This is a genomic window from Methylosinus sp. DMC45, assembly GCF_056313885.1.
The window spans coordinates 114,553-170,836 of the sequence record NZ_JBQUZK010000003.1 but is presented as its reverse complement, the minus strand read 5'-3'; the positions used below and the strand labels follow the sequence as shown (position 1 = coordinate 170,836).

Genomic DNA, 56,284 nt, shown 5'->3' with positions numbered 1-56,284 from the left:
GCCCCGCGCGGCGCGGCGGCAGGCTCTGCGCTGCGGGCCTGCTCCGCCAGCGCCAGGGCCGAGCGGGCGATTCGCTCGAGCTCGTCCACGCGGCGCGTCAGCGTCTCGATTTGGGCGTTGGAAACCGGATTGGCCTCCGCCGCCGGCTTGGCGGGCGCAGGAGGAGGAGCCACGACGACCGGCGCAGGGGCCGCCGGGGCCGGGACGGGCGCAGGAACGGGAGGAGCCGCGGGCGTCGCGGGCGCGTTCCAGGTGATGTGATCGCCGCCGGAGCGCGGCGGAACGGCGGGCTCGGCCGGCTTCGTCTCCACAGGGGCGGGCGTCGATTTTTGGAGGGGCTCGGCGAGCTTGGCCGCGCCGGGCTTGTCGGCCGGCTTCTCGGGCGCCGCCGGCTTGCCGGTCGCTTTCACGATCGTCTCGCGCAGCGTGGCGATCAGCTTCTCCGGCCGCGCGAAGCTCTCGTCCACGATGGTGGCGAAGGCGGCGAGCTTCTCATTCTTGTCGCGGAAACGATAGGCGGCGATCGACCCCGCGGTCGCCAGCAGGCCGAGCGTCGCGGCGAGCAGAGTGAAGCGATGCCAATTCTTGCGGCGCCGCTTTTGCGCCGGCGCGGCCTCGCTCGCGGGCGCCGAAATTGCTTCGCTCTCCGTGCGCTCGGCCTCGGCCGGATGGTCGACCTTCGTGGTCGTCCAAGCGTCGTTCGCCGATGATTCGCCGGCCGCGTGGCTATCCGCTGCGGGGTCTATGTCGTGCTGCGCCATGTGCTAGGGGCTCCTCGCCGCAGCCCCTTATAGACGAGACGGACATTCCGCGAAACATCCGCCGCCGCGTTCGAGCCGCGCGGCGACGGGAATTTCGGGCGCGGGCGCGGCGCCGCTCATCCCTGGCGGGCGAGCAGCGCCTTGATATGTTCCACCAGCTCGCTCTCCGGCGCGGAGAATTGCGCGGGCCGGGCGGATTTCCATTCCTCATTGGTGGCGATGGCGGCGCTCGCCCGCGCGCCTTCGATGAGATCCTTGATCTGCACCTCGCCCTTGGCGCGCTCGTCCGAGCCCTGAATCACCACGGCCGGGCTGTTGCGCTTATCGGCGTATTTCATCTGCGCTTTCATGCCGGAGGAGCCGAGATAGAGCTCCGCCGAAACGCCGGCGTTGCGCAGAGCGGCGACCATGCGCTGATAATCGGCGATATGGTCGCGGTCGAGCGCCAGCACGACGACCGGGCCGAGCCGGGTCGTCGCTGAAACGACCGGGCTGCCGACCAGCTTCAGCGCCGCATAGAGGCGCGACACGCCGATCGAAAAGCCCGTGGCGGGCGTGTTGTCGGAGCGGAAACGGCCGATGAGCCCGTCATAGCGACCGCCGCCGCCGACCGAGCCGAAGCGCACCGGATGGCCCTTCTCGTCCCTGGTCTCGAAGGTCAGATCGGCCTCGAACACCGGCCCCGTGTAATATTCGAGCCCGCGCACGATGGAAGGGTCGATGCGGATGCGGTCCGGGCCGAAGCCGGCGTCGCGCACCAGATCCTCGATCTCGAGCAGCTCCTCGGCGCCTTCCGCGCCGATATTGCTGCGGCCGAGTAGCTCGAACAGGCCGAAGCGCGGCTCGCCGTCCTTATATTGTCCGCCGAGCGTGAAGGAGAGGATGGTCGCCACCGCGTCGTCGGCGAGGCCGGCGCCTTTGGTGAAGTCGCCGCTCTCGTCCTTGCGGCCGGGGCCGAGCAGGAGCTTGACGCCTTCCGGGCCGAGCCGGTCCATCTTGTCGATGGCGCGCAGCACAGTGAGGCGGCGGCCGGCGTTCTCGTCGCCCTCGAGGCCGATGGCCTTCATCACCCCGTCCAGCACCTTGCGGCTGTTGATCTTGATGACGTAATCGCCGCGCGGAATGCCGAGCTTCTCCAGCGTGTCGGCGGCCATCATGCAGATTTCGGCGTCGGCGGCCGGCGAGGCTGCGCCCACCGTATCGGCGTCGAATTGCATGAATTGGCGGAAGCGCCCCGGCCCCGGCTTCTCGTTTCGATAGACATTGCCGAAGCGATAGGAGCGGTACGGCTTCGGAAGCCGGTCGAAATTCTGCGCGACATAGCGGGCCAGCGGCGCAGTGAGGTCATAGCGCAGCGACAGCCATTGCTCGTCGTCGTCCTGAAAGGAGAAGACGCCCTCATTGGGGCGGTCCTGGTCCGGCAGGAATTTGCCGAGCGCGTCGGTATATTCGATCGCCGGGGTCTCCAGCGCCTCGAAGCCGTAGAGCTCATAGACGGAGCGAATCACGTCGATCATGCGGCCGGCGGCGGCCAGCTCTGCGGCGTCGCGGTCGGCGAGGCCGCGCGGGGAGCGGGCCTCAATCTTGGATTTCTTCTGGTCTGACATTGGGTGCGCCTTTTCGGCGCTCTTCCTAGCATTTTTGCGCGGCGAGGAAAGCCGGCCGCTATCGAGGCAGCTTGTTCCTGCGACGGAATTCTTTTGATCGGCTTTGGGGGACTCTACCTGCGAGGGCCGCGAAGTTTTCGAATTACGGCCAAAAGGCACGTTAGCGCGGTTGCGCATTCCGCCACTGCGCGAAGCATATCTGTCACGTTTGAAAAAAGGGTCGGATCGTACATAGAAGCCTCCATTCAGCAAAAAAGCCGAAGAAGGCGTTTCTTTCGGGGGAGCTTTTTCACTGTCGCCATTTTGCAAATAAAGTCAATGGAGGTCGCATAACTCACAAAGTCATCGGGGTTTTCCGCTCTACTATCATATTGATTTTTGAAGATAAAATTTCATTGCTAGGGTCGAGCGACGGGTGCTTTTCGGAGACGCGCCTAGACCAAAATCATGTGCACTGAACGGCGCATCGTAGCCTTCACAATACGATATTGAATTTAAATGAAAATGGCCGCGCACCAAACGGTCCAGATCACAAGGAATCAGCGGCCTACAGGATCAGAGCGGAAAAAAAGATTGCGATTACGCCTGATTTTTGGCGGCGCAATCCCAGAACAGCAGATGGCTGCGGCAATGCGGGCAGTCCGAGCTGCCGAATCCTTCGAGCGGAACCGGCAGCGCCGAGAGCGCGGCGACGAGATCGCATTCGCCCTTCGCCTCGGTGAACCAGGCGCCGAGCGATTCGCCGGCCTCGGTCAGCTGGTCGATATGCCAGCGGCGCCGCTTGCCCTGACGCATATGCCGGCCGAGCCGCGCGCGCAGCCCGCCCGGCCCTTTGGCGGAGCCGCAATAGAGATAGAGCCCCGGCGCGAGCGTCGCCGCGCGACGGCCGGCGCGCGCCACGAGCGGATGCGATAGCGCGATGAGCAGCGCATAGGCGCCGGGCGCGGCCGGGGCTTCGGAAGCGGCGCGGATGAAAGCGAGCGCGGAGAGCGATGCGTCGGGAGCGGCGGGGCGATCAGCGCGCGCCGAGCGGCGTATCGAGGAGGAGACGGTTTCTGACGCCATGCTGCAGGCCGAGCTTTCGGCCGGGGATAGAGACGCGCATGTCCGGCGGAATGAGGAGGTCGAGCGCTTTCTGGTCGAAACGCGCCGGCAGGCGAGCCTCGCGCGCCAGCGCCTCCACCGCGTCGAAGCGCAGCGTGGACGCCCGGTAGAAGCCGTTGACATAGCGCATTCTGATCTCGCCGATCAAATCATAGGCGCGCTTCATCGTCTCCGGGACCTCGGCGCGATCTCTTCCATAGGCGAGCAGCCGGCCCGGCCGGGCGAGGTAGAAAATGCCGAGCGCGGTCGCCTTTTCGCAGCGCGGCTGGCGCATGATCCAGAACAAGGGCGCGTCGCCGAGCGCGCGATTATGGCCGAGGATCATTCTGTGCCAGTCGTCGCTGGAGGCGAGCGGCAGCCAATCGGCGATGAATTGCGCATATTCGCCGTCGCCCGGCTCGGGACTCGCGGCGCGCTCCTCGACCCAGCGACGCAAGAGATCGTCGACCGCGAGAGGCATTTGGAGACTCCGGTTCTTCAAAAACGACGAAGCGACCGCGAAGCCCCATACGGCGAGCGCTGTTCTCGCTTCCCGCGCGACGGGTTTCGACATAAAAAGGGGCTCCCCGTTCCGCGCGTACGCGAAACGGGGAGTTGGACAACACCGTGAGAACCTGAACCGCAAAGGACCGACCTCGACGGATGAGGCCGCGCTCTGGAGGGGTAGAGCGTCGCAGAAAGGAGAACCGCCTCAACGAACCGAGCGATGTCGCAAGTCGCAGAGCAGTGGAGGCGGGACCTAGACTTGTTCTTTGCAAGACGATTACCCGTTTGGGCGCTCTCTTTATGCCCCCGACCGTTATGTAACGCAACTACATAAATTAGGCGCAATGCCCGATTTGGCGCGGCCGCAGTGCAAAAACAAGCGGCAGTTCGGGCTCGACGCGTCGCGCTCCTCGAGCTAATCCGGGGTGTGGCCAGACCGACCCGACGAGAGATTTTAGCCTTTGGAGCAGGCGCTTTCGCCGTTCTCGGCGCCGCCGCGCGCGCTGACGCCGCCGCGCCGGACTCCACCGACTGGCTGCAGCGGCGCCTGCGCGAGGCTGCCCATGCGGGAGGCGCCCTGCGTCTGCCGGCCGGCGTCTTGCGCATTCGTTCCCTCGTCATAGAGGACAAGGTCACGATCATCGGCGCCGCCGGCGGCTCGGCGCTGCAGGCGATCGGCCCCGGCCCGCTGCTGCGCGCCGCCAATGTTCCGACGCTGACGCTGGAGAATGTGAGCTTCGACGGCGGCGGCGCGCCTTTCGCCGATCGCACACAGGGCCTTCTCGATCTCGCCGATATTCCAAAGCTCGCCGTGCATGGCTGCACGATTCGCCGCTCGGGCGGCAGGGGCGTCAATCTCCTGCGCTGCGGCGGGCGCTTCGCGCAGAATATCGTCGAGGATGTGCGCGACGCCGGCTATTTCTCGCTCGATGGGCTCGGGGTCGACATAGACAATAACAAGGTCCGCCGCTGCGGCGACAATGGCGTGCAGGTCTGGACCACAAAGGCCGGGCGCTATGAGGGCTCGCGCATCCGCAATAATGAGATCGCCGATATTCGCAATCTCTCGGGCGGCGACGGCGCCTATGGCAATGGCGTGAGCATTTGGGGCTCCGGCTTCGTGCGCGTGGAGAAAAACGTCATCCGCCGCTGCGCCTATACGGCGGTGCGCAACAACGCCGGCCATGACGTCGAGGTGGTCGGCAATGATTGCGCCGGCTTCGGCGAGCGCGCCATGTATGCCGAATTCGGCGCCAAGCGCGCCAGCTTCCGCGACAATAAGATCGACGACGCCGGCGCCGGAATAGCGCTCGCCAACGCCGAGCGCGGAACGGACATAGGCTTCGTCATCGGCAATCGGATCACCGGCCTTCACGAGACGCATCCCGATGACGAGTTCGGTCCCATAATGAGCTGGCTCACCGGCATAGAGGCGGAGAGCAATGTGGAGATCGCCGGCAATACGGTGGTCGGCGGCTGGATGGGCGTGCGCTGCGGCGGCTATCGCCAGAACATCCGCGTCGAGGGCAATGAGCTCGTCGATAATGAGTATGGCGTGACCTTTCAGATCGGCGAGGGCGTCGGGCCGGCGGTCATCGCGCGCAATAAGATCATCGGCGCGAAAAAGGCGGCGATCGCGGCGATAGCGGGTCATGACATTCAGCCGGGAGACGTCGCGCGGCCGGGCGCGGCGGCCAAATATCCGCGGCTCACAGTGGAGGGCAATGAGCTCGGCTGAAACTTAACAATGCGTCAAGAACCTCGGGCGCATGATCGAGGGCCAGTCCCTCGGAACAGATTCATGACGACGCTCGCCAGCTATCTGCAGATCGCCAATAATCAGGCCAAATGGCAGGCCATCACCGCCAAATCGCCGGATGTCGCGACGCAGACCAAATATTTCAAGGACAATATCGGCAAGGTGACGTCGGTCGACGCCTTTATGAAGGACACGCGTCTCTTCAATTACGCCATGACCGCTTTCGGCCTCGGCAGCATGACCTACGCCAAGGGCCTGATGCAGAAAGCGCTGGACGGCGGCGTCTCCAAAAATTCGGCGCTCGCCAACACGCTCAACAACGCCAACATAAAGGCCTTTGTGACGGCGTTCGACTTCACCGACAATGGCGCGACGACGACATCCTCCTCGACGCTCGTCGACAATGTGGTGAGCCGCTATACGGAGCAGGCGCTGGAGACGAGCCAGGGCCAGCAGAATCCGGGCGTGCAGCTCGCTCTCTATTTCCAGCAGCGCGCGCCGAGCCTCACCAGCGTCTATGGCATTCTGGCCGACAGCAATATTTTGACCGTCGTGCAGACGGCGCTCGGCATTTCCTCGAGCACCTCGTCGCAGTCGATCGATACGCAATATCGGTTGCTGTCGTCGAAGGTGAATCTCGCCGACTTCAAGGATCCGACCAAGCTGCAGCAGTTCATCGCCCGCTTCGCCGCGCAATATGACTACAACAATGGCGGCAGCGCCAATTCGCAGAGCTCGCTGCTCTCGACATTGTTCGACAGCTCGAGCTCTGGATCGAGCTTCGGGCTCGACTCCAGCCTGCTGCTGAACATGCAGGGGATGAAGCTCGGCTATTTCTGATCGTCGGACGAGCTTTCGATCCTTGGGGATCGAAAGCCCGAGAGGATGTCAGAGAATATTCACCGTCACGGTGAAATGCGCGACGCCGCCCGTGCCCGAATACCAATCATAAGAGAAAGTGTCGGTCCCGGAGGCGTTGGGGCTCGCATGGTAGAACATCTTCGTCCCTGGCACGCGGGTCGTGTTGCAACGCGACCGCGGATTGGCGGGACGGAAATAGGCGTAGCCGGCCTCGTGCCGAATCTCGACGCGGCCCTGTGACGGGGCTTGGGTGAGGGTGACGCGATCAGGAACGTCCGAGCGGGTGCAATCGGGATTGATCGAGGCGCCGAAGCCGAGAGAGGCGGTCGCGCCGCGCGGCACGGAAATCGTCTTCTGAACAGAGGCCTGGCTGCCGCCGGCGTAAACATAGGCGCGCGGGCCGGTATTGCAGGCGGAAAGGCCGAGAGCGGCCGCCAATAAAGCGATGCGTGCAAGACTCATGGTCGGCAATCCATTGGTGAGCGACGGCGCGTTCTAGCGTGAAAGCGCTTTGTCCACAATGGCCAGGGTTGCGTTTGCGGCGGCGCGCCAAGAATTCGGCGCGACTTCGCCGCGAGCCGGAAATATCTCGAACCTGTCGGACAAACGGAGGAAATCCCCATCGACGAAGCCGAAGCGGGGGGCGTCGTCGAAACGAGGATTTTTCATGAAGCCAGTCATCACGGCTCTGGTTCTGGCCGCAGCTTTCTCCGCTGGCGCGCAGGCGGCGGATCTGCCGTCGCGCGAGCGGACCTTCCAGCCGCCCCCGACGCCGCCGGCTTTCGCATGGACCGGCGTCTATGCCGGTCTCGATATCGGCGCCGGCGCGTTCGCCTCCGGCAAGTCCGACGCCGGGGTCTCGGGCGGCGGGCTCGTCGGCTACAATCATCGGATCGGCCCGCTCTTCGTCGTCGGCCTCGAGACCGATTTTTCGGGGACCAGCCTCTCCGGCGGCGGTCGCGGACCCGATCCGCTGGGCCTGCGCGGACCCGAGAGGGCGCGCTCGCTGCCCTGGTTCGGGACGCTGCGCGGGCGCTTCGGCGTCACCGGCTTCGATTCCCGCGTGCTGTTCTACGGCACGGGCGGTTTCGCCTATGGCGACGTCGGCGGATCGATCCGCGAAGGCTGGACCGCGGGCGGCGGCGTCGAATGGGCCTTCGCGCCGCGCTGGTCGGTCAAGACCGAATATCTCTTCACCGATCTCGGCGAGAACGGCCGCGGCGATCCGGGCGCCGCGCGCGGCGCGAATTTTCACACCGTCCGCGTCGGCGTGAACTATCATTTCGATCTGCCGTCGCGGTGATCGAGACGCGTTCGCGCGGCTTGCTCGCGGCGCGCCGAATTGCTAGAAGGGCGTGGATGGCTGGCGGGGTTTCCCTTCCAGCCTCTCCGTATTTTGAAACACGGGCATTTTCGATCGGGCCGCGCCGGCCAGTTCTCTGAGCAGAACTCTCGTTTCCTCCAGGCCTCGCTTCGGCGGCGGGAGGGGACTTCCGATCGAGGAGGCCCGATCCGCAACGCCAACCCCATGCCGGCGCCGCGCCCGAAAGGGCATTCCAGGAGAACTCATGTCAACTGCAGCTGAGCGCGCCCCGTCGCGCGAGGACTTTGCCGCCCTGCTCGAAGAAAGCTACGGCCAGAACGAAGCTTTCGAGGGTTCCGTCATCAAGGGCCGCGTGGTCGCCATCGAGAAGGACGTCGCCGTCATCGATGTCGGCCTCAAGACCGAAGGGCGCGTCGCCCTCAAGGAATTCACCGGCTTCGGCCGCGACCCGGCCCCCAAGGTGGGCGAAGAGGTCGAGGTCTATCTCGAGCGCATCGAGAACGCGCTCGGCGAGGCCGTCATCTCGCGCGACAAGGCGCGCCGCGAGGAGAGCTGGGTCAAGCTCGAGAAGGCCTTCGAAAGCAATGAGAAGGTCGAGGGCGTCATCTTCAATCAGGTCAAGGGCGGCTTCACTGTCGATCTCGACGGCGCCGTGGCCTTCCTGCCGCGCTCGCAGGTCGACATTCGTCCGATCCGCGACGTCGGCCCGCTGCTGAACGTGCCGCAGCCCTTCCATATTCTGAAGATGGACCGCCGCCGCGGCAATATCGTCGTGTCGCGCCGCACCGTGCTCGAGGAGAGCCGCGCCGAGCAGCGTCACGAGATCGTGGCCAACCTCGAAGAGGGGCAGGTCATCGAGGGCGTCGTCAAGAACATCACCGATTACGGCGCCTTCGTCGACCTCGGCGGCATCGACGGCCTGCTGCATGTCACCGACGTGGCCTGGCGCCGTGTCAATCATCCGAGCGAGGTGCTCACCATCGGCCAGACGGTGCGCGTGAAGATCATCAAGATCAATCACGAGACGCATCGCATCTCGCTGGGCATGAAGCAGCTGCTCGAGGATCCGTGGCAGGGCATCGAGGCGAAATATCCGATCGGCGCCAAGTTCCACGGCCGCGTCACCAACATCACCGACTACGGCGCCTTCGTGGAGCTGGAGCCGGGGATCGAGGGCCTCGTCCACGTCTCGGAAATGTCCTGGACGAAGAAGAACGTGCATCCCGGCAAGATCGTCGCGACGAGCCAGGAAGTCGACGTTCAGGTGCTCGAGGTCGATCCGGTCAAGCGCCGCATCTCGCTCGGCCTCAAGCAGACGCTGCAGAATCCGTGGGAGGCCTTCGCCGAGAAGCATCCGGTGGGCTCCACGGTCTCCGGCGAGGTCAAGAACAAGACCGAGTTCGGCCTGTTCATCGGCCTCGATGGCGATGTGGACGGCATGGTCCATCTCTCCGATCTCGACTGGAACCGCCCCGGCGAGCAGGTCATCGAAGAGTATAAGAAGGGCGACGTCATCACCGCTCAGGTGCTCGACGTCGATATCGAGAAGGAGCGCATCTCGCTCGGCGTGAAGCAGCTCGCCAATGATCCCTTCGCCTCGGTCGCCGAAGAGAGCGCCGGGGGCGAGGTGAAGAAGGGCGCTGTCGTCACCACCGAGGTGCTCGAGGTGAAGGAAGCCGGTCTCGAGGTGAAGATCCTCGGCACCGACCTCACCACCTTCATCAAGCGCAACGAGCTGGCGCGCGACCGCGCCGACCAGCGTCCCGAGCGTTTCGCCGTCGGCGAGAAGGTGGATGTCCGCATCACCCTCTTCGATCGCAAGGCGCGCAAGGTCGCCGTGTCGATCAAGGCGCTGGAAGTCGCCGAGGAGAAGGAGGCGATCGCCCAATACGGCTCCGCCGATTCGGGCGCCTCGCTCGGCGACATTCTCGGCGCGGCCCTCAAGGCCCGCGAGGAAGCGCCGAAGAAGTAAGACACGATCGAGGGAAGCGCTTTCCCTCGTTCTGTTCTCAGCGCCCGCTCTCTTCAGAGAGCGGGCGTTTTCTTTTTTTAAGCCATCATGCGCCGCCTTTTAGAGCCGCTCGCGCTTCGAGACCGTCGCCGCCAGATGTCCTCAGCTGAGGCGGGGCAAATTTTTTGCTGGCGGGCGGCGCCAAAAAGCAGCCGATAAAACGGCGGAAGCCTCCCTCATGCCGAGGAGCCCCGCGGAAGCGGGGCGTCTCGAAGCACGAGGGAGGCTTCCCTTTGGTTTCGATTCCTCGCCGTCATCGCGAGCGGAGCGAAGCGATCCAGAGTCGCGGGGCGGCTCCTGGATTGCTTTGCCTTCGGCTCGCAATGACGCGGCGCGTCACTCCGCGGCGGTCTTCAATTCCTCCCCGCGCACCACATCCAATCCGCGGAAGATCGCGCAGCGCTGGAACACGGCGATATCCGGCGAGACCTGCTTCTGATGGCAGAATTTCGCCGTCAGCTTGGCCAGGCCCTTGATGTCGCGGCCCGTCGCATAGGGGAAGACGACGACGAGATCGTCGATCAGCGCGTCGGCGAGCTTCAGCTCGAACTGATCGGACATCACGCGCCAGATGCGGCGCTTCGCGTCATCGTCCGGCGGGCTGTATTTGATGAGCGCGATGCAGCGGGAGACGATCGCCTCGTCGATATCGTCGACGCGATTGGTCGTCAGGAACAGCAGGCCGTTGAAATATTCCAGCACGCGCAGGAACACGCCGACGACGGCGTTCATGGCGATATTGTCGTCGCGCCGCTTGATGTAGACGTCGGCCTCGTCGATCAGCATCACCGCGCCCCAGCGTTGCGCGCGGGTGAGAATCTCCTTCAGCGCGGTCTCCATCGTCGCGACATTGAGGCCGAGCTGGCCGGAATGCACGCGATAGAGCGGCCGCTGAATGATCTCCGAATAGACTTCCGCCGTCAGCGTCTTGCCGACGCCGGGCGGGCCGGCGCAGAGCACTGTGGTGCCGCCCGACTTGCCGGCGACGATATCGTCCATCAGCACGTCCATCTCGGCGGTCAGAATGTCGATGAGATCGGTCTGCTCGGCCGGCAGCACCAGCTTCTGCTTCAGCGCGGGCTTGTATTCATAGAGCTTCATCTCGTCGACATGTACCCACACATGGTGATGCAGATCGAGATGGAACATCAGAATGTAAGGGTGCACCGGAATGCGCTTGAACAAATGTTCGGGAATCTGCTGCTGCATCACCGCGAGCTCGTCCTCGACGGTGAACTTATTGCTCTTCGACGCTTTGCGGATGAAAGTGCCGAGCACGTCGCCGGGCGATTCCAGCGTCAGGCTGCGCGCCGAGAGAATGGCCTCGTCATTGACGAGGCGCGCGTCGCCGCCGCTGGTCGACAGCACCACGACATCCTTGCGCGACCAATCCGTGTCGCGATGCGAGGCGTTGGGGTCCTCGGCGTGAAAGCCGGTGCCGCGGCCGGTGAATTGCTGGCCATAGCGGCCGCGCCAATCGAAATAGGTCTCGGTCGCCGTGTCGAAGGCAGCGATCAGCTCGGGCGTCTCGCGGATGAAGCCTTTGACCGCGAGAATCTCGTTGATCGTGCGGCCCGCGATCTCCGCCGCCATGATGCGAATGGCGTTGGTGGTCAGCACGCCCTTGGCGTTGGATTTCAGCTCGATCATCACCTTGCCCGCCTCGTCGTTGGAGGCCGGCACATAGTCGAAGCGGGTGATGACGTAAGGCAGAGGCTTGGAGGCGACGCTCGCCGTGAACAGCCAGCCGCGAATGGCGTCGGCGGTCAGATAGCGCACCATCGCCGGCAGAACCTGCTCGAGCTCGGTGGCCTCGAAGCGCCGGCCGCCGGCCTTCAGCGCGTCGCGCAGCGTCGCGAGCTGCGCGGCTCTCGCGCGCATGTCCGGGCCGGCCGCGCGATAGAGATCTTCTAGGAAGGTCAGCTCCTCGTCGGAGAGATGAGAGAACTCGACCTCGACTCTGTCGCTGAAGCGCAATTGCTCCGCGAACCCGGCACGGGCCGGGAATCGCGCCATCAGCGATTCGACATATTGGCGTTCGATTTGAATATTCATCGCCGCTCTCGCCTGTCATCGGGATAGGGGGGAAGCGTCAGAATGCGCGTGTCTTCGACAGGCCCTCCGACGGTGAAGTGGTAGACGTCCTGGAACTGCATATCGCCCGGCGTCAGGCCCAGAAGCTCATGGACCGTTTCGTCGAAGAAGCAGCCGATGCCGGTGCCGGCGATCCCCGCCGCGGTCGCCCAGAGATAGAGAGCCTGGCCGATGAGGCCGGCCTCGAAATGCAGGCGCCGATAGGCGAAGGCGCCGTCCGCCGCCAGCGCGCGGTCGAATTCCGCGATCATCGCGACGCTGAAGCAGCCCTTGCCGGAAATGGGCTGGAGGCAGGCGAGCTTGGTCGCCTCTTTTTCCACCGAGCCGGCGTAAAGCCGATAGAGCGGCAGGCCTTCCAGCTCGACCAGCGACCATTCGAAGTCCTTGCGCGAGGCTTCGCGCAGCCGCGCGGCGACGTCGCTGTCGCGTTGCAGCGCATAGAGGCCGGGCTCCAGGCCATCGACGCGATGCACGAAGAGAATGAGCGTGATCGCCGCGCCCCAGGGAAAGGCGGAGAGCAGAGTGGATTCGCTCGGCAGCGTCGAGGCGATGAGCGCGGCGAAGGCCTCGCGCGAGATGGAGGTGGTTCCGTCCATCTTCTGCGCGCTGCGGCGCTTGCGCACGGCGGCGCCGATGGAGACGCCTTCGAAACCGGGCGCCGGCCATTGCGCGCGCGTCGGCGCCGGGGGCTTCGGCTGGCGCGGCTTGCGGCAGAATTGCCCGGCGAGATCGATGATCGGCCAGCCGTCGTGATCCTCGCTCAGCCGATTGGCCTGGCCGCGAAACTCGCGCGGCGCGTCGATGAGAGCGAAGAGATCGAGCGGCGTCGCCGGCCCCGGCTCGGTCGCGATCCACATCAGCAGATCGGGATGCTCCGGCTCGCGTCTGTGCCAGGCGTCGTCACGATCGAGGCCGATGAGCGCGGCGATCTCGCCGTCGGACGGATCGGCCAGCGCCTGCGCCCGCCAGCCGAGCGCGGCGGCGGCCTGAGCGACGGCGCCGATCGCATGGCCGGCGTCGAGCTGGCAATAGCGAAAGGCCCGCTCGCCATATTTCCAGGCCTCGCGCCAGGGAATGGAGGAGAGCGCGAGCAGAAAGCCGCCCTTGGGCAGCACGCGCGGCGCCGTATAGGTCGCGCGCTCCTCGAGCGCATGCAGCAGCGGCGCATAATGATAGAGCGCGGCGCCGGCCCCGAGCCCCTCCACCGCATCCATCAGCACATAGGATTCAGTGGGATGCAGATTGCCGGAGGAGGGATTGTTGCGCAGCGCCCAGGTCGAGCCTTCATAGCTCTTCCAGGCGCTTATGCCGAAGGACAGCTCGAGGAAGAGGCCGAGCGCGCGAAGATCGAGCGCCGCCGGCTGCGGCGCCGGGCCGGGGAAGGCGGGCGTCTCCTCGATGATGGGCAATGGCGTCTGCCGCACGCCCTCGAAGAGGCGGAAGGGCGAGGGCTGCGACGTCCAGTCGAGAAAGCCCGGACCCATCGCATAGCGGTTCGGCGCATGCTTGGTGCGCCGATGGTAGCCGCGAATATCGGTCGGCATGGCGTCGCGGTCGTCGAAGCTCATTTGCGCTCCCGCTCCCCGCCGCAGGAGGCGGGGAAGGTATGGATTTTGATTGTCGGCAGCTCGATCGGATCCCGACATGCGGCCTCTAGGGATTCAAGGATCGTGCCTTGTTCGCTGCGCCGCAAAAAAATGATCGGCGCCAGCAAAATCAGTCTGATAGTTAAATGCAGCCGTGTCGGTTCGGGAACGGCTCGGACAAAAGGAGCCTACCGATGTCGCAAATTGTCGAAGTCGCAGCCGCCGAGCATCGGCATTTTGGCGCATTGGTGACGATTCGCGTGGGCGAGCAGCCGCTGCGCCGCCTGACCCCGAACGAGGCCGGCATTCTCTCCCGCGCGCTGGCGGCGGTCGCCAATGGCTCCAGCGCGGAAAAGACGATTTTCATGAGCCCGATCGCCAGCGATCACGAGTTCGAGGCGCAGGTCCAGGACGATGGCGTCACGGTGAAGGCGGCGGACGGGCCGGAGATTTTTCTGGACTGGACGCAGACCCGCATATTGGCCGAGGCGCTGGCGAAGCTGGCGGGCTGAGGCGGGCTTCGACCCGCTCGCGCGCTCATGCTTGCAACCCGAGGCGAAGGCGCGTATTTTCATGCGCAGATCGGCGCAGCGCCGATGAGAGGAACTGAGCTTTGGCGGCAACGGCCACCATCACGAAAGACGCGGCGCGCTCCTCGGCGCTCGCCTCCGCGCGTCTTCTTTCGAGCCTGCTGCTTCTTAGTCGCCCCTGAACGCCCCCAGGGCCGCCCGGCCCAGGCATTCAGGGGAAGCCGAGCTAAGACGAAACTAGAGCGCCCGCGAGCTCGGGCCGAGCAGTTCAGGACGAAGCCATGACCGACAATAATCCTTCCGCCGCCCGCGACGCCGATCGCGTCGTCATTTTCGACACCACTCTGCGCGACGGCGAGCAATCGCCCGGCGCCTCCATGACCTTCGAGGAGAAGCTCGAGGTCGCCGATATTCTGGACGAGCTGGGCGTCGACATCATCGAGGCCGGCTTTCCCATCGCCAGCCAGGGCGATTTCGATTCGGTGTCCGAGATCGCCAAGCGCGTGAAGAACGCGACGATCGCCGGCCTCGCCCGCGCCGCCGCCAAGGACATAGACCGCTGCGCCGAGGCGCTGCGTCACGCCCGCAACGCGCGCATCCATACCTTCATCTCCACCTCGCCGGTCCATATGAAATACAAGCTCCAGATGGAGCCGGAAAAAGTATTGGAAATGATCGCGTCTTCTGTCTCGCGGGCGCGCAATCATGTCGCGGACGTCGAATGGTCGGCCGAGGACGGCACGCGCACGGAACATGATTTCCTGTGCCGCTGCGTGGAGACGGCGATCAATGCCGGGGCGACGACGATCAACATTCCCGACACGGTGGGCTACGCCACGCCGCAGGAATATGAGGCGCTGTTCCGCATGGTGCGCGAGCGCGTGCCCAATGCCGAGAAGGCGGTCTTCTCGGTCCATTGCCATGACGATCTCGGCCTCGCGGTCGCCAACTCGCTGGCCGGCGTGCGCGGCGGCGCGCGGCAGATCGAATGCACCATCAACGGCATAGGCGAGCGCGCCGGCAACGCCGCGCTGGAAGAAGTGGTGATGGCGATGCGCACGCGCCCCGATGCGCTGCCCTATCGCACCAATATCGACGCCAAGCTGCTGACGCGCGCGTCGAAGCTCGTCTCGGCGGTGACGTCCTTCCCGGTGCAATATAATAAGGCCATCGTCGGGCGGAACGCCTTCGCGCATGAGAGCGGCATCCATCAGGACGGCATGCTCAAAAATGCGCATACGTATGAGATCATGACGCCGGAGAGCGTCGGCGTGTCCAAGACCTCGCTGGTCATGGGCAAGCATTCCGGCCGCCACGCCTTCAAGGAGAAGCTCAAAGAGCTGGGCTATGAGCTGGGCGAGAATGCGCTGGAGGACGCCTTCAAGCGCTTCAAGGATTTGGCCGATCGCAAGAAGCTCGTTTATGACGAGGACATCGTCGCGCTGGTCGATGACGAGATCGTGACCGCCAATGACCACATAAAGGTCGCGGCGCTCACCGTCATCGCCGGCACGGCGGGGCCGCAGACGGCGGCGCTGACCTTGGACATAGACGGCGAGAAGAAGACGCATCAGGCGACCGGCAACGGACCCGTCGACGCCATCTTCAACGCCATAAAGGCGCTGGCGCCGCATGAGGCCGCGCTCGAATTGTTCCAGGTGCATGCCGTAACGGAAGGCACCGATGCCCAAGCGGAAGTCTCCGTGCGTCTTTCGGAGGACGGAAAATCGGTGACGGGCCGCGGCGCCGATCCCGATACGCTGGTCGCCTCGGCGCGCGCTTATGTCGCTGCGCTCAACAAGCTCATCGTCAAGCGCGCCAAGACCAAGCCCGAGGCGATGAAGGCGGGCTGAAGGCGGCGCATTCATCTTGTTCGAGGGACGCGGCGACGCGTCCCTCGTTTCGTTTTGCCGGCTGGCCCGAAATTCTCTACAAGGTTCGCGGATGGCGCGACGTCCCGTCATTGCGAGGAGCGAAGCGACGAAGCAATCCAGAGCCGTGGCCCACGGCTCTGGATTGCTTCGCTTCGTTCGCAATGACGGCTGTCCGCGCCTGTCATCGACTCCAAGCGAAGGAAGCGCGAAATGCCGTCACTCGACAGTTTCAAAGCCCTAGAGACGCTAAAGGTCGGAGACGACGCCTATCACTTTTTCTCGCTGAAGGCGGCCGAGGCCAATGGTCTCGAGGGCGTCTCGCGCCTGCCTTATTCGCTGCGCGTGCTGCTCGAGAATCTGCTGCGCAACGAGGATGGCCGCTCCGTCACCAAGGAGCATATCGAAGGCTTCTCGAAATGGCTGACCGAGAAGGGCAAGGCCGAGCGTGAGATCGCCTTCCGTCCGGCGCGCGTGCTGATGCAGGATTTCACCGGCGTTCCCGCCGTCGTCGATCTCGCCGCCATGCGCGACGCTTTTGTTGCGCTCGGCGGCGATCCGCAGAAGATCAATCCGCTGGTGCCGGTCGATCTCGTCATCGACCATTCCGTCATCGTCGATGAATTCGGCACCAAGAAAGCGCTCGACGCCAATGTGGAGCTCGAATACGAGCGCAATGGCGAGCGCTATCGCTTTCTGAAATGGGGCCAATCCTCCTTCGACAATTTCCGCGTCGTGCCGCCCGGCACGGGCATTTGCCATCAGGTCAATCTCGAATATCTCGCCCAGACCGTCTGGACGAAGAAGGAGAAGATCAAGACGGACGGCAAGAAGGAGACGATCGAATACGCCTATCCCGACACTCTGGTCGGCACCGATTCGCACACCACCATGGTGAACGGCCTCGCCGTGCTCGGCTGGGGCGTCGGCGGCATCGAAGCGGAGGCCGCCATGCTCGGCCAGCCGCTGTCCATGCTCATTCCCGAGGTCGTCGGCTTCGAGCTGACGGGCGAGCCGAAAGAGGGCGTCACCGCCACCGATATCGTGCTGACCGTCACGCAAATGCTGCGTAAGAAGGGCGTGGTCGGCAAATTCGTCGAATTCTTCGGCAAGGGGTTGCCGCATCTCTCGCTCGCCGATCGCGCGACCATCGCCAATATGGCGCCGGAATATGGCGCGACCTGCGGCTTCTTCCCCGTCGACGAGGAGACGCTGGACTATTTGAAAATGTCCGGCCGCTCCAATTCGCGCATCGATCTCGTCGAGGCCTACGCCAAGGCGCAAGGTCTCTTCCGCGAGGCCGACACGCCCGACCCGGAATTCACCGACACGATCTCGCTCGATCTTTCGACCGTGGTTCCGTCCCTCGCCGGGCCGAAGCGCCCGGAGGGCCGCGTCGCGCTCGAGGATGTCGGAACCGCTTTCGCGAGTGCGCTCGCGACCGAATATAAGAAGCCCGGCGATGTGACGCAGCGCTTCTCGGTCGAGGGAACGAATTACGACCTCGGCCATGGCGACGTCGTCATCGCGGCGATCACCTCCTGCACCAACACCTCCAATCCGAGCGTGCTGATCGGCGCCGGCCTGCTCGCCGCCAACGCGCATGAGCGCGGGCTGAAGGTGAAGCCCTGGGTGAAGACCTCTCTCGCGCCGGGAAGCCGCGTCGTCGCCGAATATCTCGACAAGGCAGGACTGCAGAAGGATCTCGACAAGCTCGGCTTCAATCTCGTCGGCTTCGGCTGCACCACCTGCATCGGCAATTCCGGCCCGCTGCCGGCGCCCGTCTCCAAGACGATCAACGATCATGACATTGTCGCGGCGGCTGTGCTGTCGGGCAATCGCAATTTCGAGGGCCGCGTCAACCCGGACGTGCAGGCGAATTATCTCGCCTCGCCGCCGCTGGTCGTCGCCTTCGCGCTTGCCGGCTCGGTCGCCAAGGATCTGACCAGGGAGCCGCTCGGCCATGACAAGAAGGGCGAGCCGGTGTTCCTGCGCGACATCTGGCCGAGCAACGCCGACATTCAGAAATATATCCGCAAGAATGTCACCCGCTCGCTGTTCCGCGACACTTATGCGGATGTGTTCGAGGGCGACAAGCATTGGCGCAAGGTCGACGCCCCCTCGGGCGAGACCTATAAATGGTCGGGCGGCTCCACCTATGTGCGCAATCCGCCCTATTTCGAGGGGCTGACCAAAGAGCCCAAGCCCGTCACGGATATCGTCGAGGCGCGGATTCTGGCCCTCTTCGGCGACAAGATCACCACCGACCACATCTCGCCGGCGGGCTCCATCAAGGCCGCTTCGCCGGCCGGACGCTGGCTCACCGAGCGTCAGGTTTCGCCGGCGGACTTCAACCAGTACGGCACGCGCCGCGGCAATCATGAGGTGATGATGCGCGGCACTTTCGCCAATATCCGCATCAAGAACCATATTCTGCGCGACGAGGCCGGCAATGTGCCGGAAGGCGGCAATACAAAACATTTCCCCGATGGCGAGACGCTCTCCATCTATGACGCCGCCGCGAAATACGCCGAGGAGGGCGCGCCGCTGGTCGTCTTCGCCGGCGCCGAATATGGCAATGGCTCCTCGCGCGACTGGGCGGCCAAGGGCACCATGCTGCTCGGCGTGCGCGCGGTGATCGCGCAGAGCTTCGAGCGTATCCATCGCTCCAATCTCGTCGGCATGGGCATTCTGCCTTTGACCTTCGAGCCGGGAACGAGCTGGGCCTCGCTCGGCCTGACCGGCGCGGAGAAGGTGACGATCCGCGGCCTCGCTGGCGACACGCTGGCCCCGCGCCAGACGCTGACGGCGGAGATCGTCTATCCCGACGGCAAGCAGGTGAGCGTGCCGCTGCTGGCCCGCATCGATACGCTGGACGAGCTCGAATATTTCAAGAATGGCGGCATCCTGCCCTATGTGCTCCGCCAGCTCGCCGACTGACAAAGGACGCGTTCTCTCCTTCTCCCGCCTCGCGGGAGAAGGAAGAGCGCCCTTCCTGATAGATGAGTTGAATTCATTCATCATCTTACAGCAAAGCTTTTGACAAGCAGCGCATTCGCCTCCATGAGATGAATAAATCTCATCCATGAGAGGCGGCGATGCGGGCTCTGCCCTCGCTTGTGTCCTTGCGCGCTTTCGAGGCGGCCGCGCGGCGGGAGAGCTTCAAGCTCGCCGCCGCCGAGCTCGGCGTCACGCCGACGGCGATCAGCCATCAGATCAAAGGTCTCGAAACCGACCTCGGCCTGCGTCTCTTCACGCGCAAGGCCCGCGAGGTCGCACTGACGCCGCAAGGTCTGGCGCTCTATCTCGATCTGCGCGTCGCCTTCGATTCCATGGCCGAGGCCATAGATCGCGCGCGGCGCCCGACCGAGCGCAAGCAGGCGGCGACCCTCTCCGCCACGGTCGCCTTCACCTCACGCGCGCTGGCGCCGCGCGCCGAATCTTTCCGCGGCCAGAATCCGGGCTGGGATTTGCGGCTGCACGCCTCCGACCGTCCGGCCAATTTGCGCGCCGGCGAGGCGGACGCCGCGATCCGCTGCGGCGTCGGCCAATATTCCGGCCAGGTGGCGACGCCGCTGTTCACCGATCGCTATGCGCCCGTATGCAGCCCGCGGCTCGACATTCGCCGCCCCAAGCATCTCGCCGGCGCGACGCTCATTCACCGCGAATGGGGGCCGCACGCCAATGGCCCGCGCCTGGCGAGCTGGCGCCGTTGGGCCGATGAGCGCGGCGCGAAGAGCTTCGACCCGGAGGTCGGAACCGTCGTCGCCGACGAGGAGAGCGCCATACGCGCCGCCGTCGCCGGTCAAGGCGTGGCGCTGGCCAGCCTGCCGCTGGTCGCCGCCGAACTCGCCTCCGGCGCGCTGGTGCAGCCCTTCGGCCCCGTGCTCGACGGCCTGCAATATGACTTCGTCCATCCCCTCGGCGCGGAAGACCGGCCGGCGGTCGCCGCGCTGAAGGATTGGGTCGTCGCCGAATTCGCCGCCGAGCCGTCCAGCCTGTCGCGCGGCTGAAAATCAGCCGCGAAACGTCAGTTGCCGAAGGGGCTCGTCATCGGCGCCGACTGCCAGCTCTTCACGCTGGTGACGGAGCGATAGCGCTGTCCCGGACCATAGGCGAGCGCATGGGAGCGATGCGGCCGATGCAGGCTCGCGACATTGGTCCGATGCGGCTTATGGGCGGCGTAGCGCGTCGCCGGCGAGGAGCCGGTGATGGAGATTTGCGCGCCCTCCTCCTGCACCAGCTTGTAGAGCGTCGCGGCGTTGGCCGGGGAGACGCGCACGCAGCCATGCGAGGCGGGACGGCCGAGCGCGCCGGTCGCATAGGTGCCGTGGATCGCATAGCCGCCGCTGAAGAAGATCGAATGCGGCATGGGCGACATGTGATATTTGCGCGAATAATGCATTTTCTGCAGGCCGGTGGGCGCATAGGTGCCGCGCGGCGTCACATAGCCCGCGCGAGCGGTCGAGACCGGCCAGCTATAGGAGCCCTTGGAGGACTCGACCTGCATTCTCTGGGTGGAAAGATCGATATGGATTTGCACGGTCGCCTGCGCCGCGCCGATCGATGCGAACATCGCAACGAGAACGAGCCCGAAGGCTTTGAAACAACGCATCACAACACTCCCCCACGAACACGAGACACACGCCGCACAGTTAGGGCGGCATAAAATGGCGCCTCCTACCTAGGGGCAATCTATATCCGAGGGTAAGGTTGACGCGAAAGCCAAAAAACGAGGCGAATCGATTCGCCTTCTCTTTCCGATGCTGCGCGGACTGGCGAAAAGACCGCAAAGCGCCCAGAATCTGACTGATTCACGCTTCGGTTCCCTCACTTCGCCACGAAAGCCGCAGAAATGATCCTATCGAGATCGGCCGCATTGGTTCTCTGGCTCGCCGCGATCGCGCCGGCCTTCGCGCAGGACAAGGGCACGCTGGACCCCAAGCCCTTGCCGCCGCTCGCCCATCCAGACGATCCCGCGACGCCCGCCAAGGAGCTCTTCGGCCGCGCCACCAGCCCCGCGCCGCTCGATCCCGATCCGATCGGCTTCTATTCGCATGGCTGTCTCGCCGGCGCCGAGGCGCTGCCCGTGAACGGCCCGAATTGGCAGATCATGCGCTTGTCGCGCAATCGTTTCTGGGGCCATCCGGCGCTCATCGGCTTTCTGCAGCGCCTCGCCCCGGCGGCGTCGCAGGCCTCCGGCTGGCCGGGCCTGCTCATCGGCGATATTTCGCAGCCGCGCGGCGGCCCTATGCTCACCGGCCACGCCTCGCATCAGATCGGCCTCGACGCCGATATTTGGCTCACCCCGATGCCGCAGCGGGAATTGTCCCGCGCCGAGCGGGAGGAGATGTCCGCCACCGACATGGTGCGCGAGGATCGGCTCGATATCGATCCCAAGGTATGGACCGAGGGCCACCTCGCCGTTCTGCGCACGGCGGCGCGCGCGCCGGAGGTGCAGCGCATCTTCGTCAACGCCGCCATCAAAAGGGCGTTGTGCCGGCAGGCGACGGGCGACCGCTCCTGGCTCGCCAAGGTGCGCCCCATGTTCGGGCACAATTACCACTTCCACATCAGGCTCTATTGCCCGAAGGACGCCGAGAGCTGCAAGGATCAGGACCCCGTGCCGGCGGGCGACGGCTGCGATTCATCCCTTGCCTGGTGGTTCACCGACGAGGCGCTGCACCCCAAGAAATCCACCAAGACATGGCCGCCCATGACCATGGCCAAGCTGCCCGGCGAATGCCGTGAGGTGTTGAAGGCGCGATAGATGAATCGAATTCAGCCTGGATCGACGCCGAGCCCCACGGGGCAGGCGACGCCCGTGCCGCCCAGGCCGCAATAGCCGTCGGGGTTCTTGGCCAGATATTGCTGGTGATACTCCTCGGCATAGTAGAAGCGCGGGGCCGGGGATATCTGCGTCGTGATCGGCCCGAAGCCTCGGCCCGCCAGCGCCTCGCCATAGGCGCGCTTGGACGCCTCGGCGATCCGCAGCTGCTCGTCGGAATAGCAGAAGATCGCCGAGCGATATTGCGTGCCTATGTCATTGCCCTGCCGATTGCCCTGCGTCGGGTCGTGGCTCTCCCAAAAGACGCGCAGCAGCTCCTCATAGGAGATTTTCGCGGGGTCGAAGACGACGAGCACCACTTCCGCATGGAAGGTGCGGCCCGTGCACACTTCTTTATATGTGGGGTTCTCCGTGGTCCCGCCGGCATAGCCGACCGCGGTCGTGTAGACGCTCTCGCCGAGCTTCCAGAAGCGACGCTCCGCGCCCCAGAAGCAGCCGAGGCCGAAGACGGCCTGTTCCAGCCCCGGCGGAAACGGGCCTTCGATAGGATGATGATTGACGAAGTGATCGGTCATTCTGTCGACCTTTCGCTCGAGATGGGCCGAGACCTCGATATGGCCCCGCGGCGCCGGCGGCGAAAGGGCGTTCAGCGGAGCGGATAGTCGATCGGCCGGCGGCGCTTGCGGCTCAATGCAATGAGCAGGCCGCCGAGGCCGGTGAGCGTGAGGCTCAAGGGCGCGAGCAGCAGAGCGAAGACGACGGAGCCCCAGATTTGTGGGGCTTTCTGCTCCAGCGCGATGCGAAAGGCCTTCATCTGCGCCGGAAAAAGATCGGCCGCGCCTTCGCTGAGCGGGGTGACATGCAGCCCGTCCCCGGCCAGCGAGCGCGTGCCGTCGACGATGAGGGCCGCGAATCCGCCGGCCAAAAGGAGGAGACCGAGAAATCGGACGATCAATCGCAGCATGGCGCTTTCGAGCCCCAAGGGAAGGCTCCTGAATAGAATGCGCCGGGCCGTCTGTCCACGACGGGCCGCCACGAGGCGAGAGAATGTCGCTTCGGCGTGGATTTCCCTACGGAAAGATTTGCACTCTGGCGGCTTGTGAATATAGTGCGCGCCGATCCAGGGCCGATTCTGAGCCGGCCAGGGTCGATGGAGGGGTGGCCGAGTGGTTGAAGGCGCACGCCTGGAAAGTGTGTATACGGGAAACCGTATCGCGGGTTCGAATCCCGCCCCCTCCGCCAGCGCCCACCGCCCCTGATCGCCCTTCGCCGAAGGAGCGCGACGCCCGCGTGCGAGCTGCGCCTTATGCGGAGACTTCCGTAACTTTCCTCGGCTATCCAGCGAATTCGCTCCGCGAAGCGCGCGCATTTCTGCTGCGTCCGCCAGCGGCGTGGAGGTGGGCGCCGATGAGAGAAGCTCGGATCGCTTGGATCGATAATGCGAAAGGGATGAGCGTCATCCTCGTCGTCATGATGCACTCCGCGCTCGGCGTCGGGGAGGCCATGGGGGGCGAGGGGCTGCTGCATTGGCTGGTGGCTTTCGCCAAGCCGTTTCGCATCCCCGGCTTCTTCTTCATCGCCGGGCTGTTTCTGTCGCGCGCCATCGATCAGGACTGGCGGAGCTATCTCGACAAAAAGGTCGTTCATTTCGCCTATTTCTATTGTCTGTGGCTTCTCATCCAATGGCTGTTCAAGAGCGCGCTGCGGCCGGGCGCCGATCCGCTGACGGCGCTCGGGCAATTGGCGCTCGCTTTGGTCGAGCCGTTCGGAACCCTGTGGTTCATCTATCTGCTGCCGATCTTCTTCGTCGCGACCAAGCTGCTGCGCTTCGTTCCGCCGCCGCTCATGCTGCTGGCGGCCGCTGCGCTGGAGGCGGCGCCGATCGAGACCGGCTGGGCCGTTCCCGACGAATTCGCCGCGCGCTATGTCTACTTTCTGTCCGGCTATCTTTTCGCGCCGCGGGTCTTCGCTCTGGCCGAATCGGCGCGGCGTTATCCCCGCGCGGCGCGGTACTGGCTGCTCGGCTGGGCGATGGCCGATGCGGCTCTCGCCTTCTCGCCCACGCCCTTGGCCGATTATCCGACGCTCGCCTCGCTGCCGCTGGTGAGCCTCGTCACGGGCTTCGCCGGTGCGGCGGCGGTCGTTGCCGGCGCCGCTCTGCTCGCCGATCTTCCCTCGATGGAATGGCTTCGATATTGCGGCGCCAATTCGCTGGCCATTTATCTCGGCTTCTTCCTGCCGATGGCGGCCGCCCGCAAGCTCATCGTCGATCATGATCTCGTGGACAGCGTGGGCTGGGCCTCGCTCATCGTCACTATGGCCGGCGTCATCGTCCCGCTGCTGCTGCATCGCGTGACCGAGCGGGGGCGATTCCGCTTTTTGTTCGAGAGGCCCCGGTCTTTCCGCCTCGCGCCCCTCGAGACGCGCGCGGCCGAGCGTTCCGCGCAGCAGAAGGCGGCCTAGAGGCGGAAGTTCGGATACGTCGGGAGAAGGACGCTGTCGGCCTCGAGGCGGACAGCGGGAAAGCGCCCAGAAGGCTTCGCCTATCATCTGAAGCGATGATTTTTGGAGCGGGCGAAGGGATTCGAACCCTCGACCCCAACCTTGGCAAGGTTGTGCTCTACCCCTGAGCTACACCCGCATCCGTGTCGCGGCGACGCGACGGGGGTCCTTATGCCGTAATCGAAGCGTGATTGCAACTGTCTCGACGACAGTCTCGCACGGCTTCGCACAGGCTGTGGATGATCTATCTTTTCCGCGCCGGCTGCGCTAATTCCTGCGGTCTCGCGCCGGCGCCCGAAATGGCGGCCCGGCGCGCGCATTCTTGTACTTAGCCCCTGTCCGCCCGCGGATTTCCGCCCTTGAGCCACTCGACGCCAGACGATTCCGACATTCGCCGCAAGCGCATAAAAATTCGCGCCTGGCGCCGCGGCATGCGCGAGATGGACATATTGATGGGCCGTTTCGTCGACGCCACGGTCGATTCTCTGCCCGAGGCCGAGCTCGACGATCTCGAAGCGCTGCTGGACGCCGAGGATGACGTGGTCTTCCGCTGGCTGTCGCGCGCCGAGCCGGTTCCCCCACGCTATGACACGCCCCTCTTCCGCCGGATCGCGGCTTTCCACACGCATGAGAAGCCGATCGATCTTTGAGAGCATGCTCCGCGAGAACATGCGAATTCGAACAGCGATAAAAAGCCCGACCTTCCGATGACCGATCTCAAATCCGCGGTCGCCCGCCTGGAAAAAGGCGACAAGCTCCGCTTCGTGAATGTCCCGGACGGTTTCGACGCTTTCGTCGCCGCCGATCTCACCCGCGCGCTGGCCCGCGTCGCGGAAGGGCGGCCGGCCGTCTTCGTCCATGTGGCGCGCGACGCGCAGCGCTCGGCGGCCTTTCGCGAGGCGCTGCGATTCGCCGCGCCGGAGGTGGAAGCGCTGGATTTTCCCGGCTGGGATTGCCAGCCCTATGACCGCGTCTCGCCCAACGCAGCTATATCCGCCCGCCGCATGACGGCGCTGGCGCGCCTCGCCCGCTCCAAATCCTCTGCCGAGCGGCCCCGCGTCGTCATGACCACGGTGGATTGCCTGCTGCAGCGCGTGCCGCCGCTGGAAAATGTCGCCGCCGACACTTTTTCCGCCGCGCCCGGCAATGTGGTGCGTCTCGACGAGCTGGCGCTGTGGCTGGAGACCAACGGCTTTCTGCGCTCCTCCACCGTGCGCGAGACCGGCGAATATGCCCAGCGTGGCGGCATCGTCGATCTCTACGCGCCGGGAATGCCGGGGCCGATCCGCCTCGATTTCTTCGGCGACACATTGGAATCGATCCGCAGCTTCGATCCCGAGAGCCAGCGCACCATTGGGCAATTGCGCTCGCTCGATCTCGTGCCGATGAGCGAATTGCGGCTCACCAGCGACACGATGCGGCGCTTTCGCCAGGCCTACACGACGCGCTTCGGCGGCCAGACGCGCGGCGACGCTCTTTATGAGGCGATCAGCGAGGGCCGCCGCCATCAGGGCGCCGAACATTGGCTGCCGCTGTTCTATGCGCGCATGGGCAGCGTCTTCGATTATGTGGGCGAGGCCCCGCTTCTGCTCGATCCGCTGGTGGAAGAAGCCGCCGGCGAGCGGCTGACGCAGATCGCCGATTATTACGACGCCCGCAAATTCGCCTATGACGCCGCGCCGGCCGATTCCAATTACAAGCCGCTGCCGCCGGACCAGCTCTATCTCACCATAGAGGAGTGGCGCGGCAAGCTCGAGGGGCGCAGCCTCGCGACCTTCTCGCCCTTCGCCGCGCCGGACGGCGCCGGCAAGGAGACGGTGGATTGCGCCGCGCGCGCCGGCCGCGATTTCGCACCCGAGCGCAATGACGAGAACGCCAATGTCTTCGAGGCCGCCGTCGCGCATGTGAAATCGCTGCGCGGCGCCGGCAGAACCGTCGTCGTCGCCGGCTGGTCGGACGGCTCCTGCGAGCGTCTCGGCAGCGTGCTCGCCGAGCATGGGCTGCGCGATCTGAAGACGGTTTCCTCTCTGCCCGCCGCTCTGGCGCTCGGCAAGGGCGCGGCGGCGCTGGCCGTGCTCGGCGTGGAGCACGGCTTCGAGACGGAAGGCCTCGCCATTCTCGGCGAGCAGGACATTCTCGGCGACCGCCTCGTGCGGCGTCGGCGCAAGACCAAGCATACGGAAAATCTGCTCGGCGAAGTCGCCGCGCTCTCCGCCGGCGATCTCGTCGTGCATGTCGATCACGGCATCGGCCGCTTCATCGGCCTCGAGACGATCACCGCCGCCGGCGCGCCGCACGACTGTCTCGAGATTCACTATGCCGGCGGCGACAAGCTCTATCTGCCGGTCGAGAATATCGAGCTTTTGACGCGCTACGGCTCCGAGGATACGGAGGCGGTTCTCGACAAGCTCGGCGGCGTCGGCTGGCAGACGCGCAAGGCGCGGATGAAGAATCGCATTCGCGAGATGGCCAAGGGCCTCATCGCGATCGCGGCGCAGCGCAGCCTGCGGCAGGCGAATAAGCTCGTCCCGCCGGAAGGGCTCTACGACGAATTTTGTGCGCGCTTCCCTTACGACGAGACGGAGGATCAGGCCGCGGCGATCGAGGCCGTGCTGGACGATCTCGCCTCGGGCCGGCCGATGGATCGGCTCGTCTGCGGCGACGTCGGCTTCGGCAAGACGGAAGTGGCGCTGCGCGCCGCCTTCTGCGCGGCGATCAACGGCCGGCAAGTGGCCGTCGTCGTGCCGACCACCTTGCTCGCGCGCCAGCATTACCGAACCTTCTCGACGCGTTTCTCCGGCTTGCCGATTCGCATCGCGCAATTGTCGCGCATGACCAATAGCGCCGACACGCGCCTCGCCAAGGCCGGCATTGCGGATGGCACGGTCGATATCGTCGTCGGCACCCATGCCGTGCTCGGCAAGGCGATCTCCTTTAAAGACTTGGGCCTCGTCATCATCGACGAGGAGCAGCATTTCGGCGTCGGCCATAAGGAGCGCTTAAAAGAGCTGCGCGCCGAGGTGCATGTGCTGACGCTCTCGGCGACGCCCATTCCGCGCACATTGCAGCTCGCCATGACCGGCGTGCGCGAATTGTCGCTCATCGCCACAGCGCCGGTCGATCGCCTCGCCGTGCGCAGCTTCGTTTCTCCCTTCGATCCGCTCATCGTGCGCGAGGCGCTGCTGCGCGAGCGCTATCGCGGCGGCCAAGCCTTCTTCGTCTGCCCGCGCATCGAAGATCTGGAAGACGCCGCCGCCTTTTTGCGCGAGGCCGTGCCGGAGGCGAAATTCGTCATGGCGCATGGGCAAATGGCGGCCGGCGATCTCGAAGAGCGCATGACCGCTTTCTACGAGGGGAAGTTCGACATTCTCCTCTCGACGACCATCGTCGAGTCTGGCTTGGACATTCCGACCGCCAACACGCTCATCGTCTGGCGCGCCGATATGTTCGGCCTCGCGCAGCTCTATCAGCTGCGCGGTCGCGTCGGCCGCTCCAAGACGCGCGCCTATGCGCTCTTCACCACGCCCGCCAACAAGACCATCACGCCGCAAGCGCAGAAGCGTCTCGAAGTGCTGCAGAGCCTCGACACGCTCGGCGCCGGCTTCCAGCTCGCGAGCCATGATCTCGACATTCGCGGCGCCGGCAATCTTCTGGGCGAGGAGCAGTCCGGCCATATCAAGGAGGTCGGCTACGAGCTCTATCAGCAGATGCTGGGCGATGCGATCACTCTGCTGAAGGCCGGCATAGAGGAGCCGGAGGAGGAGGCGTGGTCGCCGACCATCGCCATAGGCGCGCCGGTGACGATACCGGAAGATTACGTTCAGGACCTCACTCTGCGCCTGCAGCTCTATCGGCGTCTCTCGACATTGGAGACGGATCAGGACATCGAATCCTTTGCGGCCGAGCTCATCGACCGCTTCGGCCCGACGCCGCCGGAAGTGGAGCTGTTGCTCAAGATCGTCGCCATCAAGGCGTTGTGCCGCAGGGCGCATGTGGAGAAGCTGGAGGCGGGGCCGAAGGGCGTCATCATCGCCTTCCGCGACGGCAATTTCGCCGATCCCGCCGGCCTCGCGCGCTATGTGATGGAGCCGAGCACGCAGGCCAAGGTGCGGCCGGACATGCGAATCGTCTTCATCCGCGATTTCGCCGATATGAAGAGCCGTCTCGAGGGCGCGCGCCGCATATTGCGCACGCTGGTGTCGATCGCGGAGAAGAAGAAGGCGGCGTGATCTCGTCGCGCTCATGCGCGACGAGCCCGACAGCCTCGGTCAGTGGCCGCCCTTGGCCTGGTGATAATTCTCCACATTGGTCTGGAAATCGGCGACGCATTTTTGCGGAACCTCGTCGGCGATCTCGGGCCGCGCGTCGAAGCAGTCGCCGAGCATTTCCGGGCCGGACGCAAATCCCTTGCAGAGCGAGACATAGATGGCGTTGCATTCGCGCGACAGCTTTTCCTCCAGCGTTCTGGCGACGAGCATGCCGTCGATCAGGTCGCGCGCCTCCTCATTCGTCTTCGCCGCGCCGACGACCACGGGCTCGCCGCGCAGATCGAAAACCATGAGCGTGGAGGCGGACGCGCCGTCGGCGCGCTGATAGGCGACGCGCACGATCAGCCCGGCCGGCGCGCCGGCGGGATCGAGCCGCCACTCGGCCTGCTTCGCGCCCGTGACATTGGGAAAATTGCCGAGCGAGAAGGCCGAAGCCATGGGCCGCTCCAGCGAATAGAGCGTCTTGCCGCGCTCGAGCACGAGGAAGCTGCGCGGATCATCGTCCACGACATAGACCGAAAAGCCGCCGACGCCGGCGCAACGGAAAATCGCGGTCCTGCCGCTCCGCTCCAACGTGCGATTCGCGAGCTTCAGGCGATCGACAGCGGGGCAGTTCTGGAGAGCACTGTATCGCGACTTCGGCTCCGCGGCGGGGGCTGCGCAGACGCGCGAGGCGAGAGCGGCGAGAGCGAGAAGAGAGAGGGCTATTTCGCGGATCATTCCGGCTCGGCCTTTCGATGCGATGGAGCGGCACAATATAGCGACCGACGAAGGGCGAAGCGATGATCGGCGCTCAGCCCTGGATCTCCTTCAGTCTCGCCCCGCGTGCGACGCAGACGCGATCGCGGCCCAGCGTCTTGGCGCGGTAGAGCGCTTCGTCCGCGCGGCGCATGGCGTGGGAGAAGCTCTCGTCCGCGCCGATTTCGGCGACGCCTATGCTGACGGTGATCGGGGGCAGGCGCGGCGTGGCGTGCAGCGCCGCCGCCTGCCGGATCATCTCGGCGACGCGCCGTCCTCGAGCGAGCGGGGCGCCCGCCAGGAAAATGACGAACTCCTCTCCGCCCAGGCGGCCGGCGAGCGCGTCTTCGGGGGTCGTCAGCCGCAGCAGCGCGGCGAAATATTGCAGAACCTCATCGCCGACCGCATGGCCGAATCGATCATTGACCCGTTTGAAGTGATCGAGATCGAGGAGAACGACCGTCGTCGGATCGCGCTCGGCCTGCGCGCTCGCGAGCCGAGACGCGCAAGCGAGATCGAAGCCGCGCCGGTTCAAGAGCCCGGTCAATTGATCGATCTCCGCCGCGCGGCGCGCCTCGCGGATCGCCTCCTGCGCGACGATGAGCAAGGTGAGCAGCCCGGCTGCGATCAGCAGAACGCCCGTCGCCGATTGCGAGGCGATCGCATAGGAGCTGGCGACATATTCGCTCGGGGTGCGGCCGACGCCGAAGGCGGTCGCAAAAAAGGGCTTTGCGATGAAATGCGCCGCGATCAGCCCATAGAGGCCGGCGAGCGCCACTTCGAGCGCCCCGCGTCGGCTCGCGAGCAGGATGATCCAGCCGCAGCAGGCGGTCGCCAGAGCATAGGGCGTCTGATAGACGAGGTTGAAGGCGAGACTGTCCTGCGGCCATTCGCCGATCGCCGCGCCGCTGAGCAGCGCGGCGCAATAGAGAAAGGCGACCGCGCTCCAACGCGGGCCGCGACCATAGAAGCGGGCGAGAGAGGCCGCCATCAAAAATAGGCCCGCGCAAAAGCCCACATAGTTCAGCGCGCCGAAGAAATAGGGCCAGACGCCGAAGCGGACCACGAAAAGGCTCAGCGGGGCCGACAGTCCGAGCATATAGCTCGCGGCGAACCACAGCGCTCGGCGGTCGGCCGGATTGGCCAGCGCGACGAAGACAAAGCTCGCGGCGAACAGCGCCGCGATCATGACATTGACGATGAGAGCGTAGGACGCGCCGAGCATAGGTCTCCCGAGACGCCGGGAATAGGCCTATAAGGTTGACAATTCGCGTCATTTTCATGTCGGCGATCATTGGAGGACGAAAAGATTGCAACCGAAAGATAGAGAGACGTCGACCGGCCTCATCGCGCATTGGCGCGCCATTCCGCTCTATTCTCGCATCATCGTCGCGGTGGCGCTCGGCGTCGGCGCCGGCCTCGCGCTCGGCGATTCGGCGCATATCCTCGAGACGCCGGCCAAGCTCGTCCTGCGTCTGCTCGGCGCGCTGGCGCCGCCGCTGATCCTGCTCGCCATCGTGCAGGCGCTCATGCGCGCGCATCTCGGCGGCGGACAGGCGCTGCGCCTCGTCGCTCTGCTGTTCACCAATACGCTCGTTGCGATTCTCATCGGCCTCGCCGTGGCGAATGTGCTGCAGCCCGGCGCCTGGACGGCGGCGGCGCCCGCCGCCCCTGCGGAGAAGGCCGCGGCTGTCGGCGCTGATCCGCTGACGCAATTTCTCGACAGCGTGCCCAAGAGTCTTCTCGGACCTTTCGGCGACAATGGCGCGGTGATGGGCGTCATCTTCATCGCCGTCGCTTTCGGCGTCGCGCTGCGCGGGCTGCGCACGCATGAGGTGCGCACGGTGGAGGATCTGGTGCATGTGGCGCTGACGAGCCTCATCGCCATTCTGCACTGGATCATCGATGTCGTGCCGCTCGCCGTCTTCGGCCTCATCGCCAGCATCGTCGGGGTGAAGGGCTTTCGCGATTTTTTCGCGCTCGGCGGATTCTTCATCGCCGTCGTCACCGCGTTGGCGCTGCAATTCCTCTATTATCTGCTGCGCATCAGGCTCGGCTCATGGGCGCGCCCGCTGCATGTTGTCGCCGGCATGCGCGACGCATTGCTGATGGCTTTTTCGACCGGCAGCTCCACGGCGACCATGCCGCTCACCTATGAGCTCTTGCGCGAGCGCGTCGGATTGCGCGAGCAATCGGCGAGCATGGGCGCGCTGGTCGGCTCCAATTTCAACAATGACGGCACGGCGCTCTATGAGGCGATGGCGGCGCTCTTCGTCGCGCAATTGCTGGGGCTGCATTTGACGCTCGGCCAGCAATTTCTGGTGGTGCTGACCTCCATCGTCGCCTCTGTCGGCGCGGCCGGCATTCCAGAGGCCGGTCTCGTGACCATGACGATGGTGTTCCGCGCCGTCGCGCTGCCGACGGACTATATCGCGCTGCTGCTGACGGTCGACTGGCTCTTGGATCGCTGCCGCACGGCGATCAATGTGATGGGCGATGTGACGGTGAGCTGCCTGCTGGACGGCAAAACGCCGGCGAGCGAAACAGGGGCAGGCGAAACAGGGGAAGGCGAGGGCGCCTCGCCCCCGCCTCTCCGATAGGCCGCCGCTCAGGCCGCGGCGTAGAGCGCCAGCGTCCGCCGCGCGCCGTCGAGATGCAGGCGCTCCACCATGCGGCCGTCGATATGGGCGACGCCGATCGCCGCATTCTCCGGCGCATCGAACAGCTCGACGATTCTGCGCGCGAATTCGATCTCGGCCGGCGAGGGCGCGAAGACCTCGTTCACCGTGGCGATCTGGCCCGGATGAATCAGCATCTTGCCGTCCATGCCGAGGTCGCGGCCCTGCTCGGCCTCGCGGCGCAGTCCGTCTAGATCATTGAAATCATTGTAGATACCGTCGATGATATCGACATTGTGCAGACGCGCCGCCAGCACCGAGGCGGAGAGCCAGGCGACCAGCGCCGGCCGGCCCGGCGTCAGCCGCGCCCGCGTCGATTTGGCGATGTCGTTCGGCCCCAGCATCATGGCGGAGAGCGGCGCCTCCTCGGCCGCGCTGGCGATTTTCTCTATGTCGAAGAGAGCGCGCGGCGTCTCGATCATCGCCCAGAGCGTGGTGTGGGCGGGCGCGCCGGCGGCTTTCATATCGCGCGCGGCGCGCAGAATATCCTCGCGGCTATTGGCCTTGGGGACGACGATGGCGTCCGGCCCCGCCGCGGCGACGGCGGCGATATCGGCGGCGTACCAGGGCGAATCGAAGACATTGACGCGCACGATGATCTCGCGGGAGCCATAGCCGCCGCCCTTCACCGCGGCGACGACCTGCTCGCGCGCCGTCTCCTTGGCGGCCTCGGCGACTCCATCCTCGAGCTCGAACATCAGCACATCGGCTGCGAGCGTCTTGCCCTTCTCCAGCGCTCTGGCGTTGGAGCCCGGCATGGCCAGCACGCTGCGTCGCGGTCGCGAAATCATGGCTCTCTTTTTCTCCCCTTGCCTCGTCGGTCGCGCTCCACAATAAAGGAGCCGCCGCCGGCGCGCCATCGCCCGGCCGTGTCCAGGGAGCGAATATGACCGAAGCCGGCCCGACAGAGCAGCCCGGCGACATTCTCCCCGCCCATCTCGAGAAGGGTTACGAGACCTTTCTCGCCGGGCGGTTTCGCAGCGAGCAGCAGAGATTCCACGAGCTGGCGGCGGAAGGCCAGAAGCCGCGGACGATGGTGATCGGCTGCTGCGATTCACGCGTCGCGCCGGAGGCGATCTTCGACGCCGGGCCGGGCGAGCTGTTCGTCATTCGCAATGTCGGCAATCTCGTGCCGCCCTATGCGCCGGACAATCAGTATCACGGCACCTCCGCCGCGCTGGAATATGCGGTGATGGCGCTGAAGGTGCAGCATCTCGTCATTCTCGGCCACGCCCAATGCGGCGGCGTGCGCGCCTATGCGGAGAGCCAAGCCGATCCCTATACGCGGCCGCTCTCGGCCGGCGATTTCATCGGCAGCTGGATCAAGCTTCTGGCCCCGGCCGCCGAGCGCGCCGGCGCCATTCCAGACCCCGTCACGCCCGATTATGTCGAGCGGCTCGCCTTCGAATCGATCAAGCAGGGCGTCGCCAATCTGCGCAGCTTCCCCTGGATCGCGACTTTGGAGCAGCGCCATTATCTGTCGCTGCACGGCGCCTATTTCGGCGTGATGGACGGAAGGCTGCTGGCGCTGGACGAGGCCACGGGCCAGTTCTCGCAGGTCGCGCCGCAGGCCCACGCCGCGGCCTTTGAGCAGCCGCGGTTCTGATATGACGATTCCGCAGATTTCCGGCCTGTCGCAGCTCGCCGATCGCTATGACGCGATCCTCTGCGACGTCTGGGGCGTGCTCATCGACGGGCGCTCGCATTTTCCCGTCGCCGCCGAGGCGCTGGAGAAATTCCGCGCCCGCGGCGGCAAGGTGGCGCTCGTCACCAACGCCTCGCGGCCGAGCGAGGAGGTCCGCCGACAGCTCGACGGGCTCGGCCTGCCGCGCGTCGCCTATGATGATCTCGTCAGCGCCGGTCAATTGACGCTGGAGCAGATGGTCGCGCGCGACGGCGAGGCGTGCCATCACCTCGGCCCGCCGCGCGACAATGGGCTTTTCGAGGCCGCCGATCGGCTGCTCGGCGGAAAATTCCGCCGCGTCCCGCTCGAGGCCGCCGATTATGTCGTCTGCACCGGGCTCATCGACGAGCGCCGCGAGACGCCGGACGATTATGCAGGAACGCTGGAGCGCATGCGCGCGCGCGGCTTGCCCATGCTCTGCGCCAATCCCGACATTGTGGTCGGCATCGCCGGCGAGCTGGTCTATTGCGCCGGCGCTCTGGCCGAGCGCTACGCCGCGCTCGGCGGCGAGGTGGTGATGGCCGGCAAGCCCTATCCGCCGATCTACGCCGCCGCTATCGGCCGCATCGCCGCTCTCGCCGGCGAGGCTCCCGCCCGGGTTCTCGCCATCGGCGACGGCGTGGCCACGGATTTGCTGGGGGCTTCCCGCGCCGGCCTCGACTCGCTGTTTCTGACCGAGGGCGTGCATCGCGACGAGCTCTACCCGCCGCCGGACCGCCGGCTGGACGCGGCCGCAATGGGGGCGCTTCTGGCCGGGGCCGGAGTCAAACCGGTTGCATTTGCGCCGTTTCTGGTGTGGTAGATGGAGAAACGGCCCGGCGGCCTCTTCCGCCCGGGCGACAAAGGCCGGTGACCGCATCCATGTCGACGCCCTTCAAGACCTATTATTTCGAAGACCTCGCCGTCGGAATGCGCGAGACCTTGATGAAGGCCGTCATGGACGACGACGTGATCGCCTTCGCCGATCTCTCCGGCGACCGCAATCCGATCCATCTGTCGGACCATTTCGCCAGCAAGACGCGCTTCGGCGAGCGCATCGTGCATGGGCTCTACACGGCCTCGCTGATCTCCACCGTCATCGGCATGTATCTGCCGGGGCCGGGCGCGGTCTATTTGTCGCAGACGCTGAATTTCCGCGCCCCGGTCAAGATCGGCGACGTGATTCACGTCGTCGTCGAAATCGTCGAGCTGATCGAGAAGGGCCGCCGCGCCCGCCTGCACTGCGAGTGCCTGGTGGACGGCAAGGTGGTGCTGGACGGCGAGGCCTGGGTCATGGTGCCGAGCCGCGAGCAGGCGACCCGCGCCGCGCAATTGGCCAAGCCCGCCGCCTCCGCCTGAGCCGCGGCGCGCTCGCGGCGGCTCATTTGCGGCGCGCCACGATGAACAGCCGCGGAAAGAGCAGCAGAATCGTTCCATCCGCCCGGCGCGGATAGGCGTCGGCGAGCGCCGCTCGATAGGCGGCGACGAAGCCGCGCGCCTCCTCCTCCGTCAGGGGCGCGAGAAACGGCCGCAGCCCCGTCGCTCGCACCCATTCCACGATCGCGTCCGCTCCCGCCAGCGGATGGGCGTAGGTCGTGCGCCAAACATCGGTCTCGCAGCCGGTTTCGTGCAGAAGATCGTAATAGGCCTCGGCGGCGAGGATTTTCGAGCGGATCGCGAAGGCGTCGCCGATCTTCTGCGCCCAGGGGCCGGCGGCGGCGGCCTCCCGCATCAGCCGATGGCTCGGCTCGTCCTGATTGTCGGGCATTTGCATGGCGAGGACGCCGCCGGGCGCGAGCGTGGCGACGAGGCGCGGAAGCAGCGCGCGATGATCGGGGAGCCATTGCAGCGAGGCGTTGGCGAAGAGGAGATCGGGCGCCGCGTCGGGACGAAAATCGGCGATGTCCGCCAGCGCGAAATCGGCGGCGGGGAGGCGCGCGCGGGCGGCGGCGATCATGTCCGGCGAAGAATCGACGCCGAGCAGACGGGCTGTGGGAAAACGCCCGGCCAGCAGTTCTGCGCTATTGCCCGGCCCGCAGCCGAGATCGATGATGAATCCCGGCGCCTCGAGCGGAATGCGAGCCAGCAGCTCGCGCGCGGGCCGCGTGCGTTCTGTCTCGAAAGTCGAATAGAGAAGCGCATTCCAGTCGGCCATGATCGAACCAGCTCATCCGTCGCGGCTTCTGCGGGCCCGGCTCCCGTGGCGCCGGTCGGCCTCATCCTCTCTCGCCATTGCGGCGAGGATGCGGTCTGCGGGCGGTCTTGGGCTCCATCGCGCGCGAGCTTGCGCGTCGCAGACACGGGGCGGCCCTTCCGGCGCCGAACTCGCGCCCTTTTTCGCCGCCACGCTCACGTAGGAAACCTCTTCGGCGCCAGCATGATAGAAAACGAGACGCGGCAATGTGGGACATGAGGCGAGGAGACAAGGGCATGAGCGTGAGACATGCGCTGCCCGGGGCCTTTCTGGCGGTCGGCCTCGTCGCCGCCGTCCCGGGCGCAGCGGGCGATCTCGGCTATCCGGCCTCCGCGCTCGGCGAATTTTCGGGCAAGCCGCGCAGCGCCTTCGACAATGCGCCGCCGCTCGCCGCGCCTTTCGTCCCGTCCGCGGACCCGGAGCAGACGGGGACCACGGCTCCCGCCCAAGCTCCCGCCCCGGCTCCTGTCCAAGCGCCGGCCCAAGTTCCTGCCCAAGCGCCTGTCCGAGCCCCCGTCCGAGCTCCCGCGCCGCGCCCGGCCGCAGCGCCGGCGCCGGTCGCGGAGGCCGAGGAGCCGGCGGAGGCGCCGCCCTCCGAGACGGCCCCCGCTCCTTCCACGGGCGCGCTCGAGGAATATGAGGCGCGCTGCTTCGTGAAGCTCCAGGGCCGCGTCGTGATCGCCAAATCGTGCCGTATCCTGCGTGAGCCGAAGGAGGTCATCTTCGAGATCGACGAAGGCCCGCTGACGATCAAGCTGCGGCAGGGCCGCGTCTGGACCGCGCGGCTCAAGGATCGCGATCTCGGCGCCGTCTATCAGACCGGCCCCTGCTGGGGCGCGAAGGGCTTCTACGCCTGCGACCGCGGGCGGATTTGATCGCTACCGCGATTTCACCCCCCGGCCTTCCTCCTGCGGCTCGCTGCGCAGGCCCTTGGGACCGAGCGTCTTGGCGATGATCCCTTCCGTCGCCGAGGTCCAGCCGGGCTTGGCGTGGACGATCGGCGTCGGCCCCTCGCCGGGGACGATGTGAACGAGGCGAAAGCCGCGCGCTTTCAGCTCGCGGAGAAAATCCGGCATCATCGCCGCCGTCGAGGGCCGCGGATCATGAAACAGGATGACGCCCTTGCCGGCCGCCTGCAGCCGCGACATCACCAGCTCCAGCTCGGCGCGGGGCGTCATCTCCTGCCAGTCGGAGGCCCAGAGATCGGCGCCGAAGACGGTGACATTGCGCTCGCCGAGCCAGCGCACCAGCTCCGGCGTGTCGGCGAAGCCGGGAAAGCGGAAGAAAGGGAAATGCGGCGAAGGCGCGCCGGCGGGAAAGCCCGCGGCGGCGTCGACGGCGTGGAAGCCTTTTTCAATGTCGGCCTGCGCGGCGTCCTCGCTCATCAGCCGCAGCGTGCGTGCGGGATGGCTGTAGGAATGATGTCCGGCGTTGTGGCCCTCGGCGACGATGCGGCGGATCAGCGCCGGCGCCTCGGCGGCGCGGGCGCCGACCAGAAAGAAGGTCGCCCGCGCGCATTCTTCTTTCAGCGCATCCAGCACGCGCTCGGTCGCGCCATGGGCGGGGCCGTCGTCGAAGGTGAGGACGACCTCGTGATCGGCGAGCGCCAGCGTGCGCGGATAGGTCTGCAGGCCGAGCGCCAATCCCTCGCTTCCGTCGATCGCGATCGTCCGCGACACGCCCAGCGCCTGCGCGCCGCATTCGGCCGCGCCGGCGACGGCGGGCGAGAAGGCGGCGGGCGTGAGCGCGAGCAGAGCCGCGGCGAGACGACGAGCGGCAGGACGAAGAGTCGAAAGAACATGCATAGGCGGTTTGCTTTCCCGGCGCGGCGCGTTATGGGAGCCCTTGTCCCGGTCTCGCCGGCCGCTCGCCCCCCTCGCGCATCGATCAGGCCCCCATATGTCGCAAGACCATGAAAAATCGGCGCCTGCGGAAGGAAATTTTCGCGACGAGGAAACCGGCGAGCCGCGCGCCGATTTCGTCGCCGCGGTGGAAGAGGCCATCGCCGAAGGCGATTCCGGCCATGTGAAGGAGCTGGTCTCCCCGCTCCACGAGGCGGATGTCGGCGCGCTGATCGAATTGCTCGATCATGAGGAGCGCCCGCGCCTCGTCGAGCTAATGGGCGACGAGTTCGATTTCGCCGCTCTGACCGAGGTCGGGGAATCGACGAGAGAAGATATCCTCGAGGAGCTGCCGGTCGCGACGCTCGCCGAGGCGATGCGCGAGCTCGAGAGCGACGACGCCGTCGCCATTCTGGAGACGCTGGAGCCCAAGGAGCAGGCGGAGGTCCTCGAGGCGCTGCCGGCGCAGGAACGCATCATTCTGCGCCGCTCGCTGGAGGCCGCCGAGGGCACGGCCGGGCGCCTGATGCAGACGACGCTGATCGCCGTGCCGCCCTTCTGGTCGGCGGGCGAGGTGCTGGATTTCTTCCGCGCCACCGAGCCGGACGAGCTGCCGGACAATTTCTTCGAGGTCTTCGTCGTCGATCCCGCCTATCGGCTGCTCGGCACGGTTTTTCTCGACGCGCTGGTGCGCGCCCATCCCAAGACGCGCGTCGAGGAGATCATGCAGGCGGATCGCCGCCGCGTGCAATTCGACGAGGACACGGAGGAAGTCGCGCGCCTCTTCGAGCGCTACAATCTCGTGTCCGTTCCCGTGGTGGACGAGGCGGAGCGGCTGGTCGGCGTCATCACCATCGACGACGTCGTGGACGTCATTCAGGAGGCCGCCTCCGACGAGATCAAGGCGCTCGGCGGCGTCGGCCGCGACGAGGAGCTGACCGACAGCTTCTGGTGGGTGGTCAAGAGCCGCTTCGTCTGGCTGCTCGTCAATCTCTGCACCGCCTTCATCGCCTCCAGCGTCTTGAAGGCCTTCGAGACGGAATTGCAGCAGATGGTGGCGCTCGCCGTGCTGGCGCCCATCGTCGCCAGCCAGGGCGGCAATTCGGCGACGCAGACGATGACGGTGACGGTGCGCGCGCTGGCGACGCGCGAGCTCTCGCGCTCCAACGCCATGCGCATCATATTGCGCGAGCTGGCGACAGGGGCCTTCAATGGCGCGGCTTTCGGCCTGATCACCGGGCTCGTCGCGGCCAATTGGTTCCAGACGATCGGCCTCGGCCCGGTGATGGCGCTGGCCATGTTCACCAATCTCGCCGCCGGCGCGCTTGGCGGCATTCTCGTGCCCATGCTGCTCGAGCGCTGGAAGGTCGATCCGGCCGTGGCCTCCAGCGCCTTCGTCACCACCGTCACCGATGTCGTCGGCTATGGTTCCTTTCTGAGCATAGCCACGTTATGGTTCCGCCTTCGATGAGTCGCGCGGCCGAGCCTGTGGCGAATCGCGCCGGCTTTGGGGAATTAACGCTTCGTTACCGGCTTGCGGGATATTTTCGCGCAATGCGATCGAACGAGATTTTCGCGGCCGCGGCCGCCGTCCTCCTCTCCACGGCCCTCTCCGGCTGCGGCAGCGCCGTGGATCCGTCCTATAGCGCGCGCCCGCGCTTCGCGACCAGCGCGCCGCTGGTCAACACGCGCAAGGACCCGACCTATCTCGCCTATGCGGTGCCGGAGTCGCAGCTGCACGCCTATCCGGCGACGCGCAGCGCCGAATTCTCCGTGCATGGCGTCGACGTCTCCAAATATCAGGGCGATATCGACTGGCAGGCGGTGAAGGAATCGGGCGTCGGCTTCGCCTTCATCAAGGCGACCGAGGGCGGCGACGCGCTCGACTCCAAGTTCCAGCGCAATTGGGCGGCGGCCAAGGCGGCCGGCGTGCCGCGCGGCGCCTATCATTTCGTCTATTGGTGCCGGCCCCCGCATGAGGAGACCGGCTTCTTCAAATCCGTCGTGCCAGTGGAGCCGGACGCGCTGCCGCCCGTGTTGGACGTGGAGGCGACGCCCACTTCCCGCACCTGCAAGCGCACGCTCTATCGCGAGGAAGTGCTGCGCGACATGCGCGTCATGCTCGAAGATCTCGAGCGCCATTACGGCAAGAAGCCGATCATCTACAGCTCGGTGGATTTCTATCAGGCGATCCTGCATTCCGGCGCGCTGGCGGAATATCCGATCTGGGTGCGCTCGACGAAATATCATCCGGCGGTGCGCTATGGCGACCGCAAATGGACCTTCTGGCAATATCGCTCCGACGGCCATGTCCCCGGAATTTCCGTCGCCGTGGATCAGAACACGTTCAACGGCAGTCATGCGCAATGGCGGGAATGGCTCGCCGATCAGACCGGGCTGAAGGCGCAGCCCGTCGCGACGGCGGCCGCCAAGCCGATCGACGATCGCGGCATAGAGAAGCTGATCGAGGAAGACCCGGCGATGCTGCCCTCCGCGATGAAGAACGCGCAGTGATCCTGCGCCGGGCGCGCGCGGCGCTTCGGCTCGCCCTCGCGGCGACGCCGTTCGTCTCCGCGGCGGCGGGCTGCGAGGCGGGCGATCCGTCGCTCGCCGGCCATTATTATCTCAGCGGCGTGATGGAGACCGGCTCCGAGCTGCTGCTGCGCCCGGACGGGCGCTTCGACTATATGCTCGCCTATGGCGCGCTGGACGAGATCGCCTCCGGCTGCTGGTCGCGCCGGGGCGATGTGGTGACGCTCGCCGTCTCGAAGTTCGAGGCGAGCATGGACGATCCGATGAAATTCGATCGGCTCGAGCTCGCCGTCACGCCGCGCGGCGGCCTGTCGCGGCGCTTCGAGGGCGGCCGAACCGGCGTCTATTCGCGGCCGCGCGGCGGGCGTTGAGCGCGCCGGGAGCTGCGCTCGAACGAAACCGGGGCCGTTTTGAAATTCGCATTTCGACCCTGAACGATCATTCGATATCGACAAGAATTTCTTGCGGGCTCCAAGAGGATCAGAACGTGTTCGAGGTCAAACAGTGGCCCGTGTCACGGCTTTCCGATTAGGGCGCGTTGCGTTGTCGAGGCGATCCAATTCGCATAGCTCCCTTCGCTCTTCACACTTTTGGGATTATGCTGCTTCCAACAGGATATTGGCGTAGGTCCTCCCAAGATCGAGCGCTTCCCAATGGGAAATAAAAAAGAGCGTGTGCAATGCCCGCTATCAGACCAATGCAATTCGTGACCGAGGATCGAGAGCCCGGCGATGTCTGCGGACCAGCGAGTACGCTCTGGATCAGCGAAGCGGCGGGGCTGACGCAGTTCGGCGCCCTCATTGAGATACTCGAGCCCGGGTCGCTGTCCTCCCTCAAGCATTGGCACAGCGCTGAGGACGAGCTGCTATATGTCCTGGAAGGCGAAGTAACGCTGATCGAGGGCGCTACCGAAACGATTCTCCGCGCTGGTGATGCCGCCGCTTTCAAAGCTGGTGTCGCGATTGGCCACCATCTGCACAACCACAGCGAACAACCAACTCGATGTCTGGTTATGGGCGCGCGTGCGCCTATCGATAAAATCACATATCCGGATCATGATCGGGTCTGCCATCGAGATCGCTCCCTTCCCGACGACATCTGGACCGACGGCGCAGGGACGCCGGCAACTAACCCATATGCTTGAGATCTAGCGCTTCTGTATCGTTGAATGGCGTGCCGATTCATTCTCGATATTCGAAGCGATGCGTTTGGCGCCTCGGCGAAATTCGACATGCCCGCCGCCACTCTGCCGCCCCCTCGCCCGATCGCTGGCCAAGGCGGGCGAAATCGTCTAGTGTGGCCGCTCATTCGAGAGCGTGAACGCTTTTGAAGGGTTCTCGGCGTCGTAAAATCGACGCGGTTTCGAGCGTGTGCGCCGTTCAACGTAATTTCCAAAGGTCCGGGCGGGGAACGTCCGAGGCGACGTTTCATAGACGAAAGGATGAGGCCATGCGGCTTGCTGCGGCGATCTTCGCCACCTGCGTATCTTTTTCCGCGCTGGCGCTGGAGACGCCCGTCGAATCCTCTGCGGATACGGCCCCCGCCGCTGTGGCTCAGCTCGACGTTCGCGCACCCGAGACGGCGCCTGTCGCCGAGATTGCGCCTCTTCCGCCGGTGATCGAGCGCGTCGCGCAGCCGGCGCCCGCTGCGGCGCATCGCAAGCTTCATCATATCGCTCGGCGGCCCGGCGCGCTCGCGCATCGTCCGGCGCCGCCGCGCCGTCGCATGGAGGCGCGCGCGCCGCTGCTTCCGACGCCTGTGGCGGAGGCGCTGCGTCCCGCCCCGCGGCGTTGCGAGAGCATCGCCTGCCCCCGCTTCGTGCTCGTCGGCGTCGGCTTCTGAAGCGAAGCGACCTCGCCGAATGACGCGGCCGCGCCGGATAGGCGCGGCCTTTTTCGTTTCAGGCCCGAGGCGGGATTTTGAAAAGGCCGCGTCGCATCGGACGCGGCCTCGGCGCGACGCTCAGCGATCGCGGCCGTGATGATCGTGATGGCCGTGATCATGATCGTGATCGTCGTCGTGATCGTGATCGTGATCGTGATCGGCGAAGACGAAGAGATCGACGAGATCGCCGATCGCCGGCCGATTGGCGGGAATATAGGGATTCTCGCGCGAGGGAATCGGGTTCGGCAGATTGTCGCGGCTGAGATGCGAGATGGTCGGCAGCTTCCAGTTCCGCTCGATGAATTTCAGCAGCGAGACATGGTCGTAATAGGTGTGGTCGACATAGCCCTTCTTGGCGTAGGGCGAGACCACGATGAGCGGAATGCGCGTGCCGTCGCCGAAGAAGTCCACCGGCTGAATATAGCCCGAGTCGTAATAGCCGCCGCCTTCATCCGTGGTGATGAAGATCGCCGTCGAATCCCAGGCGGAGGAATTCTGCACGCGCGCGATCAGCGTCTTCAGGAATTGCTCGTAGAGATTGCTGGTCGAATCGGCCGGATGCGCGGCGAAGGCCTCGAAGGGACGCACGAAGGACACGGCCGGCAGCGTGCTGTCGGTCAAATCCTTCAGGAAGGCGCCATAGTTCTGCAGCTTGGCGTATTCGCTCGTCGTCATCACCTGCAGATAGCCGGTGAGCGGATCGCAAATGCCGCAATAGGAGTGGAAGGGCGCGCCGCCAGTGACGGGGAAATTCACGCCATCGACCGAATTGGCGAAGACGGTGGGATCGTCGCCGCGATCGGCGCTGTAATATTTCCACGACACATTATGCGCGTTCAGCACATCGACGATGGTCGAGGCCTTCTGCGGCGGCAGCGTGAACTTCGTCGCGCCGAGCGCGCGCGTCACGGACGGCGTCTGGTTCCAATACATGTTGTAGTTGTTGACGAGGTAGTAGTGCCCCGGCGCGCATTTGCGCTCATAGGTCCCATGGCTGCGCAGCTGCTGATCGACAGCGGCGACGCCCGGCTGCGACAGATCATGGCAGTTCACATAGGAGCCGCCGCTGTAGCCGTCCTGCGTGTAGTAATTATTCGTGCCGCTGACCGGATCGGGATTTTCGATCTGATTGACGGGCGGCGTCGCGGGCGAGCCGTCGAGACGCGCAGGATCGGTGTAGAAAGCCGCATGGCCGGTGACGATCGCCTGGAAATTGGCGCCCGTGCCGCCCATCACCGCCTGATGGTAATTGTCGCTGATCGCGTAAGAATCGGCGAGCGATTTGAAATAGGGCGCGTCGCCGGTCTGCGCGGCGCCATTCGCATCCGTATAGGCGTTCATGTTGAAGAAGCCCATGGAGATCGCGCCCTCCTTGGGATCGAAGCCGGCCGGCGGATTGCCGTTGGAGCCGGTGCCGATGGTCTTCTCGACCCAGACGAACTTGTCGAGCTTGCCGCCGTCCCACTCCTGCCACATCTGGAAGAAGCGATGCACAGGGTCGCCGGTATAGGCGGCGTAAGAGACATATTTGCTGATCTGATAAGGACCATTGGGCAGATCGGCGGGGAAGCGCGCATCCGGCACGCCCTGCGGAACGCCGGCGGCGTAAGTGGTGTAGGGCTGCGGCAGGGTGGCGTAGGCGCCGGTCGACGGCGTCACGACCTCATAATGATAGAGATCGGAGCCGATGTTCTGCGTCGCCTTGGAGAAATTCGGACCGGGCGTTCCGTCGGCCTTGATGATGCCCTTGCTCAGCAGATTGTCGACGCTCTGGCCGGCGGCGGGACGATAGCCGCCGAAGAGATTGTCGAAGGTGCGGTTCTCGCCGACGACGATGATGACATGCTTGATCGGCGTCCGTGTGGACTCGGCCTTGGCGGCGATCACGATCGACGTCGCGGTGAGCGCTGTCGTCGCGAGACAGGCGCTCTTCAAAAGCAGGCGTATGTTCATGTGGCCCTCGCATTTCGCAAGAAAAAGCACTTTTCCAATCTCGAGGCCGGCGCTCGCCGTGAGCGTCGCGGCAGGCAAAGCTAGCGAAGCCCGATCTCAGCGCGATGGCGGCGCAATGAAGCTCTCGTGACTGCCACGGCTTTCGCGCCGGGCCAGCGCCGCGGCGCGCCGTGCGACTTTGCCGCATGCTTGACGCGCTCTGCGCCGCGACTAGCTGACTGTCTCGAAATATGCGTTTTTCGTCGTTTTTTCCGGCAGAGCAGAAGAGCGTCGAAAATTGCGGCTGTCCCGGCAATAGCGCATGTTTTTCACATATTGCGGGTCTCTTCGACGCGTTCTACCTACACGCATGTGGTCGACGACTGCAGAAACAACGACGAAAGGCGTCACTGATGGCACATACGACAGCGGAGCTAGAGGCGATCCTCATGCAGCGCTCGCTCACCGACGTGGAACTTCTCGCGGCGGCGGACAAGGCCGAGGATTTTCGCATCCTGCCGGACGCGTCGGTGATCAAGATCGGTGGCCAGAGCATCATCGATCGCGGCCGCTCGGCGGTTTATCCGCTGGTCGATGAGATCGTCACCGCGCGCAAGGCGCATCAGATGCTGATCGGCACGGGCGCCGGCACGCGCGCGCGCCATCTCTATTCCATAGCGGCGGGCGTCGGCCTGCCGGCGGGCGTGCTCTCGCAGCTCGGCGCCTCGGTCGCCGATCAGAATGCGGCGATGCTCGGCCAGCTGCTCGCCAAGCATGGCATTTCCGCCGTGGACGGCGCCGGCCTCTCGGCGGTGCCGCTCTATCTGCAGGAGGTCAACGCCGTCGTGTTCAGCGGCATGCCGCCTTATAATCTGTGGATGCGTCCGGCGGCCGAAGGCGTCATTCCGCCCTATCGCACCGATGCGGGCTGCTTCCTCATCGCCGAGCAGTTCGGCTGCAAGGCGATGATCTTCGTCAAGGACGAGCAGGGCCTGTTCACCGCCAATCCCAAGACCGACAAGAATGCGAAATTCATCCCCAAGATCACGGTCGATGAGATGAAGGAGCAGGGCCTGCAGGATTCGATCCTCGAGTTCCCGCTGCTCGATCTGCTGAAATCCGCGCGTCACATCCGCGAGGTGCAGATCGTCAACGGCCTCGTCCCCGGCAATCTGACCCGCGCTCTTTCTGGAGAGCATGTCGGCACCATCATCACCGCGAGCTGAGACGGATCATGACCCATACCTACAACATCAAGCATGTCGCCTCTCCGCTCGCGCGGCAGACCCTTCTCGACTCCGAGCTGACGCGCCCCGTCGCCGGCAAGCGTCCGATCCGCGTGCTGCCCTGGCTGCAGGTGGTGAAGATCGGCGGCCGCGCCATCATGGATCGCGGCGCCGAGGCGATCCTGCCGCTGGTGGAGGAGATCCGAAAGCTCATGCCCGAGCATCGGCTGCTCTTCCTCACCGGCGCCGGCGTGCGCGCGCGCCACCTCTATGGCGTCGGGCTCGATCTCGGCCTGCCGGTCGGCTCGCTGGCCCCGCTCGCCGCGAGCGAGGCCGGGCAGAACGGCCATATCCTCGCCTCGCTGCTCGCGCCGGAGGGCGTCTCCTATATCGAGCATCCGACCATCGCCAATCAGCTGGCGATTCACTTGAGCGCGACCCGCGCCGTGGTGGGCAGCGCCTTTCCGCCCTATCACCATCACGAGTTCCCCGGCTCGCGCATTCCGCCGCATCGGGCCGACACGGGCGCCTTTCTGCTCGCCGACGCCTATGGCGCCGCCGGCCTCACCATCGTCGAGGATGTGGACGGCCTCTACACGAGCGACCCCAATGGACCGGACGGCGAGAAGGCGCAGCTCATTCGAGAGACGAGCTTCTCCGAGCTCGCCGATCACAAGGGCACGCTGCCCTTCGACCGCGCCATGCTCGAGGTGATGGCGACGGCGCGCCATATCGACCATGTGCAGATCGTCAACGGCCTCGTCCCCGGCCGGCTCACCGCCGCTCTGCGCGGCGAGCATGTCGGCACGATCATCCACACGGCCGCGCGCCGGAACAGCTGAGACGCCGCGCATCATGTGAATGCGCGTGATCGAGGAAAAGCCGGCCGAGCGGCGTGACGCGCCGCTCGGCCTTTTTCGTTGCGCCCGCCGCGTCGAACGTCGCGACAGGCGCCGCTGTGCTCCAGCGCACAGACGCGGCCGCTAGGCGCGGTCTCAATGACGCGATGCTGTCCATTTCACATGGCTTTCGACGGGCGGCGCGATTTTTTTGATTTCCATATTTGAAAAGGAAAGCATCATGTCGCTGACATCTCGCGTCATCGCGATTCTCGAAGGCGCGACGGTCGCGCGCATTCGGTTTCGCTTTCCCATCGCCGGAAGCAATGTGACGATCGCGCGGCAGACTTTTCATCGCGTCGCGCGTGCGATCCGCGCCGGCGCCGTCCATGTCGCCGTTCCCACCGATCTCGCGGCGGGCGTCGCCGCACAATACAATGACGTCGCGCGCACCCGCGCCGATGGGACGGTAGTGGCGGCCAACACGCTCGAGGTGAATACGACGGCGGGCCGCCTCGACGCCAGCTACGTCGTCCACGAGAGCCTGCATTGCGCCTATGATCTTTTGCGCACGGGGATCGACGGCAATTCGGAAGAGGCGTCCGCTTATGTCTGCGCGGCGCTCTATTGCCGCATGACCGGCCTGCCCAAGCCGCGCTGGGTGGGTCCCGGCATCTACGCGCAGGCGGAGAAGGCGGCGCAGGGGCTGCTCGCGCACTATCAGCGCGGCGACGTCGCCGTGCCGACGGTGGGGCTCACGGAATGGGCCGCGCTCCGCCTATCGGTGGCGCTGCATCCGGTCTATCCAGCCGCCGCGCCGGGCGGTTTCTCGGGAATATTGACCGGCGCGCAATATGCGCATGACGGGTGAGGAGGCGTTCACCTCTCCCGGTGCAAATCTCTCTCCTCCATTCGCGCCAGGAAGACGAAGCACAGAGCGATGAACAGCGCGCCGATCAGAAAGGCGGTGCGGAAGGTCTCGCGCAGCGCTTCCACGCCGGCCCCAGTGGCGGCTTCGGCGATGAGCGCGCCATGGCCGGCGCCGATGACGATCGCGCCGATGATCGCCACGATCAGCGCCGACCCCAGCTGACGCGAGAATTGCATCACCGCCGTCGCCGTGCCGAGATTATGCCCCGGCGCCGCGCTCTGCACGCAGACGGTCGTCACCGGCAGCATGGCTCCGACGCCGAAGCCGACGATCGCCAGCAGCGCATCCAACGCTGCGAGCGGCAGATCGGCGAGAAATTGCCGCGCAATGAGCAGGGCGACGAAAGCGAGCGCGAGAGCCGCCAGCGGCGGCGCCTTGTAATGGCGCAGACGGCTGAGCAGCCGTCCCGAGATGGCCGCGCCGGTCACTGTCGCCACGGTGAGCGGGATCAGCGCGAGGCCGGACTGGTCGGCGGAGAGGCGCAGCGCGCCCTCGAAATATAGGGGCATGTACATCGTCAGCGCGACGAAGGTTCCGAGGCCGAAGCCGCCCGCGAGAATGGCGTTGCGAATGACGTCGTCGGCCAGCACGGCGAGCGGGATCAAAGGCTCCTCGGCCGTCTTGGTGCGCCAGGCGAAGATCGCCCAGCCGGCGAGCGCCGTGGCCAGCATGGCGAGAATTGGCGCCGAGCCCCAGGGATAGCGCACGCCGCCCCAGGAGAGCGCGAGCAGCGAGGCGACGGAGGCGATGACGAGCAGCGCCGCGCCGGCGATATCGACGCGATGCGGATGGCGGCGCAGCGGCAGCCGCGCCAGCTTGAAATAGGTCATGAAGAAAGCCGCGAGGCCGAGCGGCAGATTGATCCAGAAGATCAGCGACCAATGCAGATATTCGGCGAAGACGCCGCCGAGGATCGGGCCGCCGACGCTGGCGCCGGCGAAGACGATCGAGAAATAGGCGAGCGCCCGGCCGCGCTCGCGCAGGCTGACGAGATCGGCGATGATCGTCTGCGCCAGCGCGATGAGCGCGCCGCCGCCCGCGCCCTGCGCCGCGCGCGCAATGGCGAGCCAAGTGAGATTCGGCGAGACCGCGCAGGCGACCGAGCCGAGCACGAAGGTGAAAATGCCGATCAGCAGCATGACGCGCACGCCATGGATGTCGGCGAGCTTGCCGTAGAGCGGCGTCAACGCGGTGGCGGCCACGAGATAGGCGGTGACGATCCAGGGCAGATGCTCGAAATCGCCGAGATCCTGGCCGATCGTCGGCAGAGCGGTGGCGACGATGGTCTGGTCCAGCGCCGAGAGCAGCATGGCGAGGCCGAGCCCGATCATGATCTGCAGCATCTCGCCTCTGGTCAGGTCGGCGCGCGAGAAGCCGGCGGCGGGCTTGTTCACTTTTGTCGGTCCTCTCCATGAATCGCGCGGCGGAAGCGAATCGCCGGGCGGAAGCCTGAGCTTGCGAGTATGGCGCCGTCACGGCCGACCACGATGATCTCGAGCGCGGTCGCCGGATTGGCGAGCGCCGCGGCGGCCGTGTCCCATGCCCGCTGCGCGATCGGGGCGGCGAGGTCCACGCCCGCCGCGCGGGCGGTCGCCTGCGCCTCCAGCGCGCTATTGGCCTTTTCGATCGCCGCGCAGAGCGCTTCGCCGGCGCCGGCCGCGCGGGCGGTCGCCACGAGATCGGCCAGATCGATCGAGGAGCGGCTGGAGTGAAGGTCGAGCCGCCCCTGCGCCAGCTTGGTCAGCTTGGCGAAGCCGCCGGCGAGGGTCACGCGCGGGACCGTATGCTTGCGCAAATATTTGAGCAGGCCGCCGGCGAAGTCGCCCATCTCGATCAGCGCCTCCTCCGGCAGGCCGTAGAGCTTGCGCACGGCGTCTTCCGAGGTGGAGCCGGTGGTCGCGGCGACATGGTCGAGGCCGCAGGCGAGGGCGACGTCGACGCCGCGGTGGATGCTGTCGATCCAGGCGGAGCAGGAATAGGGCACGACGATTCCCGTGGTGCCGAGAATGGAGAGCCCCCCGATAATGCCGAGCCGTCCGTTGAGCGTCGAGCGGGCGAGCTCCTCGCCATTCTCGACGGAAATCTCGATTTGCGCGTCCGGCGCCGCGCCGAGCTCGGCGGCGGCTTCCGCTATCGCCTGCCGCATCATGGCGCGGGGAACGGGGTTTATGGCCGGCTCGCCCGGCGGCAGCGGCAGGCCGGGGCGCGTCACCACGCCGACGCCGGGGCCGGCGGCAAAGCTCACCCCTGCGCCCGCCGGCGCGCGGCGGACCTTTGCGCGGATCAGCGCGCCATGGGTGACGTCGGGATCGTCGCCGGCATCCTTCACCACGCCGGCCTCGGCATAGTCCTCGCCGCGGGTGAATTGCGCGAGCGCGAAGGCGACGCGCCTGCCCCCCGGCAGGCCGATCTCCACCGGATCGGGCGGCTCGCTCCCGGAGACGAGCGCGACAAAGGCCGCCCGCGCCGCCGCAGTGGCGCAGGCGCCGGTGGTCCAGCCGCGGCGCAGCGGGGGTTTCGTCGAATCCGCGTCTGTCATGGGCGACACATAAACCGCATTCTCTCCGCGCGACACTGCGCGCGCTTTGGACTAGAAGAAGCCTCCCATACCGAGCAGCGAGACAGGGGGCCGAAATGACGCGCAATCTCCTCGATTTCCACATTCTCCTCGCGCCGGCGGAGGCCGCAGGCGGCGGCTTCTCGCTGTCCAGCCCGGATATCGCCGAGGGCGCGACCATCGATCGCAAATTCGTTTTCGACGATTTCGGCGGCACGGGCGACAATGTCTCGCCGCAGCTGAATTGGAGCGAGCCGCCGGCCGGAACCAAGAGCTTCGCGCTCTTCTGCCACGACCCGGACGCGCCGACCGGCGGCGCCGGCTTCTGGCATTGGCTCGTCGTCGATATTCCCGCCTCCGCGCGCGCGCTGGCGCAAGGCGCTGGAGCGGCGGGCGGCGCCGGCCTGCTGCCCGCGGGCGCGAAGCCGATCCGCAACGATTACGGCTTTTCCCATTGGGGCGGTCCTTGCCCGCCGGTCGGCGATCCGCCGCATCGCTATGTCTTCACTGTCTATGCGCTGAGCGCCCCGAAGGTGGAGGCGCCGGAGGGCGCGACGGCCTCGCTCGTCGGTTTCATCGTCAATCAGAACGTCCTCGCCAAGGCGAGCCTCACTGGCCTCTTCGGCCGCTGAGCTTTGCTCGCTGCTCTCGCGGATAATCTGGCGCTCGCCGCGCTCGGTCTGTCGATCGAGGCGGCGATCGGCTATCCGCAGCCGCTCTTCGCGGCCGTCGGCCATCCGGTCACTTGGATCGGCGCGCTGATCGCGGCGCTGGATCGCTCGCTCAATCGCGATGGCGCGCCGCCGCTGCTGCGCCGTCTCGCCGGCGTCCTCGCGGTTCTCATCGTCGTCGCCATCGCTTTCGCGATCGGCCTTCTGCTGCAGGGGGCCTGCCTCGCTCTGCCTTTCGGGATTATTCCGCTGGCCGTGCTGACCTCGAGCCTCTACGCGCAGCGCAGCCTCTATTCGCATGTGAAGGACGTGGCCGAGGAACTCGACCGCTCGCTCGAGCGCGGCCGCGCCAGCGTCGGAAAAATCGTCGGCCGCGACGTCTCGCGGCTGAACGAGGCGGGGGTGAGCAGGGCGGCGATCGAAAGCCTCGCCGAGAATTTCTCGGACGGGGTCATCGGCCCGGCCCTCGCCACCGTCTTGTTCGGACTGCCCGGCGCTCTCATATACAAAAGCGTCAATACGGCCGACAGCATGATAGGCCACAGGACGATGCGACACGAAGCGTTCGGTTGGGCGAGCGCCCGATTGGACGATCTCCTCAATCTTCCCGCCGCGCGCCTCTCGGCGGCTCTCATCGCGATAGGCGCAGCGCTGACGGGAGGCTCTCTCCGGGCCGCATTTTCGACCTGCCTGCGTGACGCGCAGGCGCACGCCTCGCCCAACGCCGGCTGGCCGGAGGCGGCGATGGCCGGCGCGCTGGATTTGCGGCTCGGCGGCCCGCGCGCCTATGGCGCGCATGAGGTGAAGGGCGCCTGGCTCGGCTCCGGGCGCAGCGAGGCGACGCCGGCGGATATTCGCCGCGCCTTGCGGATTTTCAGCTGCGCCGCGGCGACGGCGATCTGCGCTTTCGCAGGCGCCGCTCTGGCGATGCTCAGTAATTGAGCAGATTAGCTGGTGCTTGGGCGGGTCGAATGAAAAATTTTTGGCGCCTAGCGCAAAACATCACCAGATTTCATTTCAGGAGACATTGACTATGCTATAATTTCTTTTTTGTGCGTCGCAGCACAGCTCGAATGAGCGGCGGCCGCGCATGAAGGGAGCGTGGAGAGATGGACCGGATATCGTACCAGTTCTATGAGATGATGCACTTGGCTTTCGCCCCGGCGCGGGCGATGTCGGACGCTACTCTCACGACCTTCAAAAATCCGTTCAATCCCTTCGCGCATACGTCGGTAGGGCGCAGCGTCGCGGCGGCGGCGGAATTATTCGAGCGCATGACGCGCCGCTATGGCAAGCCGGTCTTCGACCTTCCCGAGACGCTGATCGACGGCGTGGCGACGCCCATCGTCGAGGAGGTGGTGTGGGAGCGGCCTTTCTGTCGGCTGCTGCATTTCCAGCGCATCTTCCAGGGCGAGGCGCCGCGCCAATCCAAGCTGCTGATCGTCGCGCCGATGTCCGGCCATTACGCCACTCTGCTGCGCGGCACGGTGGAGGCCTTTCTGCCCAGCCATGACGTCTACATCACCGATTGGTCCGACGCGCGTTCCGTGCCGACCGAGAAAGGCGTCTTCAGTCTCGACGACTATGTCGATTATCTCGTCGATGCGCTGCGCCTCTTGTCGAAGCGCGACGATGGCGTTCCGCTGCATACGCTCGGCGTCTGCCAGGCGTCCGTGCCGCTCATCTGCGCCATTGCGGCGCTGGATGGCGAGGGCGGCGTCGACGCTCCCGAATCCATGGTGCTGATGGGCGGACCGATCGATCCGCGCCGCAGCCCGACGGCGGTCAATCGTCTCGCCGTGGAGCGCGGCGTCGACTGGTTCCATCGCAATTGCATCCATACCGTGCCCTTTCCCCACGCCGGGCTCGGGCGCAAGGTCTATCCGGGCTTTCTGCAGCTCTCGGGCTTCATGGCCATGAATCTCGAGCGCCATGTCGCCGCGCATTTCGATATGTTCAACCATCTCGTCGAGGGCGACGGCGATTCCGCCGAGAAGCATCGCGACTTCTACGACGAATATCTCGCGGTCATGGATCTCGCCGCCGAGTTCTATCTCGAGACGGTCGAGAAAGTGTTCATCCGCCACGAGATTCCGCAGGGCCTGCTGCGTCATCGCGGCGAGATCATCGATCTTTCGGCCATACAGCGCACCGCGCTGCTGACGGTGGAAGGCGAGAAGGACGATATCTCCGGCGTCGGCCAGACCTATGCCGCGCAAGAGCTGTGCGCGAATATTCCAGACGTCCGCAAGCAGCATTATCTGCAGGAGGGCGTCGGCCATTATGGCGTCTTCAACGGCTCGCGCTTCCGCCGCGAGATCGTTCCGCGCATCCGCGATTTCTTCACGCGGGTGGAGACCTACGCCAGCTGAGGCGGCGCGCGCTTCTCCCCGCGCGCTTCGCTGCGGGGAGAAGGCTCGAAACCGTCAGGCGCGGCCGAAGATCAGGATGAAATTATTGGCCGGAAGATCGAGGATCTTCTTGAGCGCTATGCCATGCGGCGCGGCCGCCTTCTCGAGATCCCGCACATCCTTCAGCCCCCATTCGGAGACCTTGGCGGCGAGGATTTCCTTGTCGAAGGCTTCATTGGAGGCGGTCGTATATCCGCCCTCCACCTTGAACGGGCCATAAATGGCGACGAATCCGTCCTTGGTCAGCAGCTTCGCCGCGAGCTGCGCGATGCCGTCCGCGATGGAGACGGGCGCGACCTGAAACAGATTGACGACGAAGATCACGTCATAGAGCCGATCTTTCGGATCGGGCCAGGTCTCGGATTTGGTGAGATCGATCTTCAGCGGATCCGAGACATTGGCGTTTCCCGCTTCCGCGCGCTTGGCCTTGATCGTCTCGAAGACATCCGCGTCGTAATCGGAGGGCTGCAGGAACAGCTCCTTGAAGTGTGGCGCGAAATAATTGATGTGATTGCCCGCGCCGCTGGCCAGCTCGAGCACATTGCCGCTCTTTGGAAAAATCTCCTTGAACACTTCGAGGATCGGGTCGCGATTGCGGTTTCCCGCCCAGGCGACATAGGGGCTGAGCGGATAGGGATCGATCGGCGGACGGTCGGCCGGAATGGCCACGGCCTCTGCGGTGACGTTCGACATTGCATGCTCCTCCTTTACGCTCGCACAGGGAATTCGCGCGCCGTCAGGCGGCGAGCAGCTCGGCGAGATGACGGTCGATCGCCGCATTGTAGGCGCCGTCCGCTCCGAAGAGGGCGAGATGGCCCCAGGGCGACGACACGCGGCGCAATCGGCTATTGGGAATGAGCTTCTGCTCGGCCTCTATGTCGGCGAGCGGGAAGAAGCCGTCCTCGTCGATGGCGATGACCGTTGTGTCGGCGCGAATTCGGCCGAGCGCCGCCGAAAGATCGCCATCGGCGTTTCGCGAGACGTCGGCGTCGCGCCACTTGCGCAGCAGCAGAAGAAGATTGTTGGGGTCCTGCGGCAGGAAGTGATTTTCGACGAAGCCGGTGACGAAATCATCGGTCGTCGTGAAGCCCAGCTCCGCATAGCCGCGCCTGTTGTAGAGCGCCGGCGAGAAGCCGGAGGCCGCAAAGAGGCGGGCGTGTCGGCGCAAGCCGCGATGGACGCGAGAGGCGCGCTCGTACCAGCCCTCCTCGAAGGCGGGATCGGAGACGATCGCATCGATGAATGTCTGCACCAGCAGACGATTGTGCGGCGTGCCGCGCGCGAGGCCGGCGATGGGCGCGGCGCGCCGCACGGCCTCGGGAAAACGCACCGCCCATTCATAGGTCTGCTGCGCGCCCATGGAGCCGCCGAGCACGAGGGCGAGACGCTCGATTCCGAAAATCTCCGTCACCAGACGGTGCTGTGCGCGCACGTCGTCGGCGATCTCCACCTCGGGAAAGCGCGCGGCGCCGAAGGGCGCGCGCGTGCTGCTCGGCGAGCTGGAGAGGCCGGCGCCGATCTGATTGACCAGGATGATGAAGTATTTTTCTGGATCGAGCGCGCGGCCGGGGCCGACATAGGCGAGCTCGAGAATTTTCGACGAGCCGGAATACCAGCTGGGAAACAGCACGGCGTTGTCGCGCGACGGCGAAAGCGTTCCGAAAGTGGCGTAGGCGATCTCGAGGTCGCGAATTTTCTCTCCGCTCACCAGATCGAAATCGCCGAGCGCTTGTTTCTCGAAAGGGCCGTGGATTTTCTGCGAGTAGTAAGCCTCGGTCACGCCTGCCTCCGCATCGGGTCGCGCAAAGGCTGATAAATCGTATCGAAAAGATCAAGAGATAAAAATTGGGCAGGCCAATTGTCACAAATAAAACAAAACTGTCATATTGCTATGCTGCCGCTGTGACGAAAATTAGCATTGTTAGACTAGTGGGATTATGTTTTTAATTGACGTCAAATGCGCGTGAGCGCGAGAGGCTCCCGGAGGCCGGCATGGGCGAGAAGATATTTCTCTACGCGGAAATTCAGGTGTCGATTCCTTTCGAGCAAATCCCCTGGAAAGAGATCGATGTCGCGATGAAGAAAAATCCCGGCATAAAGAGCAAGACTTGGCTCAGCGGGATCAACACCAACACAATCGGCGGCTTCTACGAGTTCGACTCGCTCGAGAACGCCAAGGCCTACGCCACCGGCTATCTCGCCGAGGCGGCGCAGCAGCTCGGCGGCTCGCTGACGGTGCGGCTCTACAATGGCGACGTCGTCGCCGAGGCCAGCAAGGCGATCTACTCGCCCTTCTACTGAAGACGCGCCGCTCGCGCGATCGAAGGCCGCGCGCATGGCGCTATCGAGGCGATGCTCGCCGCCGAAAGCCGAAGCGGGATAGACGCCGCGGTGGGCGCGTCTGTCTCGCCGCGCGCGGAAACATCATAGATCGAGCCACGCGCGTAGAAGGCGGGGCGTCCACGCGGGGCGCCGCGCTTTTCCGCATGGAATCGCCCCACTGGCGCGGAAACGATCTTCTCCGTGACGCGCGGTCCCGATAAGCTTCGTCACGTCGCCGGCGGCGAACCGAACGCTCTCGAGGAGGACGCCATGACCAGCGGAGATCAATTCCCCGTCACCCGCACCGAGGAGGAGTGGCGCGCGCGCCTCACTCCCGATCAATATGTCATCATGCGCCGCCATGGCACGGAGCCGCCGGGCAGTTGCGCGCTCGAGCATGAGAAGCGCCCTGGCGTGTTCTCCTGCGCCGGCTGCGATCAGCCGCTCTTCGCCACGCGGCAGAAATTCTCGAGCGGTTCGGGCTGGCCCAGCTTCTTCGATCCGCTCGACGGCGCCATCGCCACCTCCGTCGATCACTCCCACGGCATGACCCGCACCGAGGTGCATTGCAGCCGCTGCGGCTCGCATCTCGGCCATGTCTTTCCCGACGGCCCGCCGCCCACGGGCCTGCGCTATTGCATCAATGGCCTCGCCCTGACTTTTTTTCCCGAGTGACGGGCGGGTAGGCGCTATCCCATTCGTCTTGCGACCCTCCCCTCCCCCGCTCGAAGGGGTACGGGTGGGCCGTGGCGACGCTCCAATGCAGGCTCCCACGCTCCTTTCGATCGGGGCCGCCGGCGCGATCCGCCCGATTTCACGCTCGAGTCCTTGCTTTTTAACCGTATGAATGAAGAGACGCCGGCGTCATGCGCGTCGTGAAGATCGATATCATCCGCTCCGATCGGATAGGCAATGGGTGGGCGATCGGTCCCGGCTATTCGAATATGCGAAGCGCCCCGGGCGCGTCTCCGAACGAAGAGGAGAGCGCCGCAATCGCGCGTTTTCTGCGGAAACTCCGGGCGATATCGCCTGATAATTTCGCTTGACGAGGAATTTCGATCTCTCCATAGCCACGGGGCCGCGGATATCGATCGGCGTCTTGCAGGCAGGAGACGATGTCGCAGGGCCGAATGTCCGCCAGCCGTGGTTCTTGATGAAACTATCGGAAGGTTCTAGTTTCGCGGAACAATGACGGCGAAGACCGGGTTTCCCGGTCTTGGCCCGACGGCCGTTGGCGGCGCGCGCAGGGATTTCCACTGCGCGAGGCATGGTCATTCGGCCCGGATAAATCTTCGAGGGCGGACGAAACGCTT

The 56,284-nt window shown here is 65.4% G+C and carries 51 protein-coding genes and 2 tRNA genes (1 of these 53 cut by a window edge); 31 read left to right on the top strand and 22 right to left on the bottom strand.

Translation table 11 applies throughout. From position 1 onward, the window contains the following. From ACT53T_RS00980 to ACT53T_RS00965, 4 genes are all read right to left on the bottom strand, one after another. Positions 1-761, bottom strand: partial view of a COG4223 family protein gene (locus ACT53T_RS00980; RefSeq protein ID WP_476159535.1) — the 5' portion only. 718 nt of this gene lie to the left of the window's left edge; the window shows 761 of its 1,479 coding nt (coding positions 1-761); it begins with the start codon at positions 759-761; its stop codon lies beyond the left edge, outside the window. Positions 762-877: 116 nt separating this feature from the next. Then, a complete protein-coding gene (gene hisS / locus ACT53T_RS00975) occupies positions 878-2,368 on the bottom strand; it encodes a histidine--tRNA ligase (protein WP_476159534.1) in 1,491 nt (496 codons plus the stop codon). 579 nt (positions 2,369-2,947) lie between these two features. After that, the gene (locus ACT53T_RS00970) at positions 2,948-3,433 is read right to left on the bottom strand and encodes a GIY-YIG nuclease family protein (RefSeq protein ID WP_476159532.1); all 486 of its coding nucleotides are present in this window, start codon (positions 3,431-3,433) and stop codon (positions 2,948-2,950) included. Further along, positions 3,384-3,932 (bottom strand): DUF4274 domain-containing protein, encoded by a 549-nt coding sequence (locus tag ACT53T_RS00965; RefSeq protein WP_476159530.1) that lies wholly within the window; start codon positions 3,930-3,932, stop codon positions 3,384-3,386. The genes ACT53T_RS00970 and ACT53T_RS00965 overlap by 50 nt, the downstream gene beginning before the upstream one ends. A 453-nt stretch (positions 3,933-4,385) precedes the next feature. On the opposite strand from ACT53T_RS00965, the gene ACT53T_RS00960 reads away from it, so the two are divergent. Both ACT53T_RS00960 and ACT53T_RS00955 read left to right on the top strand, forming a co-directional pair. Continuing rightward, positions 4,386-5,696, top strand: coding sequence for a TIGR03808 family TAT-translocated repetitive protein (locus ACT53T_RS00960; protein ID WP_476159529.1), 1,311 nt, complete (start codon positions 4,386-4,388; stop codon positions 5,694-5,696). Between the two features lie 63 nt (positions 5,697-5,759). Further along, positions 5,760-6,557, top strand: coding sequence for a DUF1217 domain-containing protein (locus ACT53T_RS00955; protein ID WP_476159528.1), 798 nt, complete (start codon positions 5,760-5,762; stop codon positions 6,555-6,557). Positions 6,558-6,605: 48 nt separating this feature from the next. Here ACT53T_RS00955 and ACT53T_RS00950 read toward each other — a convergent pair whose 3' ends face one another. Both ACT53T_RS00950 and ACT53T_RS00945 read right to left on the bottom strand, forming a co-directional pair. Next, positions 6,606-7,040 (bottom strand): hypothetical protein, encoded by a 435-nt coding sequence (locus ACT53T_RS00950; RefSeq protein ID WP_400765231.1) that lies wholly within the window; start codon positions 7,038-7,040, stop codon positions 6,606-6,608. Positions 7,041-7,073: 33 nt separating this feature from the next. After that, a complete protein-coding gene (locus ACT53T_RS00945) occupies positions 7,074-7,259 on the bottom strand; it encodes a hypothetical protein (RefSeq protein ID WP_476159527.1) in 186 nt (61 codons plus the stop codon). Between ACT53T_RS00945 and ACT53T_RS00940 the strand changes: the two genes are divergently transcribed. Together ACT53T_RS00940 and rpsA are read left to right on the top strand one after the other, a co-directional pair. Continuing rightward, positions 7,246-7,881, top strand: coding sequence for an outer membrane protein (locus tag ACT53T_RS00940; RefSeq protein ID WP_476159525.1), 636 nt, complete (start codon positions 7,246-7,248; stop codon positions 7,879-7,881). The two genes, ACT53T_RS00945 and ACT53T_RS00940, sit on opposite strands and share 14 nt — an antisense overlap. Before the next feature lie 265 nt (positions 7,882-8,146). Continuing rightward, positions 8,147-9,874: a 30S ribosomal protein S1 gene (gene rpsA, locus ACT53T_RS00935; protein ID WP_018267409.1), complete on the top strand. Its 1,728-nt coding sequence runs from the start codon at positions 8,147-8,149 to the stop codon at positions 9,872-9,874. 375 nt (positions 9,875-10,249) lie between these two features. Here rpsA and ACT53T_RS00930 read toward each other — a convergent pair whose 3' ends face one another. Both ACT53T_RS00930 and ACT53T_RS00925 read right to left on the bottom strand, forming a co-directional pair. Further along, a complete protein-coding gene (locus ACT53T_RS00930) occupies positions 10,250-11,968 on the bottom strand; it encodes an AAA family ATPase (protein ID WP_476159524.1) in 1,719 nt (572 codons plus the stop codon). After that, on the bottom strand, positions 11,965-13,575 hold the full coding sequence (locus ACT53T_RS00925) for a SagB/ThcOx family dehydrogenase (protein ID WP_476159523.1): 1,611 nt from the start codon (positions 13,573-13,575) through the stop codon (positions 11,965-11,967). The genes ACT53T_RS00930 and ACT53T_RS00925 overlap by 4 nt, the downstream gene beginning before the upstream one ends. Positions 13,576-13,787: 212 nt before the next feature. Here ACT53T_RS00925 and ACT53T_RS00920 point away from each other — a divergent pair, with 212 nt between their 5' ends. The 4 genes from ACT53T_RS00920 to ACT53T_RS00905 all read left to right on the top strand — a co-directional run bounded on the left by ACT53T_RS00920 (position 13,788) and on the right by ACT53T_RS00905 (position 20,007). Continuing rightward, on the top strand, positions 13,788-14,105 hold the full coding sequence (locus ACT53T_RS00920; protein ID WP_400765237.1) for a hypothetical protein: 318 nt from the start codon (positions 13,788-13,790) through the stop codon (positions 14,103-14,105). 299 nt (positions 14,106-14,404) lie between these two features. Beyond that, positions 14,405-15,976 (top strand): 2-isopropylmalate synthase, encoded by a 1,572-nt coding sequence (locus tag ACT53T_RS00915; RefSeq protein WP_476159521.1) that lies wholly within the window; start codon positions 14,405-14,407, stop codon positions 15,974-15,976. A gap of 231 nt (positions 15,977-16,207) precedes the next feature. Then, positions 16,208-18,934: an aconitate hydratase AcnA gene (gene acnA / locus ACT53T_RS00910; protein WP_476159519.1), complete on the top strand. Its 2,727-nt coding sequence runs from the start codon at positions 16,208-16,210 to the stop codon at positions 18,932-18,934. A gap of 158 nt (positions 18,935-19,092) precedes the next feature. Continuing rightward, the gene (locus ACT53T_RS00905; protein ID WP_036293452.1) at positions 19,093-20,007 is read left to right on the top strand and encodes a LysR substrate-binding domain-containing protein; all 915 of its coding nucleotides are present in this window, start codon (positions 19,093-19,095) and stop codon (positions 20,005-20,007) included. Positions 20,008-20,024: 17 nt separating this feature from the next. Here ACT53T_RS00905 and ACT53T_RS00900 read toward each other — a convergent pair whose 3' ends face one another. Next, positions 20,025-20,609 (bottom strand): L,D-transpeptidase, encoded by a 585-nt coding sequence (locus ACT53T_RS00900; RefSeq protein ID WP_476159518.1) that lies wholly within the window; start codon positions 20,607-20,609, stop codon positions 20,025-20,027. Positions 20,610-20,849: 240 nt separating this feature from the next. Here ACT53T_RS00900 and mepA point away from each other — a divergent pair, with 240 nt between their 5' ends. Further along, entirely contained in the window at positions 20,850-21,764 is a 915-nt protein-coding gene (gene mepA / locus ACT53T_RS00895; protein ID WP_476159517.1) for a penicillin-insensitive murein endopeptidase, read from the top strand. An 11-nt stretch (positions 21,765-21,775) separates the two neighbouring features. Here the strand turns inward: mepA and msrA are convergent, their stop codons facing one another. Both msrA and ACT53T_RS00885 read right to left on the bottom strand, forming a co-directional pair. Beyond that, on the bottom strand, positions 21,776-22,357 hold the full coding sequence (msrA, locus tag ACT53T_RS00890; RefSeq protein ID WP_476159516.1) for a peptide-methionine (S)-S-oxide reductase MsrA: 582 nt from the start codon (positions 22,355-22,357) through the stop codon (positions 21,776-21,778). Between the two features lie 71 nt (positions 22,358-22,428). Next, positions 22,429-22,764, bottom strand: a complete 336-nt coding sequence (locus tag ACT53T_RS00885) for a hypothetical protein (protein ID WP_244635237.1) — start codon at positions 22,762-22,764, stop codon at positions 22,429-22,431. 170 nt (positions 22,765-22,934) lie between these two features. Between ACT53T_RS00885 and ACT53T_RS00880 the strand changes: the two genes are divergently transcribed. Next, positions 22,935-23,024, top strand: a tRNA-Ser gene (locus tag ACT53T_RS00880). Positions 23,025-23,189: 165 nt separating this feature from the next. Beyond that, complete coding sequence (locus tag ACT53T_RS00875) at positions 23,190-24,245, top strand: acyltransferase family protein (RefSeq protein ID WP_476159514.1); 1,056 nt, start codon at positions 23,190-23,192, stop codon at positions 24,243-24,245. A 103-nt stretch (positions 24,246-24,348) separates the two neighbouring features. Here the strand turns inward: ACT53T_RS00875 and ACT53T_RS00870 are convergent. Continuing rightward, positions 24,349-24,423, bottom strand: a tRNA-Gly gene (locus ACT53T_RS00870). A 220-nt stretch (positions 24,424-24,643) separates the two neighbouring features. Between ACT53T_RS00870 and ACT53T_RS00865 the strand changes: the two genes are divergently transcribed. Further along, positions 24,644-24,934, top strand: a complete 291-nt coding sequence (locus tag ACT53T_RS00865; RefSeq protein WP_024878041.1) for an FAD assembly factor SdhE — start codon at positions 24,644-24,646, stop codon at positions 24,932-24,934. 57 nt (positions 24,935-24,991) lie between these two features. Then, complete coding sequence (gene mfd, locus ACT53T_RS00860; RefSeq protein WP_476159512.1) at positions 24,992-28,513, top strand: transcription-repair coupling factor; 3,522 nt, start codon at positions 24,992-24,994, stop codon at positions 28,511-28,513. Positions 28,514-28,552: 39 nt separating this feature from the next. On the opposite strand, the gene ACT53T_RS00855 is transcribed toward mfd, so the two are convergent. Then, complete coding sequence (locus ACT53T_RS00855; protein WP_476159511.1) at positions 28,553-29,272, bottom strand: hypothetical protein; 720 nt, start codon at positions 29,270-29,272, stop codon at positions 28,553-28,555. 73 nt (positions 29,273-29,345) lie between these two features. Beyond that, on the bottom strand, positions 29,346-30,515 hold the full coding sequence (locus tag ACT53T_RS00850; RefSeq protein ID WP_476159509.1) for a GGDEF domain-containing protein: 1,170 nt from the start codon (positions 30,513-30,515) through the stop codon (positions 29,346-29,348). A gap of 85 nt (positions 30,516-30,600) precedes the next feature. On the opposite strand from ACT53T_RS00850, the gene ACT53T_RS00845 reads away from it, so the two are divergent. Continuing rightward, a complete protein-coding gene (locus ACT53T_RS00845; RefSeq protein ID WP_476159508.1) occupies positions 30,601-31,890 on the top strand; it encodes a dicarboxylate/amino acid:cation symporter in 1,290 nt (429 codons plus the stop codon). Between the two features lie 8 nt (positions 31,891-31,898). On the opposite strand, the gene ACT53T_RS00840 is transcribed toward ACT53T_RS00845, so the two are convergent. After that, positions 31,899-32,759, bottom strand: a complete 861-nt coding sequence (locus tag ACT53T_RS00840; protein WP_476159506.1) for an HpcH/HpaI aldolase/citrate lyase family protein — start codon at positions 32,757-32,759, stop codon at positions 31,899-31,901. Positions 32,760-32,854: 95 nt separating this feature from the next. Here ACT53T_RS00840 and ACT53T_RS00835 point away from each other — a divergent pair, with 95 nt between their 5' ends. From ACT53T_RS00835 to ACT53T_RS00825, 3 genes are read left to right on the top strand one after another with little or no spacing between them, the layout of a single operon-like run. After that, positions 32,855-33,574 carry a carbonic anhydrase gene (locus ACT53T_RS00835; RefSeq protein WP_400765260.1) on the top strand — a complete coding sequence of 240 codons (720 nt, stop codon included), beginning with the start codon at positions 32,855-32,857 and terminating at the stop codon, positions 33,572-33,574. Position 33,575: 1 nt separating this feature from the next. After that, entirely contained in the window at positions 33,576-34,454 is an 879-nt protein-coding gene (locus ACT53T_RS00830; RefSeq protein WP_476159505.1) for a TIGR01459 family HAD-type hydrolase, read from the top strand. Between the two features lie 59 nt (positions 34,455-34,513). Beyond that, positions 34,514-34,990, top strand: a complete 477-nt coding sequence (locus ACT53T_RS00825; RefSeq protein ID WP_018267432.1) for a MaoC family dehydratase — start codon at positions 34,514-34,516, stop codon at positions 34,988-34,990. A 22-nt stretch (positions 34,991-35,012) separates the two neighbouring features. Here ACT53T_RS00825 and tam read toward each other — a convergent pair whose 3' ends face one another. Next, the gene (gene tam, locus ACT53T_RS00820) at positions 35,013-35,786 is read right to left on the bottom strand and encodes a trans-aconitate 2-methyltransferase (protein WP_476159504.1); all 774 of its coding nucleotides are present in this window, start codon (positions 35,784-35,786) and stop codon (positions 35,013-35,015) included. Between the two features lie 275 nt (positions 35,787-36,061). On the opposite strand from tam, the gene ACT53T_RS00815 reads away from it, so the two are divergent. Further along, positions 36,062-36,700 carry a hypothetical protein gene (locus ACT53T_RS00815; protein WP_476159503.1) on the top strand — a complete coding sequence of 213 codons (639 nt, stop codon included), beginning with the start codon at positions 36,062-36,064 and terminating at the stop codon, positions 36,698-36,700. 3 nt (positions 36,701-36,703) lie between these two features. Here the strand turns inward: ACT53T_RS00815 and ACT53T_RS00810 are convergent, their stop codons facing one another. Beyond that, positions 36,704-37,630, bottom strand: a complete 927-nt coding sequence (locus ACT53T_RS00810; RefSeq protein ID WP_476159501.1) for a polysaccharide deacetylase family protein — start codon at positions 37,628-37,630, stop codon at positions 36,704-36,706. Between the two features lie 94 nt (positions 37,631-37,724). Between ACT53T_RS00810 and mgtE the strand changes: the two genes are divergently transcribed. The 5 genes from mgtE to ACT53T_RS00785 all read left to right on the top strand — a co-directional run bounded on the left by mgtE (position 37,725) and on the right by ACT53T_RS00785 (position 42,040). Next, the gene (gene mgtE, locus ACT53T_RS00805; protein WP_476159500.1) at positions 37,725-39,137 is read left to right on the top strand and encodes a magnesium transporter; all 1,413 of its coding nucleotides are present in this window, start codon (positions 37,725-37,727) and stop codon (positions 39,135-39,137) included. Positions 39,138-39,220: 83 nt separating this feature from the next. Then, positions 39,221-40,180, top strand: coding sequence for a GH25 family lysozyme (locus tag ACT53T_RS00800; protein WP_476159498.1), 960 nt, complete (start codon positions 39,221-39,223; stop codon positions 40,178-40,180). Next, positions 40,177-40,569 (top strand): hypothetical protein, encoded by a 393-nt coding sequence (locus ACT53T_RS00795; protein ID WP_476159497.1) that lies wholly within the window; start codon positions 40,177-40,179, stop codon positions 40,567-40,569. Before ACT53T_RS00800 ends, ACT53T_RS00795 begins: the two co-directional genes overlap by 4 nt. A gap of 308 nt (positions 40,570-40,877) precedes the next feature. After that, positions 40,878-41,342 (top strand): cupin domain-containing protein, encoded by a 465-nt coding sequence (locus ACT53T_RS00790; protein WP_476159496.1) that lies wholly within the window; start codon positions 40,878-40,880, stop codon positions 41,340-41,342. 305 nt (positions 41,343-41,647) lie between these two features. Beyond that, entirely contained in the window at positions 41,648-42,040 is a 393-nt protein-coding gene (locus ACT53T_RS00785; protein WP_476159494.1) for a hypothetical protein, read from the top strand. A 120-nt stretch (positions 42,041-42,160) separates the two neighbouring features. On the opposite strand, the gene ACT53T_RS00780 is transcribed toward ACT53T_RS00785, so the two are convergent. Next, positions 42,161-44,035 carry an alkaline phosphatase family protein gene (locus ACT53T_RS00780; protein WP_476159493.1) on the bottom strand — a complete coding sequence of 625 codons (1,875 nt, stop codon included), beginning with the start codon at positions 44,033-44,035 and terminating at the stop codon, positions 42,161-42,163. A 392-nt stretch (positions 44,036-44,427) separates the two neighbouring features. Here ACT53T_RS00780 and ACT53T_RS00775 point away from each other — a divergent pair, with 392 nt between their 5' ends. The 3 genes from ACT53T_RS00775 to ACT53T_RS00765 all read left to right on the top strand — a co-directional run bounded on the left by ACT53T_RS00775 (position 44,428) and on the right by ACT53T_RS00765 (position 46,950). Further along, complete coding sequence (locus ACT53T_RS00775) at positions 44,428-45,240, top strand: amino acid kinase family protein (protein ID WP_476159491.1); 813 nt, start codon at positions 44,428-44,430, stop codon at positions 45,238-45,240. 8 nt (positions 45,241-45,248) lie between these two features. Then, positions 45,249-46,082, top strand: a complete 834-nt coding sequence (locus ACT53T_RS00770; protein WP_018267445.1) for an amino acid kinase family protein — start codon at positions 45,249-45,251, stop codon at positions 46,080-46,082. Positions 46,083-46,320: 238 nt separating this feature from the next. Further along, on the top strand, positions 46,321-46,950 hold the full coding sequence (locus ACT53T_RS00765; RefSeq protein ID WP_476159489.1) for a hypothetical protein: 630 nt from the start codon (positions 46,321-46,323) through the stop codon (positions 46,948-46,950). Between the two features lie 8 nt (positions 46,951-46,958). On the opposite strand, the gene ACT53T_RS00760 is transcribed toward ACT53T_RS00765, so the two are convergent. Continuing rightward, entirely contained in the window at positions 46,959-48,404 is a 1,446-nt protein-coding gene (locus tag ACT53T_RS00760; protein WP_476159488.1) for an MFS transporter, read from the bottom strand. Then, the gene (locus ACT53T_RS00755) at positions 48,401-49,549 is read right to left on the bottom strand and encodes a cobalt-precorrin-5B (C(1))-methyltransferase (RefSeq protein ID WP_476159487.1); all 1,149 of its coding nucleotides are present in this window, start codon (positions 49,547-49,549) and stop codon (positions 48,401-48,403) included. Before ACT53T_RS00755 ends, ACT53T_RS00760 begins: the two co-directional genes overlap by 4 nt. A gap of 95 nt (positions 49,550-49,644) precedes the next feature. On the opposite strand from ACT53T_RS00755, the gene ACT53T_RS00750 reads away from it, so the two are divergent. The 3 genes from ACT53T_RS00750 to ACT53T_RS00740 all read left to right on the top strand — a co-directional run bounded on the left by ACT53T_RS00750 (position 49,645) and on the right by ACT53T_RS00740 (position 52,610). After that, on the top strand, positions 49,645-50,199 hold the full coding sequence (locus ACT53T_RS00750; RefSeq protein WP_476159485.1) for a YbhB/YbcL family Raf kinase inhibitor-like protein: 555 nt from the start codon (positions 49,645-49,647) through the stop codon (positions 50,197-50,199). Positions 50,200-50,202: 3 nt separating this feature from the next. Then, the gene (gene cbiB / locus ACT53T_RS00745; RefSeq protein WP_476159484.1) at positions 50,203-51,180 is read left to right on the top strand and encodes an adenosylcobinamide-phosphate synthase CbiB; all 978 of its coding nucleotides are present in this window, start codon (positions 50,203-50,205) and stop codon (positions 51,178-51,180) included. A 167-nt stretch (positions 51,181-51,347) separates the two neighbouring features. Next, the gene (locus tag ACT53T_RS00740; RefSeq protein WP_476159483.1) at positions 51,348-52,610 is read left to right on the top strand and encodes a polyhydroxyalkanoate depolymerase; all 1,263 of its coding nucleotides are present in this window, start codon (positions 51,348-51,350) and stop codon (positions 52,608-52,610) included. A gap of 54 nt (positions 52,611-52,664) precedes the next feature. On the opposite strand, the gene ACT53T_RS00735 is transcribed toward ACT53T_RS00740, so the two are convergent. Further along, positions 52,665-53,342, bottom strand: coding sequence for a DUF938 domain-containing protein (locus ACT53T_RS00735; protein WP_476159482.1), 678 nt, complete (start codon positions 53,340-53,342; stop codon positions 52,665-52,667). Between the two features lie 43 nt (positions 53,343-53,385). After that, positions 53,386-54,429: an alpha/beta fold hydrolase gene (locus tag ACT53T_RS00730; protein WP_476159480.1), complete on the bottom strand. Its 1,044-nt coding sequence runs from the start codon at positions 54,427-54,429 to the stop codon at positions 53,386-53,388. Positions 54,430-54,641: 212 nt separating this feature from the next. On the opposite strand from ACT53T_RS00730, the gene ACT53T_RS00725 reads away from it, so the two are divergent. Together ACT53T_RS00725 and msrB are read left to right on the top strand one after the other, a co-directional pair. Then, positions 54,642-54,950, top strand: coding sequence for a YdhR family protein (locus tag ACT53T_RS00725; RefSeq protein ID WP_018267453.1), 309 nt, complete (start codon positions 54,642-54,644; stop codon positions 54,948-54,950). Positions 54,951-55,241: 291 nt separating this feature from the next. Beyond that, positions 55,242-55,646, top strand: a complete 405-nt coding sequence (gene msrB, locus ACT53T_RS00720) for a peptide-methionine (R)-S-oxide reductase MsrB (protein ID WP_026191584.1) — start codon at positions 55,242-55,244, stop codon at positions 55,644-55,646. The last annotated feature ends 638 nt before the right edge of the window (positions 55,647-56,284 follow it).

Bases quoted from the DNA above. Each gene is read 5' to 3' on its own strand.
- hisS (WP_476159534.1), bottom strand. From the start codon at position 2,368: ATGTCAGACCAGAAGAAATCCAAGATTGAGGCCCGCTCCCCGCGCGGC.
- ACT53T_RS00970 (WP_476159532.1), bottom strand. From the start codon at position 3,433: ATGGCGTCAGAAACCGTCTCCTCCTCGATACGCCGCTCGGCGCGCGCT.
- ACT53T_RS00965 (WP_476159530.1), bottom strand. From the start codon at position 3,932: ATGCCTCTCGCGGTCGACGATCTCTTGCGTCGCTGGGTCGAGGAGCGC.
- ACT53T_RS00955 (WP_476159528.1), top strand. From the start codon at position 5,760: ATGACGACGCTCGCCAGCTATCTGCAGATCGCCAATAATCAGGCCAAA.
- ACT53T_RS00950 (WP_400765231.1), bottom strand. From the start codon at position 7,040: ATGAGTCTTGCACGCATCGCTTTATTGGCGGCCGCTCTCGGCCTTTCC.
- ACT53T_RS00940 (WP_476159525.1), top strand. From the start codon at position 7,246: ATGAAGCCAGTCATCACGGCTCTGGTTCTGGCCGCAGCTTTCTCCGCT.
- ACT53T_RS00945 (WP_476159527.1), bottom strand. From the start codon at position 7,259: ATGACTGGCTTCATGAAAAATCCTCGTTTCGACGACGCCCCCCGCTTC.
- rpsA (WP_018267409.1), top strand. From the start codon at position 8,147: ATGTCAACTGCAGCTGAGCGCGCCCCGTCGCGCGAGGACTTTGCCGCC.
- ACT53T_RS00930 (WP_476159524.1), bottom strand. From the start codon at position 11,968: ATGAATATTCAAATCGAACGCCAATATGTCGAATCGCTGATGGCGCGA.
- ACT53T_RS00925 (WP_476159523.1), bottom strand. From the start codon at position 13,575: ATGAGCTTCGACGACCGCGACGCCATGCCGACCGATATTCGCGGCTAC.
- ACT53T_RS00920 (WP_400765237.1), top strand. From the start codon at position 13,788: ATGTCGCAAATTGTCGAAGTCGCAGCCGCCGAGCATCGGCATTTTGGC.
- ACT53T_RS00915 (WP_476159521.1), top strand. From the start codon at position 14,405: ATGACCGACAATAATCCTTCCGCCGCCCGCGACGCCGATCGCGTCGTC.
- acnA (WP_476159519.1), top strand. From the start codon at position 16,208: ATGCCGTCACTCGACAGTTTCAAAGCCCTAGAGACGCTAAAGGTCGGA.
- ACT53T_RS00905 (WP_036293452.1), top strand. From the start codon at position 19,093: ATGCGGGCTCTGCCCTCGCTTGTGTCCTTGCGCGCTTTCGAGGCGGCC.
- ACT53T_RS00900 (WP_476159518.1), bottom strand. From the start codon at position 20,609: ATGCGTTGTTTCAAAGCCTTCGGGCTCGTTCTCGTTGCGATGTTCGCA.
- mepA (WP_476159517.1), top strand. From the start codon at position 20,850: ATGATCCTATCGAGATCGGCCGCATTGGTTCTCTGGCTCGCCGCGATC.
- msrA (WP_476159516.1), bottom strand. From the start codon at position 22,357: ATGACCGATCACTTCGTCAATCATCATCCTATCGAAGGCCCGTTTCCG.
- ACT53T_RS00875 (WP_476159514.1), top strand. From the start codon at position 23,190: ATGAGAGAAGCTCGGATCGCTTGGATCGATAATGCGAAAGGGATGAGC.
- mfd (WP_476159512.1), top strand. From the start codon at position 24,992: ATGACCGATCTCAAATCCGCGGTCGCCCGCCTGGAAAAAGGCGACAAG.
- ACT53T_RS00855 (WP_476159511.1), bottom strand. From the start codon at position 29,272: ATGATCCGCGAAATAGCCCTCTCTCTTCTCGCTCTCGCCGCTCTCGCC.
- ACT53T_RS00850 (WP_476159509.1), bottom strand. From the start codon at position 30,515: ATGCTCGGCGCGTCCTACGCTCTCATCGTCAATGTCATGATCGCGGCG.
- ACT53T_RS00840 (WP_476159506.1), bottom strand. From the start codon at position 32,759: ATGATTTCGCGACCGCGACGCAGCGTGCTGGCCATGCCGGGCTCCAAC.
- ACT53T_RS00835 (WP_400765260.1), top strand. From the start codon at position 32,855: ATGACCGAAGCCGGCCCGACAGAGCAGCCCGGCGACATTCTCCCCGCC.
- ACT53T_RS00830 (WP_476159505.1), top strand. From the start codon at position 33,576: ATGACGATTCCGCAGATTTCCGGCCTGTCGCAGCTCGCCGATCGCTAT.
- ACT53T_RS00825 (WP_018267432.1), top strand. From the start codon at position 34,514: ATGTCGACGCCCTTCAAGACCTATTATTTCGAAGACCTCGCCGTCGGA.
- tam (WP_476159504.1), bottom strand. From the start codon at position 35,786: ATGGCCGACTGGAATGCGCTTCTCTATTCGACTTTCGAGACAGAACGC.
- ACT53T_RS00815 (WP_476159503.1), top strand. From the start codon at position 36,062: ATGAGCGTGAGACATGCGCTGCCCGGGGCCTTTCTGGCGGTCGGCCTC.
- ACT53T_RS00810 (WP_476159501.1), bottom strand. From the start codon at position 37,630: ATGCATGTTCTTTCGACTCTTCGTCCTGCCGCTCGTCGTCTCGCCGCG.
- mgtE (WP_476159500.1), top strand. From the start codon at position 37,725: ATGTCGCAAGACCATGAAAAATCGGCGCCTGCGGAAGGAAATTTTCGC.
- ACT53T_RS00800 (WP_476159498.1), top strand. From the start codon at position 39,221: ATGCGATCGAACGAGATTTTCGCGGCCGCGGCCGCCGTCCTCCTCTCC.
- ACT53T_RS00790 (WP_476159496.1), top strand. From the start codon at position 40,878: ATGCCCGCTATCAGACCAATGCAATTCGTGACCGAGGATCGAGAGCCC.
- ACT53T_RS00785 (WP_476159494.1), top strand. From the start codon at position 41,648: ATGCGGCTTGCTGCGGCGATCTTCGCCACCTGCGTATCTTTTTCCGCG.
- ACT53T_RS00780 (WP_476159493.1), bottom strand. From the start codon at position 44,035: ATGAACATACGCCTGCTTTTGAAGAGCGCCTGTCTCGCGACGACAGCG.
- ACT53T_RS00775 (WP_476159491.1), top strand. From the start codon at position 44,428: ATGGCACATACGACAGCGGAGCTAGAGGCGATCCTCATGCAGCGCTCG.
- ACT53T_RS00770 (WP_018267445.1), top strand. From the start codon at position 45,249: ATGACCCATACCTACAACATCAAGCATGTCGCCTCTCCGCTCGCGCGG.
- ACT53T_RS00765 (WP_476159489.1), top strand. From the start codon at position 46,321: ATGTCGCTGACATCTCGCGTCATCGCGATTCTCGAAGGCGCGACGGTC.
- ACT53T_RS00755 (WP_476159487.1), bottom strand. From the start codon at position 49,549: ATGACAGACGCGGATTCGACGAAACCCCCGCTGCGCCGCGGCTGGACC.
- ACT53T_RS00750 (WP_476159485.1), top strand. From the start codon at position 49,645: ATGACGCGCAATCTCCTCGATTTCCACATTCTCCTCGCGCCGGCGGAG.
- ACT53T_RS00740 (WP_476159483.1), top strand. From the start codon at position 51,348: ATGGACCGGATATCGTACCAGTTCTATGAGATGATGCACTTGGCTTTC.
- ACT53T_RS00735 (WP_476159482.1), bottom strand. From the start codon at position 53,342: ATGTCGAACGTCACCGCAGAGGCCGTGGCCATTCCGGCCGACCGTCCG.
- ACT53T_RS00725 (WP_018267453.1), top strand. From the start codon at position 54,642: ATGGGCGAGAAGATATTTCTCTACGCGGAAATTCAGGTGTCGATTCCT.
- msrB (WP_026191584.1), top strand. From the start codon at position 55,242: ATGACCAGCGGAGATCAATTCCCCGTCACCCGCACCGAGGAGGAGTGG.